Origin of the sequence: Pseudomonas sp. Ps21-P2 (assembly GCF_039672565.1) — a bacterium.
In the GTDB taxonomy this organism is placed as follows: domain Bacteria; phylum Pseudomonadota; class Gammaproteobacteria; order Pseudomonadales; family Pseudomonadaceae; genus Aquipseudomonas.
Genome location: NZ_JBDFPL010000009.1, coordinates 1 through 56904, shown reverse-complemented (window position 1 = coordinate 56904; position 56904 = coordinate 1). Strand labels below are relative to the sequence as shown.

The following is a 56904-nucleotide window of genomic DNA, read 5'->3' as shown; positions in this document are numbered from 1 at the left end:
GCAGCGACTACAACGCGGCTGGCATTCAGAGCTCGGCCGGAACCTACAGCCTCGACCTTTTCGGCCCACGGGCGGCGGCTGACATGCGCGAAGGCCGCACGCTGATCGTGCGCGACGTGGGCGCAGAGCTCGGCGCCAGCGAGGGCCTGGAGATGTTTCGGGGCATTGGCATCGACGCGATCATCTGCTGCCCGCTGGTCAAGAATGGCCGGCTGACGGCCATGATGGCGGTTCATCAGGATCAGCCTCGCGAGTGGTTGCCCTCGGAAGTCCTGCTGGTCAGGGAAGTCGTCGAGCGCTGCTGGGCGCATGTCGAGCGGGTGGGCGCCGAGATGCGAATGCGCGAAAGCGAAGAGCGCCTGCGCCTTGCCGTCGAACACGCCGACATCGGTTTCTGGGACGTGGACATCGTTCACGACACGCTGATCTGGCCGCCCAGAACCAAGGCGATGTTCGGCATTCAGGCTGACGTGCCAGTCACGATTCAAGACTTTTACGACGGCTTGCACCCCGAGGACCGGGACGCCACGATCGCGGCGTTCAAGGCAGCCAGCGACCCCGAACGCCGCGCGCTTTATGACGTCGACTACCGCACCGTCGGCAGGGACGATGGCGTGATTCGCTGGGTGGCCGCCAAGGGGCGGGGCGTGTTCGACGCCGCCGGCCGCTGCCTGCGTGTCACCGGCACGGTGGTTGAGATCACCGCCCGCAAGGACGTCGAGGAAGAGCTGCGCGAACTCAATGCCACGCTCGAAGGGCGGATTGCCAAGGCCATCGCCGAGCGGGAAGAAGTCCAGGAAGCGCTGCGCCAGAGTCAGAAGATGGAAGCCATGGGGCAGCTGACCGGCGGCGTGGCCCATGACTTCAATAACCTGCTCACCCCCATCGTCGGCACCCTCGATATGCTCCAGCGCCGAGGCGTGGGCGGTGAACGTGAGCAGCGGTTGATCTCCGGCGCCGTGCAATCGGCCGATCGCGCCAGGACACTTGTGCAGCGGTTGCTGGCCTTCGCGCGCCGTCAGCCGCTGCAGCCGGTGTCGGTCGACGTGGCGAAGCTGGTGAATGGCATGGGCGATCTCGTCGCCAGCACCACCGGGCCGCAAATCCGGGTCGTCGTCGATGCGCCACCTGATCTGCCAGCCGCGATCGCGGACCCGAACCAGCTTGAGATGGCGCTGCTTAATCTCTCCGTGAACGCGCGCGACGCTATGCCTGAAGGCGGGACGATGCGGATCTCGGCGAGCACCGAGTGGGTGTGCAAGGGTCACCGCTCCAGGCTGCCGACCGGTGACTACCTCTGCCTGTCCGTCGCGGACACCGGCATTGGCATGGATGCCTCCACGCTCGCCCGGGCGGTGGAACCGTTCTTCTCCACCAAGGGCGTCGGCAAAGGCACGGGGCTGGGTCTGTCGATGGTGCATGGCCTGGCGTCCCAGCTGAACGGTGCGCTGACGATTCAGAGCTCGCCGGGTCTGGGGACAAACGTAGAGCTGTGGCTGCCACGCGCCATGACCCTGCCGGCAGCCGCTTTGCGCATCGACGAGGCGCCGGACCGACGCTCCCTGCGCGGGATCGCACTGCTGGTCGACGATGAAGAGCTGGTGCGCGCCAGCACCTCATACATGCTGGCCGACCTGGGCTACCGCGTGATCGAAGCCTCCTCCGGCGAGGAAGCCTTGCAACTGCTGAGCGCCGGGCAGCATGTCGACCTGATCGTCACGGACCACCTCATGCCGGGCATCAGTGGTACCGACCTGGCCAGACGGGTCCGAAACTCCCGGCCGGGAACCGCGATCCTGCTGGTCTCAGGGTATGCCGAACATGAAGGGCTTGATCCGGACCTGCCGCGCCTGACCAAACCGTTCCGCAAGAGCGAGCTGGCGGCAAGTCTGGCGCAGCTTGGAGGGGCGTCTTAAGGCGGTTGTGAGATTGACGTTGGCGGGATTTGGCGCCGAATAACGGGACTATTTGACAAACCGGGCAGTGTGAACCAGTATTTGCGGCAATTGCGCCCAATCCTCTGGCACCGGCAAGTCCGGTTCTATGGTTGGGCCTTCTCGTATTTGGGACATGGAAGTTGCCGCAACTCGCTCCACCTAAACCATTCCGGTCTTACGGCGACCTGGCTAGACTGCTGATCAGTCGCGGCATGGAGGTTGCAGACCCGCTTCGGGCTGAGCGCAAGCTTGCACAAGTGGGATACTATCGACTTAGTGGGTTCTGGTTTCCCGCACGGGAGTTTGAGCGGGATCAGCAAGGTCAAGTTACCCTCTGCAACGTCACGTTGAAGCCTCTTCGACAAGAAGCCTTCACGGCTGGCGCCTCCTTCGATTCGGTCGTAGATCTCTACCTCTTTGACAAAAAACTTCGCCAGTTGATGCTTGATGCTATCGAGCGGATCGAGATTCACATGCGCGCGATAATTGCTCATGAGGTTGGATACCACGATCCACTAGCCTACCTCGACACGCGATTCGTCAATCCAAAGCAAACCACGAACTGGCAGGATCGGCGCGGAAGGCAGCGCAACACGTGGAACGAGTGGCAGACCAGGCAAACGGATCAAATCAATCGCAGCCGGGAAGACTGCATCGAATGGCACCGGCAGAACCACAAAGCCATGCCTTTCTGGGTAGTTGTGGAAGCCTGGGACTTCGGGACTGTCTCCAAGTACTTCGAGATCCTGAAGGGAAGCTATCAAAACCGAATTGCAGCTCGACTGGGCATCAGCAACGCCAAAGTTCTCAAAGACTGGCTGCAGGAAATCAACACGCTGCGAAACCGTAGCGCTCACCATGCCCGCATTTGGAACCAGGTCGCGTCTAATCCGTTACCAGTGCTGCCTGCGGAGCCATACTTCCAAGCCCTGTCGCTAGATCAGAATGCGCTCAGCCGTCTGTATGGACTGATTTCCGTTATGTGGTTCCTGCTCCGCCAGATCGGGCCGGGGTCACGGTGGCTGCACCAAGTGGTAGACGTAATCGACACGAAGCCCGATTTGCCTGGCTGCCTGTTCGCATCGCTTGGCCTACCATCCGAGAATGGGTTTCCTCGGCAATTGTTTGGTATCTGAGTCGCCACTGGCAGGGACCTCCTCACTTCTCTGTCATCATTCCCTCGTCGCTGCACACTGAGGGCATGCCATGTCTATCGGACAAATGAAGATCAATGCCATCCGCCTCGTTGGCGGGGCGGCTGTGCTGGATTACCTCAATACCTGTGACGGCCGCCGCCCGGGCACGGGGTTGCGGGAGGTTGTCGACAAACTGAGCAACCTGGAGGACATCGTCCACTGGTTCTTCCATGCCGGGATTATCGATGCTCAAGAGCATCAGCACTGTATGGCCGTGGTGGGGCGTTCTTCCTGGCACACGCTCACGGCGTTTCAACAGTTGATCGATTTTCGCGAAGCGCTGTATCGGCTGTTGCTGCCCATAGCGCTGGACCATGACACCGACCCTGCCAGCCTTCATGGGTTGAATCAGGCGCTGGCCGACACTGCCGACCAGCGCCTGCTGGTGCTGGCCCCGGCGGGTGTGATCTGGCGTTGGCGTGTCGGTGAAGACCTGAGCTCGATGACGGCCGGGTTTATCGGTCGTCTCGCGGTTCAGGCGGCGACGTTGCTCACCTCCGGCGATATGGCCCGTCTCAAGGCCTGCGCCACGCCGGACTGTGACTGGCTGTTTCTCGATACCTCGAAAAATGGTCGCCGTCGCTGGTGCCAGATGAATATCTGCGGCGCGCGAGAAAAGATCAAAAGGGCCTCGGCCGAGTCCTGAGGGCAGGGGGTGGCGCAGCCTGCGGCAATCTGCGCCGCAACGCCGGCAAAAAGCCAGGGAACCTGCCACGGTCTCAAGCTTCTTATCTCTAGTTCACCAGTGTCGGGGCAGGTGCCGCGGCAGGACATCAGAGAGCACAGGCATGGGCGACATTCGTATCGGCATTTCAGGCTGGCGTTACACGCCATGGCGCGGGGATTTCTATCCCGACGGCCTGACGCAGAAAAACGAGTTGAAATTCGCCTCCAGAGCCGTGAACAGCATCGAAATCAATGGCTCGTTCTATTCGCTGCAATCGCCTGAGCTGTACGCGCGCTGGTACGACGACACGCCAAAGGGATTTGTTTTCAGCGTCAAGGGCCCGCGCTACATCACCCATGTCCGCCGCCTTAAAGAGATCGACGAACCCGTCGCCAATTTCTTCGCCTCCGGTGTTTTTCAGCTCAAGGAAAAACTGGGACCGATCCTCTGGCAGTTCGCGCCCAACTTCAAATTCGACGCCGAGCGTTTCGAGCACTTTCTTAAACTGCTGCCCCACGACGGTAAAGCCGCCAAGGCCTGCGCCAGCAAATGCGCTGAGCGCTTGCAGCAGCCGGGTTATCTGGACATCCCGGCACGCCTGAAGCTGCGTCACGCCGTTGAAATTCGCCATGAAAGCTTTCTGGTGCCTGAGTTCGTCGCGCTGTTGCGCAAATACAAGGTGGCGCTGGTGGTGGCGGACACCGCCGGCAAGTGGCCCCATGTGGAAGACCTTGCCACCGATTTCGTCTACGTGCGCCTGCACGGCGACAAGGAACTCTACGCCAGCGGCTATTCCGACGAGGCGATCAGGCACTGGGGCGACCGCATCGATGCCTGGCAACGGGGCGCGCAGCCCAAGGATGCTCAACTGATCGTGGACAAAGCCCTGCGCGCGCGGAAGTCCCGCGACGTTTTTTGCTATTTCGACAATGACATCAAGGTCCGCGCCCCTTACGACGCGCGCCGGTTGCTTGAGCGTTTCAAACTCACTGAAAACCTGGAAGTTGCGCCAGGCGATTTGCATGGAGCCACGTTGTGACCAGTGCCCTGATCCCCGAAGACCTCAACGGCCGACGACAAAGCGCGTCGGCCTCGGTCACCCTTAACGTGCTGACGATGAACATGCACATGGGCTTCGGTTTCCTCAACAAACGCTTCATCCTCCCGGAGCTGCGCGACGCAGTGCGCTCGGTGTCCGCCGATATCGTCTTCCTGCAGGAAGTCCACGGCGAGCATCAGGACCATGCGCAGAACGTGAAGAACTGGCCGACCACCTCGCAGTACGAATTCCTCGCCGACAGCATGTGGAAGGATTTCGCCTACGGCCGCAATGCCGTGTATCCCCACGGCCATCACGGTAACGCGTTGCTGTCCAAGTACCCGATCCTCCGTCACGACAACCTCGATATTTCGATCCACGGCACCGAAGAGCGCGGCCTGCTGCATTGCGTGCTGGACGTGCCGCATTTTGGCGAGCTGCACGCGGTGTGCGTGCACCTGGGCCTGAAAGAGGTCCATCGCCAGCAGCAGCTGAAGTTGATCGCCGATCTGGTGGGGCGTCTGCCAGCCGATGCGCCGGTGATCGTCGCCGGGGATTTTAATGATTGGCGGCAGAAGGCCGATGACGTGTTGAATCCTGCCGGGCTGCGCGAGGTCTTTGTTGAATCCTTTGGTGCGCCGGCGAAAAGCTTTCCGGCGCGCTTTCCGTTGCTGCGGCTGGACCGCATTTACGTGCGCAACGCGCACATCCGGTCGCCCAGGGTGATGTCCAATCGCCCCTGGTCGCACCTTTCCGATCATGCGCCTTTGGCGGTGGAGGTAACGCTATGAGGGGTATGAGAGCGATGGGCGCCATGTGCGGCCTTTGGCGCGACGGCAACTCGGTGGAGTTGTTGATCAATGGCGAAGACTTTTTCGCCCGGGTGTTCGACGCCATTCGTGCGGCGCGCGAAGAGGTGCTGATCGAGACGTTCATCATTTTCGAAGACCGGGTGGGCGAGGGCTTGCAGCAGGCGGTGATTGCTGCCGCCAGCCGTGGCGTGCGCGTGGTCATCACGGTGGACGACTACGGCACCAGCGACCTGAGCACGGCCTTCGTCAGCAAGATGATCGAAGCCGGCGTGCAGATTCAGCTGTTCGACCCGCGCCCGAAACTGATGGGCATGCGCACCAACCTGTTCCGGCGCCTGCACCGCAAAGTGGTGGTGATCGACGGCGAGACGTCGTTCATGGGCGGGATCAACTACAGCGTCGACCACATGGCCGACACCGGCATCACTGCCAAGCAGGACTACGCCGTACTGGTGCGCGGGCCGATTGTTGCCGACATCTATCGCTCGACGCTGAGCATGCTCGGCCCGGCCGTGCGCAAAACCTTTACGCCGCTCAAGCCGGTGACGCGTCAGGCTGGCAGCGCTCGCATGCTCCTTGCCGAACGCGACAACCGAAACCACACCACCGACATCGAAGAGCAATACCTGCTGGCGATGCGCAACGCGACTCAGCGCATCACCATCGCCAATGCCTACTTCTTCCCCAGCTACCGGTTCTTGCGTGAACTGCGCAACGCCGCCCGACGCGGGGTGAAAGTCACGCTGATCCTTCAGGGCCAACCGGACATGCCCTTCGTGCGCGTGTGCTCGCGCCTGACCTACACCTGGCTGCTGCGCGAAGGCGTGGTCATCCACGAATACAAACAACGGGCGTTGCACGGCAAGGTCGCCTTGATCGACCACGAGTGGTCAACCGTCGGTTCCAGCAATCTCGACCCGTTGAGCCTTGCGCTAAATCTGGAAGCCAACCTGTTCATCCGCGATCACGCCTTGAACCAGCGCTTGCACGAACACCTGCGCGACCTGGCCGTGGCCCACAGCAAACAAGTCAACCTCAAGGGCCTGGCGAAAGGGCAGTGGTGGCGTGCGCCGATGATTTTTCTGAGCTTCCACTTCCTGCGGCACTTCCCGGCGATTGCCGGTCTGTTCCCGGTGCACGGCCCACGCCTGAAACCCCTGCGCGCGCCGGAAACCCTGCCGGAAGCCGCTGCGCTTAAAAATGAAGTACCGGCCGATCAGGAGAAATCCCTATGACCGGCGTCTCCCAAGCGTCCACTCACGAGCAGAAACCGGCCGACACGGGCAAGAATCGTCCGTGGCTGACGTGGGCCAAGCGCGCCTTCACGCTGTTCTTCTTCATCGCCGTGCCTGTGTTGTTGTTCACACTGATGAAAAACCTCGACTGGAACGAGGTGATGCACGCGCTGGAGTCCTACAAGCTCAGCACCCTGGCGCTGGGCTTCGTCATCGCTGCGGGCAGTTATCTGACGTATTGCTGCTTCGACGTCCTGGCCCGGCGCTACACCGAACACAAATTGGCGGTCAAACAGATCATCCCCGTGACCTTCGTGTGCTACGCCTTCAACCTGAACCTGAGTTCATGGGTCGGCGGCATCGCGCTTCGCTATCGCCTGTATTCGCGGCTCGGCCTGGACGTGCCGACCATCACCCGCATCCTCAGCCTGAGCCTGATCACCAACTGGCTGGGCTACATGCTGCTGGCCGGGTTTGTATTCGCGGGTGATTTCGTTGACCTGCCCGAAGGCTGGAAGATCGGCGACACCACGCTGCAACTGATCGGCTTCGTCCTGCTGGCCGTCTGCCTGGCGTACTTCCTGGCCTGCCGCTTCTCCAAGAAACGCACCTGGACCATCCGCAAGCAACAGTTTGTGCTGCCATCGCTGAATCAGGCCATGCGCCAGGCCTTGCTGGGCGCATTGAACTGGGGACTGATGGCGCTGCTGATCTACGTGCTGCTGCCGGAAAAAGCCTTCTACCCGGCTGTGCTCGGGATCCTGCTCATCAGCAGCATCGCCGGCGTCATCGCCCACATCCCTGCCGGCCTCGGCGTGCTCGAAACCGTCTTCATCACCCTCATGCAACACCAATTCAGCAAAGGCCAACTGCTGGCTGCGCTGATTGGCTATCGGGTGATCTACTTCCTCATCCCGCTGATGATTGCGCTGGTGGTTTACGTTGTTTTGGAAAAACGGGCGAAAGCCATGCGGCTCAGGAATGAAGAGCAGTTGTGAGTGGGAGAGTGACGCGGGAGCTCGGGGACTGACGAATTTACAGTGAGGCGTCGTAAATAAATCATTCGCTCAATTCAGTCCAAAAAAAGTGTTGCCCGGACTGGCCCCTTCCCGGCTAAAGCCAGTCCTACAAAAACATCGAGTGCATTCAGTGGAACCGGTGTCGGGTGACGCGGAGCGTCACGGTATGCATGCCCACGCGGAGCCTGGGCACGATCAGCGAAGATCCTGAAATCGCCAGCGCCTGAACTGGCCTCTTCCCGGCTAAAGCCGGTCCCACAAAAAGCAGCGCGTGCAGTCAGTGGCATCGGCTCTGACTGTAGGACCGGCTTCAGCCGGGAAGCTTTTGCTTTTGATCTCATACAGAGAAGGTTCAAACACCGCCAATCGCGACTTGGGTGCAGGCTGAACGCAGACGACGCGGAGTGGGCCGAGCCGCATGGATGCGGCGAGAGCGCCGCTAGGACATGGATGTCCGTTCGGCGCGGGCCCACGGAGCGTCGTCGGAGTGAGGGTATTCCGACGAAGGAGGAACCCAACCAGGAGCACAAGCCCTTGGTTACTTGGGGCTTTATCAAGTAACTCGCCGAAGGCGAAACAGTCTGTCCCCAGACAGACGCTCTTGACCTTAAGGGTCAATCCCGCCCGGCAAACATCCTCACGGCATCCACCGCATCATTCGTCCCCGAACTGATCTGCACAATCGCATCCCCCGCCTGATCCGCCAGATCCACACCCTTCACCGCCGTACTCCGCGTATTGTCCATACTCACAATCGCCTGACGCGTCTCGGCCTGAATCACCTGAATCATCTCCGAAATCTCCTGCGTCGACCGGCTCGTGCGCCCCGCCAACTGCCGAACCTCATCGGCCACCACCGCAAAGCCACGGCCCTGATCACCGGCCCGGGCCGCCTCGATCGCTGCATTCAACGCCAGCAAATTCGTCTGATCCGCAATACTGCGAATCGTATTCACGATCGCTGTAATCTGCTCCGAGCGCTCACCCAACTGACCAATGATCCGCGACGAATCATCAATGTTCTGCGAAATCTGACGCATCTCACTGGCCGCCTGCTGAATCACCAGGGTGCCCTGCTCGGCGTACTTCTGCGTCTGCACCGAAATGTGATACGCCTGGGCAGCGCTTTGGGAATCCTGCTCGTGCTTTTCGATACGCGCGGTCACGTCCGACGCAAACTTGACCACCTTCCACAGCTTGCCAGCGGCGTCGTACACCGGGTTATAGGACGCTTCCAGCCAGAGCGTCTGGCCGTGCTTGCCGACGCGCTTGAACTGATCGCTGAAAAACTCGCCTTTGTTCAACCGACGCCAAAAGTCCTGATACTCGGTGCTTTTGGTGAACTCAGGGGGGCAGAGCAACTTGTGGCTTTTACCCAGCAGCTCTTGCCGGCTGTAGCCCAGCAAGCGCAACAGGTTGTCGTTGGCAGCGATGATCGTGCCGTCCAGATCGAACTCAATGACTGCCATGGCGCGGTCGATGGCCTGCAGCTTATTGTGGGCTTCGCTCTCGGCTTGAAGTTTGGCGGTGACGTCCATCGCGTATTTGACCACCCGGGTGACCTTGCCGTCCGAGTCCCTGACCGGGTTGTAATTGGCCTCCAGCCATACGGTGCTGCCATCGCCCGCCACGCGCTGGAACGTCGACGACACGAACTCTCCATTACGCAAGCGCGACCATAACTGGGCGTACTCGGGGCTGCGCGCGTGTTCGGGGGTGCAGAACATGCGGTGCTCTTTACCGATGACCTGCTCGGGCCGGTAGCGCATGGTCTTGAAGAAGTTGTCGTTTGCCTTGAGCACCACACCGTTCAGATCGAATTCGATGCTGGCCATCGAGCGATTGATCGCCTCCAACAGACTGTCCTGATGGGCGACGGTCAGTTGCAGGTCCTGGATGATTTTATTCTTGGACGAGTCAAAAAACATGATGGCGGCTCAGGCAAGTGATTGAGGTGTGGTCCTGATCCATGACCTTGCGAGCGAGATGCAGCTCAGATGCGTGTTCCATTTGCAGTGCAGCCGATCATTACGCAGGTGATGTTAAAAAGCTATGCTGAACTTGTACAGCTCGTCGGGTTTGTACAAGGTTGTCGGTTATCAGTCATCGAAACCGGCCTGTTCGGCGATTTCGTCCACCTTCAGCTCCAGGCGATAGGCCACGGCAATGAACAGCGCCTGACACAAACACAAGGTTGCGCTGAGCGAGCGGAAGGCGAACGAGCTGCCTTCGTTGACCAGCAACACGGCATTGGCGCGCTTGGCCAGGGGAGAAAGGTTGCTGTCAGTAATGATCAACGTCTTGGCCTGATGATGCTGGGCGATGCGCAGGCAGTGCTGGGTTTCCTTGCCGTAGGGCGTGAAGCTGATGGCGATCACCAGATCGTTGGCGCGCACGCTGCGCATCTGCTCGCGGTAACTGCCGCCGAGGCCGGAAATAAGGTGAATGCGCTTGTTGGTGTGCTGCAGGTTGTAGACCAGATAGTCGGCGACGGCGAAGGAGCGTCGCACCCCGACCACGTAGATGTTGTCGGCGTTGACCACCAGGTCCACGGCTTTCTCGAAGGCCTCGTCGTCCAGTTCCAGCGCCAGCCGCTCCAGCCCCGACAGCGTAGCGTTGACGCATTCCCGGGCCAGGTCGCCCGCGCTGGCCTTCTGGGATTTATTGGCGATCATGCTGCGAATGCGTTGCTGGTAGTTCTGCACCGGCGTGGCTTTGTGGGTGTAGGCCTCGCGGAACAGCGCCTGCATTTCGCTGAACCCGCTGAAGCCGAAGCGCTGGGAAAACCGCACGATGGCCGACGGATGCACTTCGCATTCCCGGGCGATGTCGCTGATGCGGTCGACCATGATCCGGTCGCTCTGCTGGCTCATGTAACTGGCAATGCGCTTGAGCTGGCGCGGCAGGCTCTCGTATTCGGCCGTGATCAGCTTGAGCAGTGCATCGGCGGTCTCCGGCGCAGCGGTGACGGGCGTTGCGCCGTCGGCTCCGGTTTCGGGCGAGCCTGGCTGATCGAGGCTGGACATACGTGCGAATCCTTTGGCAGGGGGTGGCGTGGCGGAGTGTCCGGGAGGACAGGCGGCCAGTTTTGCAGGGTGCGACCTGCAATGCAAAGTGGAATAAATATTCCACATGAAAATAATTTAGAAAAATTCATTGATCAAGCCCGGGCGCCGTTCTAGTCTGCATCCACGAACTCGCTTGCAAGCACCTCGCTTGTGGGCAAGGGCATCAGCAATCAAACCCATAACAATAAAAGAAGAGGGGCCGGCATGGGCCAGACTCGTTTTGCCACCGGGCGTCAGCTGGACGTGATTTGTCTCGGGCGCCTGGGCGTCGATCTCTATGCGCAGCAGATCGGCGCGCGCCTTGAGGACGTCAGCAGTTTCGCCAAATACCTCGGCGGCTCCTCCGCCAACATCGCGTTCGGCACCGCACGGCTGGGCGTGAAGTCAGCCATGCTGACCCGCGTTGGCGACGACCATATGGGCCGGTTCCTGGTGGAATCCCTGGCGCGGGAGGGCTGCGACGTCAGCGGCATCAAGGTCGACGCCGAACGCCTGACCGCCATGGTCCTGCTCGGCATCAAGGACCGCGAAACCTTTCCGCTGGTGTTCTACCGCGAGAACTGCGCCGACATGGCGCTGCAGCCTGAAGACATCTATGAAGCGCAGATCGCCTCCAGCAAGGCGCTGTTGATCACCGGCACGCATTTCTCCACCGATCAGGTGTTCCGCGCCAGCAGTCAGGCGCTGGACTACGCCGAAAAACACAACGTCAAACGCGTCCTCGACATCGATTACCGCCCGGTGCTGTGGGGCCTGGCCGGCAAGGCTGACGGCGAAACCCGCTTCGTCGCCAACGACACTGTCAGCCAGCACGTGCAACGCATCCTGCCGCGCTTCGATCTGATCGTCGGCACCGAAGAAGAATTCCTCATCGCTGGCGGCTCGACCGATTTGCTCAGCGCCCTGCGCCGGGTTCGTGAGCTCAGTGCCGCGACGCTGGTGGTGAAGCTCGGGCCCCAGGGCTGCACAGTGATTCACGGGGCGATTCCGGCGAAGCTGGAAGACGGCGCGATTTACCCTGGCGTACGCGTGGAAGTACTGAATGTCCTCGGCGCGGGCGACGCGTTCATGTCCGGCTTTCTCAAGGGCTGGCTCAACGACGAAAGCGATGAGCGCTGCTGCCAGTTGGCCAATGCCTGCGGCGGTCTGGTGGTGTCGCGGCACGCCTGCGCGCCGGCCATGCCGACGCTCGTCGAGCTGGAATACCTGTTTAACAGCCCGGTTCCGATCACTCGACCCGATCAGGACGCGGTGTTGCAACGTCTGCACCGGGTCAGCGTGCCCCGTCGCGAATGGCAGCCGCTGTTCATCTTCGCCTTCGATCATCGCGGGCAACTGGTCGAGCTGGCGCAAAAGGCCGGGCGCGATCCGGCGTGTATCGGCCAGCTCAAGCAGTTGTTCGTGCAAGCGGTCGCGCGGGTTGAGGCCGATTTGGAGAAGCGCGGCATCGCCGCCGATGTCGGCGTGCTGGCGGACCAGCGCTTTGGTCAGGATTCACTGAATGCGGCCAGCGGGCGCGGCTGGTGGGTGGCACGTCCGGTGGAAGTGCAAGGCTCGCGCCCACTGGCGTTCGAGCACGGGCGCTCGGTGGGCAGCACTCTACTGGCCTGGCCTCAGGAACAGATCATCAAGTGCCTGGTGCAATACCACCCGGACGACGAACCGATGCTGCGCCTGGAACAGGAAGCGCAGTTGTTGGGGCTGTATCAGGCAGCGCTGGCCAGCGGTCATGAACTGCTGCTGGAAGTGATTCCGCCGAAGGATCATCCTTCGCCCTATCCGGATGTCATCTACCGTTCCCTCAAGCGCCTCTACAACCTCGGCATTTACCCGGCCTGGTGGAAAATCGAATCGCAGTCCGCCGAGGTCTGGGAACAGCTCGATGCGCTGATTCATGAGCGTGATCCGTACTGCCGGGGTGTGGTGTTGCTGGGGCTGAACGCGCCCGCCGAAACCCTGGCGGTCGGCTTTCGTCAGGCGGCGAAAAGCACCACCTGCCGTGGGTTTGCCGTAGGCCGCACGATTTTTCATGAACCCAGCCGAGCCTGGCTGGAGGGCGAAATCGATGACGCGGACCTGATCACTCGGGTACAGAGCAACTTCGGTTTCCTGATCGAGTCCTGGCGCGACGCCCGGGCTTGAAGTCCGAACCCGCGGACTGTGTGTTCAGTTGAACGTGATAACAACAGTAAAGGTGCAGCCATGCCCGCTTCTGCAATCCGAATTGGCATCAACCCGATTTCCTGGAGCAACGACGACCTCCCGGCCCTCGGTGGCGAAACGCCCCTGAGAACCGCGCTCAGCGAGGGCAAGGAAATCGGCTACGAAGGCTTCGAGCTCAACGGCAAATTCCCCAAGGACGCCCAAGGCGTGGCCGATGTGTTGCGCCCCTATGACCTGGCGCTGGTGTCGGGCTGGTATTCCGGTCGGCTCGCCAGCCGTTCGGCGGCCGAGGAAATCGACGCCATCGCCAGCCATGTCGAACTGCTCAAGCACAACGGCGCCACGGTGCTGGTCTACGGCGAAGTGGCCGATTCGATTCAGGGCCAGCGCATCCGACTGGTCGAACGACCGCGCTTCCACAGCGCCAGTGCCTGGCAGGCCTACGCCGACAAGCTCACTGAGCTGGCCCGGTTCACCTTGTCCCAAGGCGTGCGTCTGGCCTATCACCACCACATGGGCGCGTACGTGGAATCGCCGGAGGACATCGACACGCTGATGGCACTGACTGGCGGCGAAGTCGGACTGCTGTTCGATTCCGGTCACTGCTACATGGGGGGCGGGGAACCGCTTCAAGTGCTGAGCACACACATCGATCGCGTCTGCCATGTGCATTTCAAGGACGTGCGCAAGCCGGTGGTGCAGCTGGCGCGCAACAATTTGTGGAGTTTTCCGGACTGCATCGTCAACGGCACCTTCACCGTGCCCGGCGATGGCGACATCGATTTCGCCGCGCTGCTGGACGTGCTGATGCAAGCGGATTACCAAGGCTGGCTGGTGGTCGAGGCGGAACAGGACCCGGCCGTTGCGCCGAGCTATGCCTACGCGAAGAAGGGCTATGAGACCCTGCGCCATTTGCTGGCCGCCGCGCAGTTGAACAGCGCGGCTCAACAACAGAACGCACCTCAACAACCGCCTGAACAGAGGAGCCTGTGAACATGAATCTCTTGGTCAAGAGCAAGGCTGAAGGGCGCGATGTCGTCGCGCTGGCCGACGGCGTGCTGACGTACGTCGGCTTCTCCGCCCACCGATTGAGCGTCGGCGAACGTCTGCCGGTGAATGCGGGCGACAAGGAAATCTGCCTGGTGCTGCTCAGCGGTCGCATCAGCGTCAGCGGCGAGTCGCCGGGGCAGGGCGGTTTCAACTGGGAAAACCTCGGTGATCGGCAGTCCGTGTTCGAGGACAAATCGCCCTTCGCGGTGTACCTGCCGCCGGGCAGTCAAGCCGAAGTCACGGCGTTGAGCGCGGTGCAGATTGCCGTGTGCGCTGCGCCGGGCGATGCCTCCAAAGACCTGCCGGCGCGCGTGATCACCCCCGACACGATGAAACGCAGCGTGCGCGGCCGGGCGGCCAACACCCGATACGTCTGCGACATCCTTCCCGATTCCGAACCGGCGCATTCGCTGCTGGTGGTAGAGGTGCGCACGCCCTCGGGCCACTCGTCGAGCTACCCGCCGCACAAGCACGACACGGATGATTTGCCGCACCAGAGCTTCCTCGAAGAAACCTATTACCATCAGGTCAACCCGCCCCAGGGCTATGTGTTCCAGCGCGTGTACACCGACGATCGCAGCATCGATCAGGCCATGGCCGTGGAGAACAACGATCTGGTCACGGTGCCCAAGGGTTACCACCCGGTCAGCGTGCCGTACGGCTACGAATCCTATTATTTGAACGTGATGGCCGGGCCAAAGCGCGCATGGCAATTCCACAACGATCCGCAGCACAGTTGGCTGCTGGATCTGTAACCCAATTTTTTTGAAGGAGCCCGTCATGAGCAACGCCCCGATCATCGGCCACTACATCAACGGCCAGATTCACGACAGCGCCGAGCGTTTCAGCGATGTGTTCAATCCGGCCACCGGCGCCGTGCAGGCCCGGGTGGCGCTGGCGGAACTGAAGACCGTCGATGAAGCCGTTGCCGCTGCCCAGGCGGCGTTTCCCGCGTGGGCGGATCAGTCGTCCCTGCGGCGTGCGCGGGTGATGTTCAAGTTCAAGGAACTGCTTGACCAGCACCACGACGAGCTGGCGGCCATCATCTGCCGCGAGCACGGCAAGGTGTTTTCCGATGCCAAGGGCGAAGTGGTGCGGGGCATCGAGATCGTCGAGTTTGCCTGTGGCGCGCCGAGCCTGCTGAAAAGCGACTACAGCGACAACATCGGCGGCGGCATCGACAACTGGAACCTGCGTCAGCCACTGGGCGTTTGCGCTGGCGTCACGCCGTTCAACTTCCCGGTGATGGTACCGCTGTGGATGATTCCCATGGCGCTGGTTACCGGCAACTGCTTCATCCTCAAACCGTCCGAGCGCGACCCGTCGGCGAGCCTGCTGATGGCGCAGCTGTTGAAACAGGCGGGCCTGCCGGATGGCGTGTTCAACGTGGTGCAGGGCGACAAGGTGGCCGTGGACGCGCTGTTGCAGCACAAGGGCATCGAGGCGATTTCGTTTGTCGGCTCCACGCCCATCGCCGAATACATTCATCAGCAGGGCACGGCCCACGGCAAGCGGGTGCAGGCCCTCGGCGGTGCGAAAAACCACATGATCGTCATGCCCGATGCCGATCTGGATCAGGCCGCCGACGCGTTGATCGGCGCGGCCTACGGTTCGGCGGGCGAGCGCTGCATGGCGATCTCCATTGCTGTGGTGGTAGGAGACGTGGGGCAGAAACTCATCGACAAACTGCTGCCGCGCATTGATGCGCTCAAGGTCGGCAACGGCATGAACGCCGATTCGGACATGGGCCCGCTGGTCACGGCGGTGCACAAGGCCAAGGTCGAGGGCTACATCGCCCAGGGCGTGCAGGAAGGCGCGAAGCTGATCGTCGACGGGCGCAACTTCAGCGTGCCGGGCGCAGAACAGGGTTTCTTCGTCGGCGCCACGCTGTTCGATGACGTGACGCCGGAAATGACTATCTATAAGGAAGAAATCTTCGGGCCGGTGCTGGGCATCGTCCACGTGCCTGACTTTGCCTCGGCGGTGGAGCTGATCAACGCCCACGAATTCGGCAACGGCGTGTCGTGCTTCACCAGCGACGGCGGCATCGCCCGGGCCTTTGCCCGCAACATCAAGGTCGGCATGGTGGGCATCAACGTTCCGATCCCGGTGCCGATGGCCTGGCATTCCTTCGGCGGCTGGAAGCGCTCGCTGTTCGGCGATCATCATGCCTACGGCGAAGAAGGCCTGCGCTTTTACAGCCGCTACAAAAGCGTCATGCAGCGCTGGCCGGACAGCATCGCCAAGGGCGCGGAATTCAGCATGCCGACGGCGAAGTAGGGAATTTGCGCTGACCGTCTGTCGTACGCGGTCAATGTGGGAGCGAGCTTGCTCGCGAAGGCGGCGGTATGGCCACTGGGGATGTGCCAGACGGACCGGCCCCTTCGTGAGCAACCTCACTCCCACAGGGATCATCGCTGAGTCTGAATATTCAGCCCAGTCAGCCAAGTCCGCTAACCATTCCCCGGGCATCCATCACCGCCAATAACAACAAGGTGCAAGCATGACCACGACTCGATTGACCATGGCCCAGGCCCTGGTGAAGTTTCTTGATAACCAGTACGTCGAAGTCGACGGCGTGCAGAGCAAGTTCGTCGCCGGGGTGTTCACCATTTTTGGCCACGGCAACGTGCTCGGCCTGGGCCAGGCGCTTGAGCAGGACCGCGGCGATCTCGTCGTCCATCAAGGTCGCAACGAACAAGGCATGTGCCACGCTGCCATGGGGTTTGCCAAGCAACACCTGCGCCGCAAGATCTACGCCTGTACCTCATCGGTCGGCCCCGGCGCCGCCAACATGATCACCGCCGCGGCCACTGCGTCGGCCAATCGCATACCGCTGCTGTTGCTGCCCGGCGATGTCTACGCCAGTCGCCAGCCTGATCCGGTGCTGCAACAGATCGAACAGTTCCACGACCTCAGCATCAGCACCAACGACGCCTTCAAGGCCGTGAGCAAATACTGGGACCGCATCAACCGCCCCGAGCAACTGATGAGCGCGGCCCTCAACGCCATACGTGTGCTCACCGACCCTGCCGAAACCGGCGCCGTCACCCTGGCGCTGCCCCAGGACGTACAAGCCGAGGCCTACGACTACCCCGATTCCTTCCTGCAAAAACGCGTGCACCGCATCGACCGCCGTCCGCCCACCGAAGCGATGCTCAATGACGCCGTGGCGCTGCTCAAGGGCAAGCGCAAACCGCTGCTGATCTGTGGCGGCGGCGTGCGTTATTCCGGCGCGGCCGCCGAGCTGCAGGCGTTCGCCGAGCGCTTCGGCATTCCGTTCAGCGAAACCCAGGCCGGCAAGAGCGCCATCGTTTCCGCCCATCCGCTGAACATGGGCGGCATCGGCGAGACCGGCACGCTGGCGGCCAATACCCTGGCGCGGGAAGCGGACCTGATCATCGGCGTCGGGACCCGTTACAGCGACTTCACCACCGGCTCGAAATCCCTGTTTCAGAACCCTGAGGTGCAGTTCCTCAACCTAAACGTCGGTGCCTTCGATGTGCAGAAGCTCGATGGCGTGCAGGTGCTGGCCGATGCGCGCCTGGCGCTTCGTTCCCTGGCGGATCAGCTGGGCGACTACCGCGCGCAGTGGGGCGATCAGCCGCGCGAGGCAAGGGCTGCTCTGGAGGCGGAAGTGGATCGGCTGTACGCCGTGGAATACCAGACCGAAGACTTCGAGCCGGAAGTCAGCGGCCACCTTGACCCGCAGGTGCTGCGCGACTTCATCGAGATGACCGGTTCGTGCCTGACCCAGAGCCGAGTGCTGGGCGTGCTCAACCAGCAATTGCCCGGGGACGCGGTGATCGTCGCGGCGGCCGGTAGTCTGCCTGGAGATCTGCAGCGGGCATGGCGCAGCACCAGTGTCGACAGTTATCACGTCGAGTACGGCTATTCGTGCATGGGCTATGAGGTCAACGCCGCGTTGGGCGTGAAAATGGCAGCGCCCCAGCGTGAGGTGTACGCCCTGGTGGGCGACGGTTCCTTCATGATGCTGCACTCGGAACTGGCCACCTCGATTCAGGAGCGGCGCAAGATCAACGTGGTGCTGCTCGACAACATGGCCTTCGGTTGCATCAACAATCTGCAGATGGGCAACGGCATGGGCAGTTTCGGCACCGAGTTCCGCTACCGCAATCCCGAAACCGGTGAGCTGGATGGCGACTTCGTGCCGGTGGATTTTGCGATGAGTGCCGCGGCCTATGGCTGCAAGACTTACAAGGTCAGCAACGCTCAAGAGCTGGAAGCGGCATTGGCCGATGCGCGTACCCAGACGGTTTCGACGCTGATCGACATCAAGGTGCTGCCGAAAACCATGATCCACGGCTACCTGTCGTGGTGGCGCGTGGGCGTGGCGCAGGTGTCGACCGCGGGTACAACGGCCGATGCATATGAACGGCAAAAAGCGGCGTTGGCCAAGGCCCGTCAGTATTGAACACGCTTCTGCAGGGACAGGACATTCACCCATGAAAATCGGACTCATCGGCTACGGAAAGGGCGGGCGCTATTTTCACGCACCGCTGATCGCCAGCCTGCCCGGCGTGACCTTTGCCGGCGTGGTCACCCGCTCGCCGGAACGCCGGCAGGACCTGCGGAACGACTACCCCAAAGTCCCGGCCTTCGACAGCCTCGCCGATCTGGTCGCGGCCGGGGTCGATGCGGTGGTGATTTCGACGCCGCTGGCCTCTCGGCGGGCATTGATTCTCGACGCCATCGAGCTCGGCGTCCCGGTTGTCAGCGACAAACCGTTCGCGCCGGATGCCCAGGCCGCCCAGGAACTGGTAGACGCCGCCGAACGCCGAGGGGTGCTATTGGGCGTGTACCAGAACCGTCGCTGGGACTCGGATTTTCTCACCGTGCGCAAACTGATTGATCAGGGCGTTCTCGGCGACATCAGCCGCTTCGAGTCCCGTGTCGAGCGCTATTCGCCCACGTCGGTTGGCAAGGAAAGCGGCGGCGGCATTCTGCGGGATCTTGGCAGCCATCTGGTGGATCAGGCGCTGCTGCTGTTCGGGCCGGTGAAGCGGGTGTACGCCGAGCTTGAATTTGCGACCCCTGGGCAGAAAGTTGATCACGGCTTCTTCATGTCACTGACCCATGCCAACGGCGTGGTTTCGCACCTCTGGGGCAACTGCCTGCAAAACGCCCAGGGCCCGCGATTTCGGGTCAACGGTTTACAGGGCTGCTATACCGTCGAGGGCCTCGACGGTCAGGAGGCTGCCGCACTGGCCGGGTTGTCACCCAAGTCCGAAGGCGAACGCTGGGGCGTGGAAGAACACCGACGCTGGGGCTGGTTCGAACAGGGCGAGCACCGTGAGCGGGTCCCGTCGGAGCGTGGCTGCTGGACCGAGTTTTACCGGCAATGGCAGGAGGCGGTGATGAATCAGGGGCGTAATCCTGTGGATGCAAACGATGCGGTGGCCTCGGCCAGGGTGCTGGATGCCGCAAGAATCAGCGCGATGGAGGGCAGGGTGGTGGTGCTGTGAAAAGCACACGCAGATGCCCTGTGAGGCACTGCGCTACACCCACCAACAGCCCAGACGGGGCGCATCAGAACGAAAATAGAAATTAATTCTAAAAGCTGTTGAAGTAGAAATTATTTTCCAATAGAGTCATTTCCAGGTTGCCGACGATCGCCGTCAGCGCCTGGTGTCGGGTCTCCCGGCAGCAGGTCGAACGAGCGACACAAAAACAAGAAAGCCAATCGCAGACAGGTACCGCCGATGAACATTTTCAGATCAGCCGCCAAGGCTTGCCGCCCCTTCTTACTCGCGCTTCCCGCCATTCCCCGAGCTGTTTCCCGCACATTCATCAACGCTGCCCCTGCGTTCGAATCCGCCCTCGAAACCATCGCCCACGTGCTCTGCGTCGAAAGTCGCGGCGTTATGGTGTGCGGGGCATCGGGCGGTTCGGTCGCGCACCTTTCAGACGCGGCGTCTTCTGCTCCGCGCTAAACGCCAGCACCTCCAGCAGTCGTTATCCCGCTATTACAACAACAAGAATCTGGAGAAAGACCGTTCATGAATACCCCACTCCGTTTCACCTCACTCGCCCTGGCCCTGATGCTGAGCAGCGGCGTCACCCTGGCGGCCGACCTGAAGATTGGCGTGTCCATGTCTCAGTTCGACGATACGTACCTGACCTACATGCGCGAGGACATGGACAAGAAAGTCAAAGCCATGGGCGGTGTCGATCTGCAGTTCGTGGATGGTCGCAATGACGTGAACAAACAGCTCGATCAGGTGCAGGAGCTGATTGGCAAGAAGGTCGACGCACTGATCGTCAACCCCGTCGACACCGAAGCCACCGTGAAGATCACCAAGGCGGCCACGGATGCTGGCATTCCGCTGGTCTACGTCAACCGCCGTCCGGATGATCCGAAGCTGCCCGCAGGCGTTGCCTCCGTGACCTCCGACGACAAGGAAGCCGGGCGCATGCAGATGGAATACCTGGCCAAGAAAATGAACGGCAAAGGCAACGTCGTCATCTTGCTCGGTGAGCTGGCCAATAACTCGACCCGCGACCGCACGGCGGGGGTCAAGGAAGTGCTGAAAAACTACCCTGACATCAAGGTCACCCAGGAGCAGACCGGCGCCTGGCAGCGGCAGAAAGGCATGGACGTCACCAATGACTGGCTGACCCAGGGCCGCGACTTCAAGGCGGTCATCTCCAACAACGACGAAATGGCCATCGGTGCGGCCATGGCCCTGAAGCAGGCCGGTAAAAAAGGTGAGGTGTTTGTGGCCGGTGTCGACGGCACGCCGGACGGCCTGAGCGCGGTCAAGAAAGGCGACCTCTCGGTTTCGGTGTTCCAGGACGCCAAGGGGCAGGGCGAGGGCGCGATTGACGCGGCCGTGAAGCTGGCGAAGAAGGAAACGCTGCCCGAACAGGCCATCGTGATTCCCTTCAAGCTGATCACCCCGGACAACGTCAGCACCTTCAAATAACCGCTCACCTCACACCGACTGACACCCGGCAGAGCGCCGCCGTGCCTCTGCCGCCCTGTCACTCGAGGAGCCTGTGACCATGTTCGCTTCCGCAACCGCTTCGGCTTCAAACAATCCACCCGCTTCCGGGAGGGCGAGCGACGCCGAACACCCTTATCTGCTGGAAATCACCAACATCAGCAAGGGCTTCCCCGGGGTGGTGGCGCTGGACAACGTGCAACTGCGCGTGCGGCCCGGCAGCGTGCTGGCGCTGATGGGCGAGAACGGCGCGGGGAAGTCCACGCTGATGAAAATCATCGCCGGCATCTACCAGCCCGACACCGGCGAAATCCGCCTGCGCGGCAAGCCGGTGGTGTTCCAGTCGCCGCTGGCGGCGCTGCAATCGGGCATCGCCATGATCCATCAGGAGCTCAACCTGATGCCGCACATGAGCATCGCCGAAAACATCTGGATCGGCCGCGAGCAGCTCAACGGCCTGCACATGGTCGATCACCGCGCGATGCACCGCTGCACGGCGGAATTGCTCGAACGCCTGCGCATCAACCTCGATCCGGAAGAAATGGTCGGCAACCTGAGCATCGCCGAACGGCAGATGGTCGAGATCGCCAAGGCCGTTTCCTACGACTCCGACGTCTTGATCATGGACGAGCCGACCTCCGCCATCACCGAGACGGAGGTGGCCCACCTGTTTTCGATCATTGCCGACCTGCGCGCCCAGGGTAAGGGCATCATCTACATCACCCACAAGATGAACGAAGTGTTCGCCATCGCCGATGAAGTGGCGGTGTTCCGCGACGGCGCCTACATCGGCCTGCAGCGGGCCGACAGCATGAACGGCGACAGCCTGATTTCCATGATGGTCGGCCGTGAACTGACCCAGCTGTTTCCCGAACGCGACCAGCCCGTCGGCAAGCTGCTGCTGTCGGTGCGCGACCTGGCGCTGGACGGCGTGTTCGAGGGCGTGTCGTTCGACCTGCACGCGGGCGAAGTACTCGGCATCGCCGGGCTGATGGGATCGGGGCGCACCAACGTCGCTGAAACGATCTTCGGTATCACCCCGAGCACGCGCGGGGACATTTTCCTCGACGGCACGCCGATCCGTGTCAGCGACCCGCACTTCGCCATCGAGAAAGGCTTTGCGCTGCTCACCGAAGACCGCAAGCTCAGCGGCCTGTTTCCGTGCCTGTCGGTGCTGGAAAACATGGAAATGGCCGTGCTGCCCCATTACGTCGGCAACGGTTTCGTCCATCAGAAAGCCCTGCGCGTGCTGTGCGAAGACATGTGCAAAAAGCTGCGGGTGAAGACGCCGTCCCTTGAGCAGTGCATCGACACGCTGTCCGGCGGCAATCAGCAGAAAGCCCTGCTGGCGCGCTGGCTGATGACCAACCCGCGGGTGCTGATTCTCGATGAGCCGACCCGTGGCATCGACGTCGGCGCCAAGGCCGAGATCTACCGGCTGATTTCCCTGCTCGCCAGCGAAGGCATGGCGGTGATCATGATTTCTTCCGAACTGCCGGAAGTGCTGGGCATGAGCGACCGGGTCATGGTCATGCACGAAGGCGAAATGATGGGCACCCTCGACCGCGCCGAGGCCACCCAGGAACGGGTCATGCACCTGGCGTCCGGAAACCCTGTTCACTGACTCCCCATTCACACGATCTCTGGCTACTGAAGCGCCGGTTCGAGCACTGCTTCACGCCCCAGTGGCAATGCCCCGTTCGGGTCGAACAAGAACTAGAGGCACACATGAAGATGAACGCGATGCTGGAAAACAAACCCGCGCTGGCACCTCGCAAGCACAAACGCCGGCTGCCCACCGAACTGAGCATTTTTCTGGTGCTGATCGGCATTGGCCTGATTTTCGAGCTGTTCGGCTGGATCGTCCGCGATCAGAGCTTTCTGATGAATTCCCAGCGGCTGGTGCTGATGATTCTGCAGGTGTCGATCATTGGCCTGCTGGCCATTGGCGTGACTCAGGTCATCATCACCACCGGCATCGACTTGTCGTCAGGCTCGGTGCTGGCGCTGTCGGCGATGATTGCCGCCAGCCTGGCGCAATCGTCGGACTACACCCGGGCGGTGTTTCCGTCGCTTACCGACCTGCCGGTGTGGGCGCCGGTCATCGCCGGGCTTGGGGTGGGTCTGCTCGCCGGGGCGATCAACGGCAGCATCATCGCCATCACCGGCATCCCGCCGTTCATCGCCACCCTGGGCATGATGGTGTCGGCGCGGGGCCTGGCGCGCTATTACACCGGTGGTCAGCCGGTGAGCATGCTGAATGATTCCTACACCGCGATCGGCCAGGGCGCCATGCCGGTGATCATTTTTCTGGTGGTCGCGGTGATCTTTCACATCGCCCTGCGTTACACCAAATACGGAAAATACACCTACGCCATCGGCGGCAACATGCAAGCGGCGCGCACCTCGGGGATCAACGTCAAGCGTCATCTGGTGATCGTCTACAGCATCGCCGGTCTGCTGGCCGGGCTGGCGGGCGTCGTGGCCTCGGCGCGGGCGGCCACGGGGCAGGCCGGGATGGGCGTTTCCTACGAGCTGGACGCCATCGCGGCGGCGGTGATCGGTGGCACCAGCCTCGCCGGCGGCGTGGGGCGGATCACCGGCACGGTCATCGGCGCGCTGATTCTCGGGGTCATGGCCAGCGGCTTTACCTTCGTCGGCGTCGATGCCTACGTGCAGGACATCATCAAAGGCCTGATCATCGTCATCGCCGTGGTCATCGATCAGTACCGCAACAAGCGCAAGCTCAAGCGCTGAGTCGTTCAGGGGTTATTGAAGAGGGCCTGTTGTCAGGCCCTTTTCGTTTTTCATCGGTTTGAACCGATCAGGCCACGGTCGGTCAGACACCATCTGCCTCGTTTCGAGGACGCCCGGGCCGGGTGAAGGGTGCGATCAAACCCCGGCGCGACCCAATGCCACCGGGTATTCAAACCCTTGTTGGACGAATCCTGATCAATTATGTTGCCGAGTACCGAACCCGGCCTTAGACTGCCGCCCCTCGTAAATTGAGTGCCAAGCGGCGCTTCGAGACTACGGCGCGTTTAATGCCAGGTTGAGGCGCACCTTTGAGATCGCCTTAATGCACGTTTTTTTATAGAGAAATCAATGACCAAGGAAAAGTTGCTGGCGATGCCGGCCGATGACTACATGAACGCCGAGCAGCACGCGTTCTTCGTCGACCTGTTGCAAGCCATGAAAGTCGAAATCCACGAGCGCATCGAGCAGAGCCGTATCGCGATCGAAAGCCTGGACACCCCGGCTGACCCGGCCGACGCCGCTTCCGTGGAAGAAGAGCGCCACTGGCTGGTGAACGTGATTGACCGCGATCAGCGCATGCTGCCACAGCTGGAAATGGCCTTGAGCCGTATCGCTGACGACAGTTTTGGCTGGTGCGAAGACAGCGGCGAGCCCATTGGCCTCAAGCGCCTGCTGATCAGCCCGACCACCAAGTACTGCATCGAAGCTCAGGAACGTCACGAGCAGATCGACCGCCACCAGCGTCAGGCGTGATCCCTCGGGTTCGACCGCCCGCAACGGGTGGTCGAGCCGTTCCATTGCCTATCCCTTACGCGCTGACTGCGTAACCCCTTCCTTCGCCGCACATTCCGACCGACTACCACCAATGACTCATGGCGCATGGCCGCTATTTGGGCGTTTAATGCTTTCACAATAATGAAAGCAGGGCAGGTCCCGGACATGGATGCGAAAGGTCGTCACGCCGCAACACCCTCTCAACCCGCTCACGGGGCTCCCGACCAGCGGACCGCCGCCGGTTCGCGCTGGCTGACGCCCGCCCTGCAAAGCCTTGGCCTGTGCCTGCTGTTCGCGGCGATGGTCCGGGGTGGTATGTCGGTTTATGTATGCCTGCCCGTTGCGCTGTCGATGATGTGGATACCGGCGCTGTTCGCGGGTCGGACGCCCGTGGCGGTGGCGCGGACGGGCGAAGACGGCATGACCCGTCTGACCCGCGATCTGTCCCGGAGCACCAGTCACAATGCGCTGTCTGCGGCGGCCGTGGCGTTTTCCGTCAGGCAACTGGCGGGCAAGCTGCAGTCCCAGGTCAACGCGGCCGAGCAGATCGTCAGCAGCGCCGACGTGATGATCGCCACCGAGCGCGCCACTTCCACGCTTAGCCAGCAAGCGCTGACCGCCGCCAGCCAGGCGCGGGAGAGCAGCGGCGCGGGGCTTGACGTCCTCAACGCCTCGATTGGTCTGATGCACCAACTCAGCGAACGGGCCGACAACAGCCGTGAACTCATCGAAGCCCTCAGCCAGCGCAGCGAAGACATCCAGCGTGTCACGGCAGTGATTCAGTCCATCGCCAGCCAGACCAACCTGCTCGCCCTCAACGCCGCCATCGAAGCCGCGCGCGCCGGCGAACACGGCCGTGGCTTTGCCGTTGTGGCCGACGAAGTGCGCGGGCTGGCCAGGCGCACGGCGACGGCGACCAGTGAAGTGGGGGAGATGGTCGTGGATATTCAGCAGCGCACCCGTCAGGTGGTCGAGCAGATTCGGCAGTTATCGGGCGACCTGAGTGGCGGCGTCGCCCAGGTCGAATCCACCGGACAGCAACTGGCGAACATCGCTCAACTGGCGGTTGGGGTAGAGCAACAGGTGGGTGAAATCGCGCGGGGCGCCCAGACCAATCAGGAGCAATTGAGCAGCCTGTTCGTGGCGGTGGAGCAAATGCGCAGCGACCTTGCCATCAGCGATGACCAGACCCGGCGCCTGGCGCAGTCGGCGTTGCAGATGGAAGAGCAGGCGGAAACCATCAGCGAGCGCCTGGCTCAGGTCGGCCTGGATGACTACCACCAGCGCATTTATGACCTCGCCCGGGAAGGTGCCAGCCAGATAGCCGCGACGTTCGAGCAGGACATCGATCAGGGCCGGGTCAGCCTGACCGATCTGTTCGACCGCACTTACCAGCCCATCCCCAACACCTCGCCGGCCAAGTACCAGACGCGCTTCGACCGCTACACCGATCAAACGCTGCCGGCCATTCAGGAACCGCTGCTGACCCGTCATGAGGGTCTGGTTTTCGCCATCGCCTGCACGCAGCAGGGTTACGTGCCGACCCACAATCAGGTGTTCAGCCGGCCGCTGACGGGTGATACGGCGGTCGACGCGGTGAACAACCGCACCAAGCGCAAGTTCGACGACCGCACCGGCATTCGCTGTGGCAGTCACCAGCAGCCGGTGCTGTTGCAGACCTACACCCGCGACACCGGCGAACTGATGCACGATCTTTCCGTGCCCATCGTCGTCAAGGGCCGACATTGGGGCGGGCTGCGGCTGGGTTATAGGCCGGAGAAAAGCTGAGGATCAAGCTGCAAGCTGCAAGCTGCAAGTGAAGAGCAGTTATCAGTGATCGCGCGTCTTGTGGCTTGCCGCTTGAAGCTTGCAGATCTTCGGGGAGCGTCAATTGTACGACTTAGGCCCTTTAATTATTTAACCGTCCGATATTGAAGTAGGACGCGTCTGAAGTGCAGTTCCATCGGTTGACGGAACGTTAACTGCGATCATCCTGTGAGTATATGTCCGAATATGTAATCGCCTGTTCGGGACTCATGTCAGTACTCACGGATGAATCAAATGACAAAAAAAACTATCAGTCACGCGTCGGCCGATTCCCGCGCCGGCGCGCAGCAGGTCACCGTTCGCTTAGGTGTGTTTTTCGACGGGACCGGCAATAACCGGGTGAATAGCCAGATCGGCGCCGACTGCCAGGCCATGGCGGAAGTCTACGGCGGCGTGCATATAAAAGAATGTGGCGGTCGGCACACTGACGCCGGCAGCAGTTACAGCAACAGCCCGACCAATATCGCGCGACTGGCCGGTTTATATAAACAACAGCGCAAGGCAATCGTTAATGCAGACGGCCTGTTTGTGTATGGCGCGGTGTATGTCAGTGGCGTTGGCACAACATCTGGCGGGCGCGATTCCCGCTTGTCGGGCCAAGGCTTCGGTCGCGGCACCACTGGCGTGGTGGCGAAAGTGTCGCGTGGCATCAAAAAGCTTGCCGATGAACTTCACACGTTTGAAAGCGACAACCCGGGTTGTGTCATCGGGGCGCTGGAGCTGGACGTGTTTGGCTTCAGTCGGGGAGCGGCGTCGGCCCGGCATCTGGCCAACGAAGTGCTGAAAAAATCCCGTGGCGCGCTGGACCCCGTGCTCGACCCCCGCAAATTGCCGCTTTCGGACAGCTTTTCATGGGCCAGTGGCAGCGTGCGGTTGAAGGTCATCGGCCTGTTCGACACGGTCGCCGCCGTGGGCGGGATTTCCGATCTGGGCAGCGTTCGGGATGCGGTCAACAAACGGGTCAATCTGTTTTTGCCCCCCGGGTGCGCGCAGCAGGTGCTGCACCTGGTGGCCGGCGATGAGCATCGGCGCAACTTCGTGCTCAACAGCGTCAAGCCCGACTGGCCCCAGGAAATCGTACTGCCCGGCAGCCATTCGGACATCGGTGGCGGCTATCAGCCCCAGGAAATGGAGAAAGTCTCGCTGTTCCGGCCTCGCCGCAGCCTGGTCAGCGTCAGCACGCCTTATGACACGACGGATGCCTGGCTGCAGGCCCACGCCGAGCTGTCCACTCTTGATGCGGGGCGTCTGCTCGACCCCACCGATGACAGCGCCTCGCTGGGCGTGGAATGTTTCGAACGGTTCGCCAGCAGCTCACGCGGGGTCAAGACAGTGGTGGCGACGGTGAAGCTGGAGCGACGCGTCTACAACCACCTCGCCCTTGTTTACCTGCGGCTGATGCACGCGCTCGCATGCGACGAGGGCGTGCCGTTCCTGCCCATCAAAGAATCAGCGGAAACAAGCCTGCCACCGGAGTTGCGGCCCATAGCCGCCAAGCTGATCAGCCACGCCAAAGGGGAGGGCGGTGCGTTGAGTGACGCCGAGCAGACGCTGTTGTATCGGCGCTACATCCATCGCTCGGCCCACTGGAACAATGCCCGACGCGACTCGCTGGTCGATGGGTTGTTCGTGCATGCCCCTGCGCTCAATGGCCGGCAGATGTTCACCAATCTCGGTCAACTTGCTTATCCACAGTGAGCGGCATTGAAGCAACGGGTGGCGATGATGGCGAATCCGGCAAAAAAAATGGCGGCCTTGGTAGGCCGCCATTTTTTTGCACGTGCGACGGGTCAGGTCGGGGTGTGCAGCAAGACGTTCAGCTCATCGACGATGGGTGCCCAGTCATCATCCAGCTGGATTTTTTCCTTCAGCAGCGCCCCTTGTTGCGGCGACCAGAACTCGGCTTCGGACACTTTCACACCTTCCGGCAGATGATGCCCGGCGACGAACGCGTCGATGCTGGCCTGATCGGACTCCAGCCCCAATTGTTCGAACAACAGCTCAAGCGACGGCGTCATGATTTCCATTTTTTCTCCCGAACGGGTCAAGGACCCGGATTGGCGTGGTCAGTGAGTAACCTTCTGTTGCATGGGAGTGCGCGGGGCAGGCAAGAGTTCTAACAGATTGCCCGAAGGGGCACTGACACACCGCGTGCTTTTAGTGGGACCGGCTTCAGCCGGGAAAGCGTCAGGTGTCACACCGAAGAATTGAGGGTGATCAAACAGGCCTCTTCCCGGCTAAAGCCGGTCCTACGGACACCCTGCGTGCTTTTAGAGGGACCGGCTTCAGCCGGGAAAGCGTCAGGTGTCACACCCAAGAATTGAGGGTGATCAAACAGGCCTCTTCCCGGCTAAAGCCAGTCCTACTGAACATCGTCTGACAAAAACCACTTCACACCGGACGAAAGGGATATATCCCGTATAGACTCACTGCCGGTAGAATCCATGCTAACGCCAGCGTCCGGCTTCAGGACGCACCATTTCTCGTTTCTTTCCCGCCCGGTCCGCTGTCCGGGCGGGTTCCTATCTGGTTGGGAGTTTGTACATTGGCAGTAGGTAATCTGGATACCCACGCATTATTCGTGCTCGGAGACGTGCGCGCGAAGTTGGTAAAGCTGTTCCAGGCGCGATTCGTTTATGTCATCGAACAATCCCCTGAAGGCATTTACATGTCGGAGATCGACACCGAAACCGCATTGGTGGTCGATGATAAGCCCGGGCTGGAACTCAAAGTGGGTGACCACTTCCGAGCCGCCGTATTGCCCAGCCGTGAAGGCGGCAAGTTCGAAATCCGCTTCCGCGACATCAAGATGACCATCTACGGTCTGGGCGAATACGCGTTTGTCGAAGTGCCCGAAGGCCACGGCATCGTCTTCAAAGAGTCCCACAGCATTTTCATGGTGTTCGCCGCCCACGAACAGATTCAAACCGGCCTGAGCAAAGTCCTCAAAGCCGCCACCGCCAAAGCCGCCAAATGGCGCAAGGGCGAGCTGACGTTCAAAGCCAGCGAGTAGAACAGCGCTTCAACACGCCTGCACACGGATCGCGCCCACATCCCCCACGCCCAAGCGATGGGTAGAGGGCCCGTCTGCGCCCGGAAACCCCCTTCAGCCCAGGCTCAATGCCCCTGCTGTCTGCCGTCGCTAACCTCGGGTGGCACGTCGTCACCGGCCATGCGCTTGCGAAACAGCCCGGTGCGCGCCAGCAGCAAAGTGGTCACAGGAACGGTAATGGCCAGCAGGATCGGGATCAGCCACGCGTGCAACACGGGACCGTCCTTCAGCGCCGAGAAGTAGACGATCGACGCCAGCGCCACGCACCACGCGCCGAGGGTCGAGGCCAGTGCGGGCGGGTGCATGCGCTGGAAAAAGTCCTTCATGCGCAGCAGACCCAGCGCGCCGATCAGGCCGAACAGGCTGCTCAGCACCAGCAGCGCGGCGGTCAGGATTTCGACCCAGAACGGCAGAACCTGCAACGAATTCATTCGATCACCTCACCGCGCAATAGAAATTTGGCCAGCGCGAATGAGCCGACGAAGCCGAACAGCGCGATCAGCAGCGCCGCTTCGAAGTAGGTATCACTGGCGTAGCGAATCCCCAGCACCAGCATCATCAGCATCGCCAGGATGTACAGGTAATCCAGCGCCAATACCCGGTCCTGCGCCGACGGGCCTTTGAACAGGCGAATCAGGGCCAGGACCATGGCGATGGCGAACACCGACAGCGTAAAAAGGATCGCGTTTGTGAGCAGGGCGCTCATTGGAAAATCTCCATCAGTGGCCGTTCGTACGTGCTTTTGAAGTGCTCGATGAAGGCCGCTTCGTCGTCCAGATCGAACACATGCATCAGCAGCACGCTGCGATCCAGCGCCAGTTCGGACCAGACCGTGCCCGGCACCACCGTGCAGATCATCGCCAGCGCTGCGAGGCCGTGGGCGTCGTGCAGGTCCAGCGGGACTTTGACGAAGGCCGAGCGTGGCGGACGACGACCCGCGCGCAGAACGCCCCAGGCGACCGCCAGATTGGATACCACCACATCGCGACCCACCAGCAGGAACAAGCCCAGGGCGACGCCGGGTTTGCGGATCCGCGCCGGTGAGGGGCGCAACGGCGCGAAAATGTACGGCGCGAAAAAGCCGAGCAGAGCGCCCAGCAGCAGATTGCCCGGACTCAGGGACAGGTTGAGCAACAGCCACAAACCCCACAACGACAGCGACAACAGCGGCGCTGGAAACAGACGCTTCATGGCTGCACCTCCGGCGTCGCCGAGGCCGGCCCCGGTACCGGCCTGGCCGCCTTGACCGACAGCACGTATTGCTGCGGGTCATGCAGCGCCTGGGCGGTGTCCTGGGTGTAATGCAACAGCGCCTGGGCCTTGAACGTCAGCACGATGGCGCAGCCCACCAGCAAGGCGATCGGCAGGCATTCGTTGAGCCGCAGCAGGGGCGCCGCATGTTCCTGGGGCGTCCAGAAGCGCTTGATGCCGACACGCACGAAGGCAAACAGCGACGTCAGCCCGGAAATAATCAACAGCGCCACCAGCGTCCAGCTGTCAGCTCGAATGGCTTCGGCCTTCGCCACATCAAGGCCCAGCGGATTGAGCAGGGCGCTGATCAGCGTCAGCTTGCCAAGAAAGCCTGACAGCGGCGGCATGCCGATAATCAACAGCGCGCAGGCAATGAAACTCAAGCCCAGAAACGCCATGGTCCAGGGGATGACATGGCCGACCACGGCTTTCTGCTCGTCATCCAGATTGGTCCCGGGCACTGGGTGCAACGACTCCAGCGCCTTGGGCAACTGGTCGGCGTCTTCGTCGAGGGCGATGTCATTGGCCGAGCGCGAGCGCTCGATCAACTCCGCCAGCAGGAACAGCGCACTCAGCGCCAGGGTTGAGCTGACCAGATAGAACAGCGCCCCGGCGGTCAGGCTCGGCTGCGCGAAACCGACCGCCGAGAGCAGAATCCCCGCCGACACCAGAATGCTCAGACTGGCCATGCGCTCCAGACGCTGGGCGGCGACCACGGAAATCGCCGCCACGCTGACGGTGGCCATGCCGCCCCAGATCAGCCAGTCCCCGCCGAAGAACGCCGACGCGCCGGCCTGACCGGAAAACAGCAGCGTCCACAACCGCAGCAGGGTGTAGAAGCCGACTTTGGTCATGATCGCGAACAGCGCCGCCACCGGTGCGCTGGCGGCAGAATAGGCCGGCACCAGCCAGAAATTCAGCGGCCACATGCCGGCCTTGGCCAGAAAGGCGACCGCCAGAATGGCCGCGCCGGCGTGCAGCAGGCCCAGATCGCCCTCCGGCACCTGAGGGATCTTTATCGCCAGATCCGCCAGGTTCAGCGTGCCGGTCACGCCATAGATCAACGCCGCGCCGATCAGGAATAGCGATGAGGCCAGCAAATTGATGGTGATGTAATGCAGGCCCGCCGAAACCCGAGCCCGCCCCGAGCCGTGCAGCATCAGGCCGTAGGACGCCGCCAGCAGCACTTCGAAGAACACGAACAGGTTGAACAGGTCGGCGGTGAGAAACGCGCCATACAACCCCATCAGTTGAATCTGAAACAGCGCGTGAAAACTCGCCCCCGCGCGATCCCAGCGGGCCAGGGCGAAGAGCAGGGCGCAGAAGGCGACGATGCCGGTCAGCACCAGCATCAGCGCCGACAGGTGATCGACCACCAGCACGATGCCGAATGGCGCCTCCCAGTTGCCCGGCAGGTACACACCTATGGAACCGGTGGTGCCGGTTTTCTGCACCCACATCATCAGCGTGATGGCGATGGCCAGACCGAGCCCGGTGGAGAAGAGGTTGATCCGCGCTTTCAGCGGACGGTGTTTCTCGCCGAGCCACAGCATCAGCGCAGCGGTCAGCACCGGCAGCAGGATCGGGGCGACGATCAGTTGATTCATCACACTCATTCACCCAGCTCCCGCCCGTCGACATGGTCGTTGCCGGTCAGACCGCGCGACGCCAGCAGCACCACCAGAAACAGCGCGGTCATGGCGAAACTGATGACGATGGCCGTCAGCACCAGCGCCTGGGGCAGGGGATCGGTGTAATTGAGCAAATCCTGGGGCACGCCGTCCTTGATGATCGGCTCCTTGCCGATGAACAGACTGCCCATGCTGAAGATGAACAGATTGACGCCGTAGGACAGCAGGCACAGGCCCATGACGACCTGAAAGGTCCGTGGACGCAGGATCAGCCACACGCCGGAGGCGGCAAGCACGCCGATGGCAATGGCAATGACTTCTTCCATCAGATGGCTCCTTGTGAAATCGGGCTGTCGGCCGGGACCGGTTCAATGGGCTGCGGCAGCGAGGTCGGGCGATGGCTGCGCACTGACTGGTGAGCCAGCGCCGTGAGGATCAGCAGGGTCGAGCCGACCACCACCGCGTACACGCCGATGTCGAAAAACAGCGCGCTGGCGATGTGCAGGTCGCCCAGTATCGGCAGGTCGACATGGGCGGTGTGGGTGGTCATGAACGGATAACCCAGGGCCATCGAACCCAGCCCTGTGGCCAGCGCGAAGAACAGACCGGTGCCCATCCAGCGCAACGGCCGCAGGCTCATGTTGGCCTCGACCCACTGGGTGCCGGCGACCATGTATTGCAGGATGAACGCCACCGACATCACCAGCCCGGCGACGAAACCGCCACCGGGCTGGTTGTGCCCGCGCATGAACAGGTACATCGACACCACGAATGCCACCGGCAAGAGCAGGCGCACCAGCACCGCCGGCACCATCATGAAGCCCAGTGCCGTGTCGGCAGCGTGACGCGGATTGACCAGATCGGTGACCACGTCCCGGGCCAGCAAGCGCTGTTGAGCCGGCAGGGCGATGCTTTCTTTCGGCGGGCGGAAGCGACGCAGCAGCGCAAAGACCGTCAGCGCCACCACGGCCAGCACGGTGATTTCGCCAAAGGTGTCGAAGCCACGGAAGTCCACGAGCATGACGTTGACGGCATTGGTGCCGCCGCCCTGGGCCAGGGCGCGGCTCAGGTAAAACTCGGAAATGGCGTTCGGCGTCGGCCGCGTCAGCATGGCGTAGGACAACACCGCCATGCCGCCACCCACCGCCACGGCGAGGACGAAATCGCGGATCCGCCGCACCTTGGCCCTGCGTCGCGCCTGGGAAGGTGGCGGCACGTTTTCGTTGCGTCGCGGCAGCCAGCGCAGGCCCAGCAGGATCAACACCGTGGTGACGACTTCCACCGCCAGTTGGGTCAGTGCCAGGTCCGGCGCGGAAAACCAGACGAAGGTCACGCAGGTCATCAATCCGCAGACGCTGACCATGGTCACGGCCGCCAGACGATGATATTTGGCTTGCCACGCAGCGCCGATGGCGCAGGCAATCGCAATCAGCCAGAGCATCACGAATACCCCGGAGCCCGGAATCTTCGGTCGATCGCCCCAGCTCAGCCCGCTCTCGTACATCGGCACAAAGCCGGCGACCAGCGCGGCCAGCACCATCAGAAACAGCTGCGCCTGCAAGCGACGCGTGGTCAACAGCCCCACCAGTCGGCGGGCGCCGCGCATCTTCAGCACCAGCACGCGCTCGAACATGCGCTTGCCGTTCAGGCGCCAGATCAGCGGCGGCCCGTTCACCTGCTTGCGCTTGATCGGCCCGCGCAGCAGCAGGTACAGAACGATACCGCCGGCCATGGCGATCAGGCTCATGATCATCGGCGCGTTCAGCCCGTGCCAGATCGCCAGGCTGTATTCGGGCAATTCCCCCCCGACCACTGGCTGCGCTGCGGCGGCCAGCAACGGGCCGACGGAGTGCGTGGGAAAAATGCCGACGATCAGGCAGGCCAGCACCAGCAATTCCACCGGCAGGCGCATCCAGCGCGGTGGCTCGTGGGGCGTGTGGGGCAGGCGCGTGGCTTTCGGGCCGAAGAACACATCGACGGTGAAGCGCAGGGAATAGGCCACGCTGAAAATCCCGGCGATCGTGGCGATCACCGGCAGGGCGATCTCGACCCAGTCGGTCGAGGTGATGAACACCGTTTCCGCGAAGAACATTTCCTTGGACAGGAAGCCGTTCAGCAGCGGCACCCCGGCCATTGACGCGCTGGCGACCATCGCCAGCGTCGCGGTGTAGGGCATCAGCTTGATCAGCCCGCTGAGCTTGCGGATGTCGCGGGTGCCGCTTTCGTGGTCGATGATCCCCGCCGCCATGAACAGCGACGCCTTGAACGTGGCGTGGTTGAGGATGTGAAACACCGCCGCGACGGCGGCCAGCGGGCTGTTCAGGCCCAGCAGCAGGGTGATCAGCCCCAGGTGACTGATGGTGGAATAGGCCAGCAGGCCCTTGAGGTCGTTTTGAAACATGGCCGAATAAGCGCCGATCACCAGCGTGGCGGCCCCTGCGCCGCTGACGATCCAGAACCACTGTTCGCTGCCCGAGAGCGACGGCCACAGGCGCGCCAGGAGGAACACGCCGGCCTTGACCATGGTCGCCGAGTGCAGATACGCCGACACCGGCGTCGGTGCCGCCATGGCGTGGGGCAGCCAGAAATGGAAAGGGAATTGCGCGCTCTTGCTCAGCGCGCCGATCAGAATCAGCGTCAGCAGCACCGGGTACAGGGCGTGGGCGCGAATCGCATCGCCCGAGGCCAGCACGCGATCCAGGTCATAACTGCCGACGACGTGCCCGAGCAGCATCATCCCCACCAGCAGCGCGAGGCCGCCGGCGCCGGTGACCATCAGCGCCATGTAAGCGCCGCGCCGGGCGTCGGCGCGGTGGTGCCAGTAGCCGATCAGCAGGAACGAGAAGACGCTGGTCAGCTCCCAGAAGAACACGATCTGAATGAGGTTGCCGGACATGACCAGCCCGAGCATGGCGCCCATGAACGCCAGAAAGAATGAGAAAAAACGCGGCACCGGGTCGTCCGGCGACATGTAATAACGCGCATACAGCGACACCAGGGCGCCGATCCCCAGCACCAGCATCGAGAACAGCCAGGCAAAGCCGTCCAGACGCAGGACGAAATTCAGCCCCAGGCTGGGCAGCCAGAAAAACTCTTCTCTGATGACCCCGCCGTGGGCGATCTGTGGATACCACAATGCCACCTGCACCGCGCCGATCAAGGCGATCAGGCCGGCGAGGATGGATTCACTGTTGCGTGCGTTGTGCGGCAAAAGCGCCGCCAGACAGCTGCCGACGAAGGGCAGAAGCAGTAGAACTATCAGGGACATAGGCTTCTAATCTGCGGAGAAATGTCAAGGATCATACGTGCAGGGTTCGGGATGACCAAACGCCAAGATGTCGCAGAATCCTACAAAGTTTGTAGGCAGCAGCGTAGTCCATGGCTATTGACAGGCAGGATTGCACCGCACATGCGACCGCCTGATTTGGCGTGCCTCATCAATTAAGCGACAATGCCGGCCTGTTTCCGGAGCGCCCCCATGTCTGATTCCATTGCCCCCATGTCTGATTCCATTGAAAGCCCCGCCGTCGATGCCGTGCTCGACGCCACCGGCCTCAACTGCCCCGAGCCGGTCATGATGCTGCACCAGAAGGTGCGTGACTTGCCCCCCGGCGGCTTGCTCAAGGTGATCGCCACCGATCCGTCCACCCAGCGTGATATCCCCAAATTCTGTGTCTTCCTCGGCCACGAGCTGGTGGACAAACAGGCAGGCGACGGCGAGTTCCTCTACTGGATCCGCAAGAAGCTCGACTGATTGGCTGCGTACCGGATGACGCTTTTCGCATCGCGCTGGCTCGGCAGGGCGCTGGCGCCTACACTGCGGCCACTCCAGGAGCCCTGACATGCGCATAGTTGCCGACGAAAACATTCCCCTGCTCGACGCCTTCTTCGCAGGCATCGGTGACATCCAGCGTTATCCGGGCCGCACGCTCGACCGCGCTGCCGTCGCCGACGCCGATATTTTGCTGGTGCGCTCGGTGACCCGCGTTGACCGCGCCTTGCTCGAAGGCACGCCGGTGCGCTTTGTCGGCACCTGCACCATCGGTACCGATCACCTCGACCTCGATTACTTCAAGGAAGCCGGCATTCAATGGTCCAGCGCCCCGGGCTGCAACGCCCGTGGCGTGGTGGACTACGTGCTGGGCAGCCTGCTCACCCTGGCGGAAATCGAAGGCGTCGAGCTTGCCAGCCGCACTTACGGCGTGGTCGGGGCGGGGCAGGTCGGCGGCCGCTTGATCAAGGTTTTGCGCGGCCTGGGCTGGAATGTTCTGGTCTGCGACCCGCCGCGTCAGGCCAGCGAAGGCGGCGATTACGTCAGCCTCGACGAGATCATCGCCCGCTGCGATGTGATCAGCCTGCACACGCCGCTGGATAAAACCGGCAACACGCCCACCTGGCACCTGTTCGACCGCGCCCGGCTGCAGCAGCTCAAGCCGGGCGCCTGGCTGATCAACGCAGCGCGCGGCCCGGTGGTCGATAACGTCTCCCTCCGCCAGGTGCTGCTGGAACGTGAAGACCTGCAAGCGGTGCTGGACGTCTGGGAGAAAGAACCGGCGGTCGACGTCGAACTTGCCGAGCTGTGCGTCATCGGCACCCCGCACATCGCTGGCTACAGCCTCGACGGCCGGCAGCGCGGCACGGCGCAGATCTATCACGCCCTGTGTGCGCACCTTGACCAGCCGGCGAGCATCCGTCTTGAAGACCTGCTGCCCAAGCCCTGGCTGGCGCAAGTCACGCTGGACGCTGCCACCGATCCGGTCTGGGCACTGAACGCGCTGTGTCGGGGCGTTTACGATCCTCGCCGCGACGACGCGGATTTCCGCCGCAGTCTGGTGGGCGATGCCAGTAGCCAACGCCTTGCCTTCGACGCCTTGCGCAAGCATTACCCGCCCCGCCGGGAAATCGACAGCCTGCAGGTGCGCATCAACGGCGAGTCGGCGGCCTTGCGTCAGATCGTCGAGGCCTTGGGTGCGACGGTTGTGGGTGACTGATAGGCGCCCATAAAAAACCCGGCGCCGTGGCCGGGTTGGAATCAAATCTGCACATCAGTCTTGTTTTTCGGGCTGTACCCAGTACTTCTCGCATTCCTGACAGGCCGCCTGAACCATTTCTTCAGTGATCAGGATTTCCTGGCCGTTTCCGTCGAGAATCGCGCCGCCCAGCTGCAGCTCGGGTTGAGGGCGGAACACGGGTTCTTGATTGCTGCTGCTTTGCAAGCTCATGGCCTGTCTCCTCATCAGGTAAGTGCGCGTCGATAGTAATCACGCCGGCATGACTGCGCCGTGACAGCATTCCTTGACTGGCGACGGCCCGCGGAGTTCAGCGAAAGCTGACGAGCGTGCGCGGGGAGGGAGGTGTAGGCTCTGCGGCTGATTCGTCTTCCGGGTGTCCTCCATGGCTTCAGTCTTTTCCGGCCGTCAGCGGCATGCCATTCGTCTGGCCCTGCGCATGATCGCGCCGTACCGCAAGCAAGCCATCGGTGCGTTGCTCGCGCTGGTGGTCACCGCCGCCATCACCCTGTCGATGGGGCAGGGCATCCGGCTGATGGTCGATCAGGGTTTCATGACCCGTTCGCCGACGCTGCTCAACGAAACCATTGGCCTGTTCATGGGGCTGGTGGTCGCCCTCGCCATCGGCACCTTTGCCCGCTTCTATCTGGTTTCCTGGATCGGCGAACGGGTGGTCGCCGATCTGCGCAAGCAGGTGTTCGACCATCTCGTCAGCCTGCACCCCGGTTTCTACGAGAACAACCGCAGCTCGGAAATCCAGTCGCGCCTGACCGCCGACACCACGCTGCTGCAATCGGTGATCGGCTCGTCGCTGTCGATGTTCCTGCGCAACGCGCTGATGGTCATCGGCGGGATTATCCTGCTGTTCTTCACCAACCCAAAGCTCACCAGCATTGTGGTCGTGGCGTTGCCCCTGGTGATCGCGCCGATCCTCATTTTCGGGCGCCGTGTGCGCAGTCTGTCGCGGGAGAGTCAGGACCGCGTGGCGGATGTCGGCAGCTACGTGTCCGAGGCCCTGGGGCAGATCAAAACCGTTCAGGCCTACAACCATCAGGAGCAGGATCGGCAGCGTTTCGCGCAGACCGCCGAAGGCGCCTTCGAGACGGCACGCAAGCGGATTCTGCAGCGCTCGTGGCTGATCACCCTGGTGATCGTGCTGGTGCTGGGCGCGGTCGGCGTGATGCTCTGGGTCGGCGGCATGGACGTGATTGCTGGGCGCATCTCCGGCGGCGAGCTGGCGGCGTTCGTGTTCTACAGCCTGATCGTCGGCAGCGCATTCGGCACCCTCAGCGAGGTCATCGGTGAGATGCAACGGGCAGCGGGCGCGGCAGAGCGCATCACCGAATTACTGCAGGCGCGCAGCGAAATCACTGCGCCTGCCAGTGATCGGCTCACGCTGCCCGCACGCATCAGCGGTCGCCTGGCGCTGGAAAACCTGAGTTTCGCCTACCCCTCACGCCCGGAGCGCAATGCTTTGGACGGCTTGAGCCTGACCGTCGAAGCGGGTGAAACCCTGGCGCTGGTCGGGCCTTCCGGTGCGGGCAAGTCGACGCTGTTCGACCTGCTGCTGCGTTTTTACGACCCGAAGCAGGGACGCGTGCTGATCGAAGGCATCCCCGCCGAACGCCTGGACCCGCTGGACTTGCGCCGCTGCTTCGCCTGGGTGTCGCAAACCCCTGCGCTGTTTTTCGGCTCGGTGGAGGACAACATTCGCTACGGCAACCCGGCGGCCAGCGTCGAGCAAGTGGAGGCGGCGGCGCGGATTGCCCATGCCCATGAATTCATTCAGCTGCTGCCCCAAGGCTATCAAACCCACTTGGGCGACGGCGGCATGGGCTTGTCGGGCGGACAGCGTCAGCGGCTGGCCATCGCGCGAGCTTTGCTGGCCGATGCGCCGATTCTGTTGCTCGACGAAGCCACCAGCGCGCTGGATGCCCAGAGTGAGTATCTGATTCAGCAGGCATTGCCGACGTTGATGAAGGGTCGCACGACCCTGGTGATCGCCCACCGACTGGCGACGGTGCAGAACGCAGACCGGATTGCGGTCATGGATCAGGGGAAACTGGTCGCGGTAGGAACCCACCGCGAGCTGATTGCCAGCAACCCGCTGTACGCGCGGCTGGCGGCCTTGCAGTTCAATGCCGGGGTGGAGCAGGTCGGCTGAGTGCCGACCTGAATCTGCGCATCAGTCTTTGCGGTATTCGCAGAGGTAGGCGGTTTCTTCGGTCGCTTCGACATCGAATTTGACGTTGGCCGGGATTTTGAAACTCTCACCGGCGTTGAAGGTTTCCCAGTCATTGGCGCCCGGTAGCAGCACTTTCAGGGAGCCCGAGATCACATGCATGATTTCGCGGTCGCTGGTGCCGAAGTTGTATTTTCCGGAAGCCATGACGCCGATGGTCGCGTCGCCTGCTGCTTGCTTGAAGGCGATGGATTTGACGGTACCGTCGAAATACTCGTTGACCTTGAACATGGCTGATCTCCTTGGGAAGGGCTGGAAAAGGCCGGACAGTATGCCGAACGTACAAAAGGCCGTCATCCGCTTTGAGAGATGCGTCACGCTTCAGCCGGGAATCACCAGCGGTAACAAACGTGCGGTATTGCGCGCGTCCGACAGTGCCCGGTGTTGCTGGCCGTTGAAATGCATTCCCGCCAGTTGCAGCGCAGTGTTCAGGCCGCAGGGTTTTTGCAGGTGACGGGCTTTGGCGAAGCGTTGTTTCAGGTTGATGTGGGGCAGGGTGGCGAGTTCGCTGGTCAGTTGGTGCTGGCGCCAGTCCTGTTGCAGCTGCTGCCGATCGTAATCGCCCCAACTGGACCAGGCGACCAGTCGCTCGCGGTGTTGAGCGATCCAGCGTTCAAACTGTGGCCATACCGCCGGCAGCGTCAAGGCACTGTCGATAAAGCTCTGCTGGATGTGCGTCAGCTCCCGGCAGAAGGGCGTGAGCAACGGTCGGCGCACGGGCCGCACGAAGCGTTCGAAATGGTCGATTTCGCGCCCGTCCTGATTGACCAGCGACGCACCGATTTCAATGATTTCCATTTCCGCCACCGGCCATCCGCCCTCTTCAGTGGTGGCCTCCAGGTCTATCACCAGCCAGTAGGGCATCTCGAACTCCTGTTTCATAACCTGCGGCAGCGCCATGGAGCGTAGCCACATCACGGCCGTCACGTCCAATTGCCCGGCGCGGATGATCCATGATTGGGACTCGCGGCAGGCGGGAAGGTTTGCAGTGCCCTCTTCTTTTGTAGCGCCTGACTGGCAAATGGCCGGGACAGCCCTTGCCTGGCTGACGCGCCTCGGCATAAATTGCATGCGGACCCGCTCCTCATATAAAGCGCAGCGCGGTCGATAACGCAAAGGACAAGGACAGCTTCAGCGCTTTATGGTGGGACCGGCTTTAGCCGGGAAAGCGTCGGGCGACACCCCACAAAGCGGGTGGCACTCAGTCGGGGTTCTTCCCGGCTAAAGCCGGCCCTGCAAAGACATCGCGCGCACTCAGCCGGGATGTGGGCCAAAAGGGAAAGGGGGCAGCAAGGCGCAAGGAGGGCGAGAGTTGGAACGACAGAGGCGATTTAGCTTCCGTTTGACCGTTGTCTAATTGATCGCGAACGCATAGCTTACGTACTCCGTTTCGCCTGAGGTCCTTGTCTTGATGTCCACGCCGATGCGGATGGCTTTTAAAACCCTGCTGTTCACGACCACAACGCTGTGGGCCTGGCAGGCCGGTGCGACCCAGATCGTGCGAATTGGCGCGGCGCATTTCCCGCCGTACACGATCCGCCCCGAGCGCGGTGAAGACACCGGGCTCTTGCCGCAGATGATCAGCGCACTGAACGCGATGCAGAACGACTACCGCTTTGAAGCGGTGCCCACGTCCATCCCGCGCCGGTTTCGCGATTTCCAGCAGGCGCGCTTTGACATGGCCATTTTCGAAAACCCCGACTGGGGCTGGAAAGGCATTCCCCACGAAGATGTCGACATGGGGCTGGAAGACGCCGAGGTTTTCGTGGCGCACCGCTTGCAGGGCAGGACCCAGACGTATTTCGAGGAGTTGCACGGCAAGCGCCTTGCACTGTTCAGCGGCTATCACTATGCGTTCGCGGGTTTCGACGCCGACCCTAAATTTCTTGCCGACAATTACAACGCCACGCTGACCTATTCCCACGACAGCAACCTGTTGATGGTGCTGCGTGACCGCGCGGACATTGCACTGGTAACGCGCTCCTACCTGAGCACGTTCATGTCGAACAACCCGCAGGACGCCGATCAGTTTCTGGTGTCGGACCGCGTGGATCAGGTGTATCGGCACTACGCGTTGTTGCGCCCGGACGCACCCATCAGCGGCGAACGCTTCAGCGAACTGCTGAAGAAACTCCGAGAGAACGGGGAGATGTTCAAGATCTTTCAGCCGTTTCGCATCGCTGTGACGCCGCAGGCCACTCACCACGCGGTGGCCCAGGGCGAAGGTGCGAAGAGCGACTGACGAAGGCACCTATTACCTGCCGGAACGCGCAGCGGGTGATAAGGTTGGTGCGATGTGGGAGCGCTGAAAACGCGCTCCCGCAACGTGCTTCAGCAGCATTGGTGGGCAGGGTGGTTCAGCGGTCTCGCGCTTCTTTTGCGTCCATCTCGGCATTGCGCTCGTGGACGCGCTTGAGTTGTTCATCGGTCAGGGGCAGTTTCTTCGCTGAATCCTTGAGCATCAGCAGACCGCCGACGATCGAGCCGATTGCAACGACTAGAATTAACCAGGCATACCAGGGCATAACGCTCTCCTTCTTGTGATAAGGCTTGGAGCAGCGGCGCTGTCCAGTGGTTCAATTGTAGGAGATGCACGACGCCTGGCGCGGGTCGGGCAGGCATTTACCGATTGCCGGGTCCCGCCCTGCGGGATGTTCGGCTACAATGCGCGCCGATTTCGACTTGCCAGAGAACCCGCTCATGTCCGCCTGCCAGACCCCCATCATCGTCGCCCTGGATTTCCCGACCCGCGAAGCCGCGTTGAATCTGGCTGATCAGCTGGACCCTACGCTGTGCCGGGTCAAAGTGGGCAAGGAGCTGTTCACCAGCTGCGCATCGGACATCGTCGAAACCCTCAACGCCAAGGGCTTCGAAGTGTTCCTGGACCTCAAATTCCATGACATTCCCAACACCACGGCGATGGCGGTCAAGGCCGCCGCTGAAATGGGCGTGTGGATGGTCAATGTGCACTGCTCCGGCGGCCTGCGCATGATGGCGGCTTGCCGTGACGTGCTGGATCAGCGCACCGGCCCCAAGCCGCTGTTGATCGGCGTGACCGTGCTGACCAGCATGGAGCGCGAGGATCTGGCCGGGATCGGTCTGGACATCGAGCCCCAGGAGCAAGTCCTGCGGTTGGCGGCGCTGGCTGAGAAAGCCGGGATGGACGGTCTGGTGTGTTCCGCGCTGGAAGCCCAGGCGCTGAAAGCGGCGCACCCGTCACTGCAACTGGTGACCCCGGGCATTCGTCCGGCCGGCAGCGCAGTGGACGATCAGCGTCGCATTCTGACGCCGCGTCAGGCGCTGGATGCGGGTTCTGATTACCTGGTCATCGGCCGCCCGATCAGCCAGGCGGCCGATCCGGCGAAAGCGTTGGCGGCGGTGGTTGCAGAGCTGGCGTAAGAACGTCGAGCCTTGTGGGAGCGAGCTTGCTCGCGAAGGCGGTATTTCGGCCGCTGAATAGTTAGCGCCCATACCGGACTCTTCGCGAGCAAGCTCACTCCCACAGTTTTGATCGGCGTGAATATCGGCAACAGCGTCAAGTCTTATGAGAGCACCATCGCGCAGACGCCGCGCGGCCGGGAATTGAAGACGGTCACTCCCACAGCCGCGCGCTTTACACATCACGCTGCGGTCTCTGGCTCAAAAACCGTTGCGTTTCAGGATTGAGTCCATGCTTTCCTTCGATGGTCGGCCGTAGAACTTCAGCAGTTCCGAAGCCCGGTTGGTGAAGAACCCGTCCACGCCTTGTTCGCTGATCGCCTTGAAATCCACGGCGTCATCCACGGTGTACGGGTGAACGATCATCCCGCGATCATGGGCCATCTTGTTCATCCACGGCTGCACCAGATCACTGTAGCTCTGGTCCCCGCCGTTCTTCAGCGCTGCCGATGGCCCGGTCCCCACCGCGCCGTGGGCTTTGGCCCAGTCCATCCAGGCGGCAAATTCCTCTTTCGATTTCACCTGCTGGCTGGCGTAGAAGCTGGCCTTGTCCTTGGCCCCTGAGTCCTTGAAGGTCTTGCCCGACGCCGTTTCGATGGAGCCATCACCCAGCCACAGCAGCAGGACTTTCGGCGTATCGGGCATGCTCTTCTGCAGCAATTCCAGGCTTGGTTTTTCAAAGGTCTGCAGCACCACGCGGCCCGGCATGTGGGCGACGTTGACATAGCCTTTCTCGGCGGCAGGACGCTGGCTTAGCCAACCACGCTGATCGAGCTTCTTCTTCAAATCCTCTTCAATGCCCGGAAACTGCGCCGGCACCTTGGTTTCGATGTACAGGCCGGGTTTGTTCTTGCCGCCTTCGGCGATGTCGATGACCTCGTCCAGCGTCAGAATCTTCAGCCCGGCGTAGGTGGCGCGGGCGCGATCGGGGTAGGCCTTGTTGAACCACGAGCCGGCGTCCAGACGCCTGATTTCTTCCAGCGTGAAGGTGTTCAGCGGGTCCTTGGCCCGTTGCGGGTAGACCTCGGCGATATTGGTGGTGCGCTCCAGCGTGTTGTCATGCAGCGCGATGAGCACGCCATCCCTGGTGCGCTGGATGTCCATCTCCAGGTAGTCAGCACCCAGTTCGCGGGCCAGCGTGTAGGACGGGACGGTCTCCTCGGGCGCATTGAACGATGCACCGCGATGGGCAATGACCGCCGGCCATGGCACGCCGATCTTCGCCGCCAGCGCCCGACCCGGTTCTTTGCCGGTGTCAGTGGCCGCCAGGGCCACGGCGGATGACAACAACACACCGGCAATCGCGGCGCCTCTCAACGTTCTGGATAATCCTTTCAACATGGTTCTGATGTTCCTTTTTGTGCAAGTCCGTTCATGGCGCAGCCGTTGCCGCACCGCGTGGCACATCGTTTTGTTGTGAAAAATCAGGTGCCGCAGGGCTCAAACCTTAAACAGCAACGGGCATGGCGGGCAACCGGGGTTGTCGTTTTGGGGGGAATGGCTGTCGGTTTGATGGAAATAGTTGAGGCCACAGCTGGTCCGTTGATCCGGTATTGGGTGCCTTAAAGTGTCGGCGTTCCGTGTGACGTTAATGGGTCTGCCGGGCTAATGCGCAGCGTCATAACTATGGATTTCCATGTTCGCCCCTGCCCAACCGCTCTCACTCGCGCTACTGTCAGCACCACGAATTTCGCTTGGCGGAGGGATGATGAAAACGGTGTTGGTGCTGGTTGAAAGCGTGAACATGTATTTACCGATTCTGGAAAGCAGCGGCTTTCGCCTGATTCTGGCGCCGACGCCGGCGATGCGCGCCGAGGCGGTGGCGAATGGGGGCGGGGAGATTGATGCGGTGCTGACCCGTGGGCCGCTGGGGTTCACTGCCGAGGAAATGGCGGCGCTGCCGAACCTTGGGATCATCTGTGTGATTGGCGCGGGCTACGAGCGTGTCGACCTCGAAGCCGCCGAGGCGCGGGGCATCGTGGTGACCAATGGAGCAGGGGTGAATGCCCCGACGGTGGCGGACCACGCGATGGCCTTGCTGCTGGCGGCGGTTCGCGACATTCCCCAGGCCGACGCGTCGGTGCGCCGCAGCGAATGGCGCAAGGTCACACGGCCCTCGTTCGCCGGCAAACGCTTGGGCATTCTGGGCCTTGGTTCGGTCGGGATGGCCATCGCCAAACGCGCGCTTGGGTTTGACATGGTCATCCACTATCACAGCCGCTCACCCCGCGCGGGCGTGGATTTCAACTATTGCGCGACCCCGCTGGCGCTGGCCGAAGCGTCGGACGTTCTGGTGGTCGCGACGCCGGGCGGCGGGTCGACGCGGCACCTGATCGACAAGGCCGCCATCGATGCGTTGGGCGCGGACGGCTTCCTCGTCAACATCGCCCGGGCCAGTGTCGTCGACACCGATGCGCTGATCGACGCGCTTCAGCACGGCCGCCTGGCCGGGGCGGCGCTGGACGTATTCGATGACGAGCCCCACGTCCCCGATGCCCTGAAAGCCTTGAACAACGTGGTCCTTACGGCGCATCTGGCAGGATTGTCGCCGGAAGCATCCCGCGACACGGTGCAAATGGTCGCCGACAACCTGCTGGCGTTCTACGCGGGCAAGCCGGTGCTGACGCCTGTTCACAGCTGATACGCGGTGGGTGCGGCGATATCGACCGCAGTACGCTCTCTGACAAAAAAGGAATCGCCCATGTCTTCATCTTCTGTATTGAAAGTCGCTCTGGTCACAGGCGCCGGCAGCGGTATTGGTCGCGCCGTGGCGCTGCAACTGCTGGCTGACGGCTTTGCCGTGGTGCTGGCCGGACGTCGGCCCGAGCCGTTGCAGGCGCTGGTCGATCAGGCCGAGGCTGCCGGGCAGCAGGCGCTGGCGGTGCCGACGGATGTGCGCGATCCGGCCAGCGTCGAATCGTTGTTCGCGACCATTGAACGCACATTCGGTCGACTGGACGTTTCGTTCAATAACGCTGGCATCGGCGCACCGGCGGTGCCGATGGATGAGCTGTCGGTGGAGCAGTGGAAGAACGTCATCGACACCAACGTCACCGGGATGTTTTTGTGTGCGCGCGCCGCCTTCGGCCTGATGCGCCGCCAGGTGCCTCAGGGCGGACGAATCATCAACAACGGCTCGATTTCGGCGCACACGCCACGGCTGTTCAGCTCGCCTTATACATCGAGCAAGCATGCGGTATTGGGCCTGACCAAAAGTACTGCACTGGACGGTCGGCAGTTCAATATTGCCTGCGGTCAGATCGACATCGGCAATGCCCTCACCGAAATGACCGATCGCATGACCAAAGGCGTTTTGCAGCCCAACGGTGAGCTGCAGGTCGAGCCAACCATGAACGTGCAGCACGTCGCCGAAGCGGTGAGTTACATGGCCGGGCTGCCGTTGTCGGCCAACGTGCTGAACATGACCGTCATGGCCAGTGGTATGCCGTTTGTGGGGCGTGGCTGATCTGTCGGCTCGGCTCGGCTCGTTGCGTTGAGCTGCGTTGTTTTGTCCAAAACCAGATGGGATCTGTCCAACCCGGCTGAGCGATCAACCGCCACACTCAACCCCATGCCGAGCCACCTTTAATCAAGGACACTGCCATGACCGAGTTCGTTATCGCCCCCGTTGTCACACCCTCCCTGGCCGTCGCCGGGACGGCCAGCCGTTTTCCGATTCGTCGGGTGTTCTGTGTCGGCCGCAATTACTCCGATCACGCCCGGGAAATGGGCCACGACCCCGACCGCGAGCCGCCTTTCTTCTTCATGAAGCCCGCTGACGCCGTGGTGCCCGCTGAAGGCCAGATTGCTTACCCGCCGCTCACCGAGGACCTGCATCATGAGATCGAACTGGTCGTGGCGATCGGCAAGGACGGCGTGAATATCGACCCGCAGGACGCCTTGACCCATGTCTGGGGCTATGGCGTCGGCCTGGACCTCACACGCCGCGACTTGCAGGCCCAGGCCAAGAAAATGGGCCGGCCGTGGGAATGGGCCAAAGCGTTCGACGCCTCCGCGCCCGCCACACCGCTGCGCCCGGTCAGCGAGATCGGCCATCCGGAAGCCGGCGCGATCTGGTTGGACGTCAATGGCGAGCGCCGTCAACGTGGCGATCTATCTGATCAGATCTGGGCGGTCAGGGACGTGATCGCCTACCTGTCGCAGTCGGTCGGCCTCAAAGCGGGCGACCTGATCTACACCGGCACGCCGGCCGGGGTAGGCGCTTTGCAGCGCGGTGATGTGGTCACTGCCGGGATCGAAGGCATTGCCGAGCTGAATGTGACAATCGGCTGATCCCACGTTACGCCCGCCTGAGAATCCTTTGGTTCGGCTGCCGCCGTTGCCCTACCATGGGGCAGTCCGAACCCGCGATTTCAGGTGTTTCAGCGATGGCCCATCCCTCCCGCATCCAGACCTATGGCATGCAGCAGCGCAGCGACCGCATGGATTTCTACATCCGTGACAAGTCCGCCCGACCCGCGCTGACGGCGCCCCATCGTCATGACTATTTCCAGATTCAGATCAATCTCGGCGGCGACACCGTGCAGCACATCGGCGGCGCGGTCAGGCCGTTTCCGCGCAACACCCTGGCGTTCATCCTGCCCCATCGCCTGCACGTGATTCCGCACCCGGAAGACGGCAATTTTGTCGTCATCAACTTTTCTCAGGACTTTCTCCTGCAGCATCTGCAGTGCGATCCGATGGACCTTGAAGACGTGCCCGTCGCCGAGGCGCCTGAGCTGGCGCCGTTCCGGTTTCAGGAACATCTGGATTTCACCCTTGATGACGCCGACTTCGCTGAGGTGACCGCGCTGCTGGGGCAGATGCGCGACATGGATCGCGGCAGGCAGTTGGGCTCCGGCGCCATTCTGCGGGGCTGCCTGTTGCAGCTGATCGGCACGGTGTGCAATCGCTACGAAGCGCAGTTGCTGGCGCTGTCGGCGAACAAGGCCGAGCGGCGGGGACGGCGCGATGCGATGAGTCGGGTGATCGACTATATTCGCGCGCACATTGCCGATCCTGCCATGACCCTCACCGATGCCGCGGCGGCGGCCTTTCTGTCGCCCAATTACCTGACCCACCTGCTGCGCAAAGAAACCGGCAACAGCTTTTCCGAACTGGTCCTGGAGCGGCGCATGCGGCTGGCACGCACGCATTTGATGAACAGCAGCAAACCCCTGAGCCACATCGCCGAGATCTGCGGGTTTACCGACGAAGCGTATTTTTCACGGCGCTTTCGTAAAGCCCACGGCATGCCGCCGGGCCAGTTTCGCCGGGAGCGGCGGGGTGGTTGAGCGGGGTTGACGAGTTGTTGATCGGCTCCACTCCACATCTATCTTCAGCGAACGCGGCCCCTGTGGGAGTGAGCTTGCTCGCGAAGGCTGCCTTCCATCCGCGAGTGATCTAGCGGATGTACCGGCCCCTTCGTGAGCAAGCTCACTCCCACAGGTTTTGTATCAAAGGGGCGAGACGCTTTTTACAGCTCAATCGCCTTGGTCAGCTCGCTGAACAACGCCGACACCGAGCGCAGCGCCCGGCAATCTGGCCGAGTCAGCAGCCACAGCCCGGTGTCATGGCCTGCGAGCGGCTCGCTCAAAGGCTGAACCTCGCTGTCCCGAACCATGAAATCCGGCAGCGCTGCTACGCCCATGCCTGCGCGCACCAGTTGGGCCACGGCAAGCATGGAGCTGCAGCGGTAGGCGAGGTTAACGCCGGGCAGATGCTGCCGGCGCCACATCACGGTGGGGTGGTCGGGGAGGAAATCGTCGGGGGCGATCCAGTCCATGTCGTCGAGGGCCCGATCACCGCAGCGTCGCGCGTAGGCCTCGCTCGAACAGACCCGATATCCAACCGTGCCCAGGCGAGTGCCGACCAGATGCTCGGGCGGCGTGTTGGTCAGACGCAGGGCAATGTCGGCGTCGCGGCGGCTCAGGTTGGCAAAGGTGCTGGACGTGTTCAGTTCCAGGCGCAGGCCCGGGTAGTCCGGCATGAAGCGGCTCAAGGCGGGAAGCAACAGGCTTTGCAGGACGGCTTCGGTACAGGTCAGGCGCACGGTGCCGCTGACGACTTGCCGGCCCTGCTCGAGACTCAACTGCGCGAGGGCCAGCGCGTTTTCGGCACTCTCCGCCTGTTGGGCGAGCGCCAGTGCTGCGCTGGTCGGTACGTAGCCGGCGCGGCTCTTGTCGAAGAGCGTTGTGCCCACCGACTTTTCCATCCGCCGCACCGCGCGGAACACCGTCGAGACATCGACCTTCAGCAGATCGGCGGCCTTGGCCAGCGTCCTCCCCCGCACCAGCGCGAGGATGAGGGTGAGGTCGGCATGGTTGATTCGATAGTGCGCAGCTGCATTGATCACTTGCCCGGACGCCCATTCTGATTGCAGGGCCACAAGCTTATAGTCGCCTCCGGACCTCACGCAAAGCGTTTTGATATCAGGGAGCACACATGACTCAGCGGCAGAAAATCCGGATTGCATTGGTAGGTGACTACGACCCAAGCGTGCCGGCACATCAGGCCATACCCGTGGCGCTGGACAGGGTGGCGAACGAAACGGGGCTTAGCGTGCAGGCCACATGGGTGCCGACGACGGATGTTCGGCACGGCGTGAGCTTGCAGGCGTTCGAAGGCATCTGGTGCGTGCCGGCCAGCCCTTATCGCGACATGGACGGCGCGCTGACGGCGATTCGCTTCGCCCGGGAGCGGCAGGTTCCTTTTCTCGGGACGTGCGGCGGCTTTCAGCATGCGTTGCTGGAGTACGCGCGCAATCACCTGGGCTGGGCCGATGCCGAGCATGCCGAGACCGCGCCGGAATCGGAGAACGCAATCATCACGCCCTTGAGTTGCTCGCTGGTCGAGGCCTTCGCACCGATTCGCCTGCGCCCGGGTTCGCGAATTGCCGCCGCGTACGGCGCACTGGAAACCCACGAGCGCTACCGCTGCCGCTACGGTTTGCGCAAGGAACTGGAGGCCGACGTGTTTGCCGGGCCGCTGAAAGTATCTGGTTATGACGAAGACGGCGAGGTCCGCGCGATGGAGCTCGACGGTCATCCGTTCTTCGTGGCGACGTTGTTTCAACCGGAACGCGCCGCGCTGGAGGGCAGCACCCCGCCGCTGGTGAAAGCGTTTGTGCTGGCCTGCGCGGCGGAGTTGATTTGACATGATGATGGCAAACACCTTTGGCCTGCCGTATTACGCGGTGATTTTCACCTCGGTTCGCACTGAACTCGAAGCACAGGAATATGACGACGCCGCCCGGCGGATGCTCGAACTCGTTCGTCAGCAGCGGGGGTTCCTCGGCGTGGAATCGGCACGCAGCGACGATGGACTGGGGATCACCGTGTCTTACTGGGCGGATGAAGCAGCAATCCTGGCCTGGAAGGAACATCCGCAACACCGGGAAATCCGCGAGCGCGGCCGGTCCACCTGGTATCGGCAATGCACGACCCGGGTTTCCAGAGTCGAGCGCGAATACAGCTTTGCAAAGTAGGACCGGCTTCAGCCGGGAAGGGGCCGGTGTTGGCACCCTCGGTTTTGCGGTGTGACCATTGACGTCTTCCCGGCTAAAGCCGGTCCTACATCCGCGTTCACCCCAATTTCACTGACTGCCCACGCTGCTTTAGTAGGACCGGCTTCAGCCAGGAAGGGGCCTTCATATGCACCCTCGATTTTGCGGCGCGGCTAATGACGTCTTCCCGGCTAAAGCCGGTCCTACATCCGAGTTCACCCCAATTTCACTGACTGCCCACGCTGCTTTAGTGGGACCGGCTTCAGCCGGGAAGGGGCCTTCATATGCACCCTCGATTTTGCGGTGCGGCTAATGACGTCCTCCCGGCTAGAGCCGGTCCGACTATTCAATCAAGGCATGACCGGCGGGATGTACGCCAGCGTCGTGCCGAGCACCCACAACAGGAACAACACCAGCGGTGTATGCACCAGTAACTGCACGAACGAGAAGCCGATCAAATCCCGTGCCTTCAGGCCGAGCACGCCCAGCAGCGGCAGCATGTAAAACGGGTTGATCAGGTTCGGCAGGGCTTCGGCGGCGTTGTAGATTTGCACCGCCCAGCCGAGGTGGTATTTGAGATCGTTGGCGACCTGCATCACGTACGGCGCTTCGATGATCCACTTGCCGCCGCCGGACGGAATGAAGAACCCGAGAATCGCCGAGTACACGCCCATCAGCAGCGCATAGGTGTCGTGGGACGCGATGCTGGTGAAGAACGTCGAGATGTGGTGCGCGACCGTTTGCGCATCACCGCCCTTGACCGTGGTCAGCAGCGCGGCGATCGAACCGTACAACGGAAACTGAATCAGCACGCCGGTGGTGGTCGGCACGGCGCGAGCCACGGCATCGAGGAAACTGCGCGGACGCCAGTGCAGCAGCGCGCCGACCATGATGAACAGGAAGTTGTAGGTGTTCAGGCCGGAAATTGCGGTGATCGCGGGCTTGGTGCTGAATTCGTTGTACAACCAGCCGGACGCCAGCGCGACCATCAGGATGATCAGCAGCGGGCTGTATTCCAGCCATTCGCCCGGGCGAGTGCGCGGCGGCAACGGTGGCAGGCTGAAGCTCGGGTCAATCCCGCATTCCTTGGCATCGCGGGCATTGGCCGGGCCGGGCGCTGTGGCGTAGGCGACGACGATCGAGACCACCACCAGGGCCAGAAGCATCACGCCGGACTGCCAGAGGAAGATCGTCTGGGTGAACGGAATCACCCCGGTGATCGCCAGGATCGACGGCGGCAGGCTGGCCGGGTTGGCTTGCAACTGCGCGGCGGACGACGACAGGCCCAAGGCCCACACCGCGCCCAGACCCAGATAAGCCGCGGCACCGGCGGCGCGGTAATCCATTTTCAGATCGGTACGCCGGGCGAGGGCACGCACCAGCAAGCCGCCGAAGACCAGCGACAATCCCCAGTTGAGCAACGACGCCACCATGCTGATCAGCGCGACCCAGGCCACGGCCGAGCGGCCGTTTTTCGGGATGCGCGCCAGGCGGTCGATCAGTTTGACCGCCGGTGGCGAACTGGCGACGACGTAGCCGCCGATGACCACGAAGGCCATTTGCATGGTGAAGGGGATCAGGCTCCAGAAACCGTCACCGAAGGCTTTGGCGGTGTCGGCGGGTTTGGCGCCGATGACCAGCGTGGCAAGCGTGACGATGACCACAGCCAGGGCGGCGAACACCCACGAGTCCGGGAACCAGCGTTCCGCCCATTTGGCGCAACGCAGGGCAAAGCGGGCGGAGCGGCTTTCTTCGATGTCGGCGGCCACGTTTATTACCTCTTGGAGTTATTGTTCAGGTTTTTTGGACGGCAGTTTCAAGTGTTGGCGGTGACGCGAAAAAAGCACCGGCTCAGATACAGCAAAGCCCCTTCATCGCTGAAGGGGCAGGGCGGTCTGACCAAAGGTGCGGGTGCAGCAAATGCTTAGGGTGTGGCGAAAACGTGGGGCATGACGCGGATCCTGCAGAACCGCGCCATTGCCGGATCCATCAGAACGTCATTTCGACCACGTCATCCGGCACGATCAATTTGCCGGCGGTCTTGGCGATGATTTCGTCGACGGTCACGCCGGGTGCGGTTTCGCGCAGCACGAAGGCGCCGTTTTCGATCTCCAGGTACGCGAGGTCGGTCAGCACTTTCTTGATGCAGCCGGCGCCGGTCAGCGGCAGGCTGCAGCGCGACAGCAACTTGGATTCGCCGTCCTTGGACGCGTGGGTCATGGTGACGATGATGTTGTCGGCGCCGGCCACCAGATCCATCGCGCCGCCCATGCCCTTGACCAGCTTGCCGGGGATCATCCACGAGGCAATGTTGCCTTCGACGTCCACTTCGAACGCGCCGAGCACGGTCAGGTCGACATGGCCGCCACGGATCATGGCGAAGGACTCGGCCGAGGAGAAAATTGACGCGCCCTTGCGCGCCGTCACGGTCTGTTTGCCGGCGTTGATCATGTCAGCGTCGATGGTCTCTTCGGTGGGAAAGGCGCCCATGCCGAGCAGGCCGTTTTCCGATTGCAGCATCACGTCGATGCCGTCCGGGACGTAGTTGGCGACCAGGGTCGGGATGCCGATGCCCAGGTTTACGTAGAAGCCGTCTTGCAGTTCGCGTGCAACGCGCTGTGCCATTTGTTCGCGGGAGAGTGCCATGGTCTTGGGTCTCTTTTATTCTGTCCGGCCTGTGGGAAGCCCCAGCGCCGGAGATACAAAGGGGAAATCGGTTCGAGTACGACGCTGATGTCAGGCTTTTCGGACGGTTCGCTGCTCGATGCGCTTCTCGAACGTGCCCAGGATCACGCGATCGACATAGATGCCGGGGGTGTGGATTTCGGTGGGCAACAGCACGCCAGGCTCGACGATTTCTTCGACCTCCACCACGGTGATCTTGCCGGCCGTGGCCACGACCGGATTGAAGTTCTGCGCGGTGTGACGGTAGACCACGTTGCCGAAGTGGTCGGCCTTCCAGCCTTTCACGATGGCGAAGTCGCCAGTGATGGCTTCTTCGAGAATCACGTTGCGGCCGTTGAACTGGCGGGTTTCCTTGCCTTCCGCGACGGGGGTGCCGTAGCCGGTGGCGGTATAGAACGCGGGAATGCCGGCACCGCCAGCGCGCATTTTTTCGGCCAGGGTGCCCTGGGGGGTGAGTTCGACTTCCAATTCGCCGCTGAGCAACTGGCGCTCGAACAGGGCGTTTTCACCGACGTAGGACGCGACCATTTTGCGGATCTGCCGGTCCTCAAGGAGGATGCCCAGGCCAAAGCCGTCAACGCCGCAGTTGTTGGAAACCACTGTCAGGCCCTTCACGCCCATGCGTTTGATTTCAGCGATGAGGTTTTCAGGGATGCCGCACAGTCCGAAGCCGCCCGACAGCACGGTCATGTTTTCGGTCAGCCCGGCAAGGGCTTCAGCGTAGGTTGCCACGCGTTTGTCGAGTCCAGCCATGGTGAGATCCCGCCTTATTTGTAGTTGTGTCCGACAATCTAAGCATCGGAGAGCGTTGGCCGCATCTTCTCTCGCATGCACTGATTTGTTAATTTTGTTTTTTTGATCGATTGATAAGTAATCCAAATATATGAAAGTGAAACAGCTTCGGGCGTTTCTGGCAGTGGCGCAGTGCTTGAGTTTCGCTCAGGCCGGTGAACGACTGCATCTATCGCAGCCGGCGTTGAGCCTGACCATCAAGGCGCTGGAGGAAGACCTGGGCGGGCAATTGCTGACCCGGACCACGCGCAACGTCAGCTTGACGCCCGAGGGCGAGGCCTTGCTGCCGCTGGCCCGGCAGTTGCTCGCCGACTGGGACAATACCGAAGAGCTGCTGCGACAGCGTTTCACCCTGCAAATGGGCAACGTCTCGGTGGCGGCGATGCCGTCCTACGCGGGCAACTTGCTGCCGATCGCGCTGAAGGTGTTTCGCGAGCGCTACCCACGGGTGAACGTGGCGGTGCACGACGTGATCAACGAGCAGGTGGTGGAAATGGTCGGCCATCGGCGCGTGGAGCTGGGCATTGGATTCGAACCTGAATCTGGCACCCACCTGATTTTCACGCCGTTCTACATGGATCGCTTCGTCGCCGTGGTGCCGAAGGATTCGCCATTGGCCGCGCGCAGCGAGGTGAGTTGGGACGAGCTGCTGCGTCACGATTTCATCACCCTGCAACGCCCGTCCGCCGTCCGCTTGTTGCTGGAGCAAGACCTGCAGAGCCAGCACGGCAAACTGTCGGTGGCGTTTGAAAGCCATCAGCTGTCGACGGTGGGCCGCATGGTCGCCAACGGCCTGGGCGTCAGCGCGGTGCCGTCGCTGTGCATCGCGCAGATGGAAGAGCTCGGCGCTCGCTGCATTGCCCTCGAAGGCCCGCGCATCGAGCGTCGTATTGGTTTGATGACCCAGGCGGACCACCAATTGTCGGCCGCCGCCCAGGGGTTGCGCGAGGTGCTGATCGAATGCGCACGCGACTCAAATGCCGCCTTGGGGAGCAAGCTTGCTCCTACAGGGTGATATCGCGCTCCAGGTGGGAGACCGGTGGCGAAACGGCCAGATCCTGTGAAAATTTAACTGCGACGCAATGCCGCATCCGGTATGGTTCGGCCGGCTGAAACATATTGTTTCAATCCGTCCTGAAATAAAAACCGACCGATAAGGGGTTCCGCGTTGGATCTGTCATCTGCTGCCTGGGTGTTTCACGACACTCGCCTGATCATCTGCTGCCTGATCGCCATTGCCACCATCATCGTGCTGATCAGCGCGACCAAGCTCCCGCCGTTTCTGTCGATTCTGGTGGGCACATTCATCGCAGGGATAGGTGCGGGGTTGCCAGCGGAGGCAGTGGCGAAGGCGTTCAGCAAGGGCGCGGGCGGGATTCTCGGTGAGGCCGGGATCATCATTGCCCTCGGTGCCATGCTCGGTGCGCTGATGGCCGAGTCCGGCGCGGCGGATCGCATTGCCTCGACGTTGCTGGGGCTGGGCAAGGGCAAAGCCCTGCCGTGGGTCATGGCCCTGGTGGCCATGGTCATCGGCCTGCCGCTGTTCTTCGAAGTGGGTCTGGTGATGATGGTGCCGATCATCTTCGTCATGGCCCGCCAGTCGAATCAGCCGCTGCTGAAAATCGCGATTCCGGCGCTGGCCGGCATGACCACGCTGCATGCGCTGATGCCGCCGCACCCGGGACCGCTGATCGCCGTCAGCGCCTTGCACGCGGATTTGGGCCTGACCATGTTGCTGGGTTTCTGCGTGGCGGTGCCGGCGGTGATTCTGGCCGGTCCTCTGTACGGCAACTGGCTGTCAAAGCGCATGCACATCGAGGAACCGGCAGAGCTGGGCGAGCTGTTCTCGGCCAAACCCAGCGCCTCCCGCCAACCGAGCTTCGGTATCTCGTTGTTGATCATTCTGCTCCCGGTGATCCTGATGCTCGGCAGCACCTTGGCGAAAATCGCCATGGAGCCGGAAAGCAACATCGCGCTGACGCTGAAATTCCTCGGTGAGCCGCTGGTGGCGTTGGGGATTGCGGTGCTGGCGGCGACGGTGTGTCTGGGCTGGGCCAACGGTATCTCCCGCGAGCAGGTGGGCGGCACGCTGCGTAAGAGCCTGGCGCCGATTGCCGTGTTGCTGTTGACCATCGGTGCGGGCGGCGGCCTGAAGCAAACGTTGCTGGACGCGGGCGTCAGCCAGACCATCAGCAAAGTGGCCGAAGGCGCACACATGCCGTACCTGCTGCTGGCGTGGCTGATTGCGGTCGCGCTGCGTCAGGCCACCGGTTCGGCCACCGTCGCGACGACTACCACGGCGGGCATTCTTGCGCCGATGATGGCCGGGCTGGCGCCGGTGGAAGCCTCACTGGTGGCGTTGGTGATCGGGGCGGGCTCGGTGTTCTTCTGCCACGTCAACGACGCAGGGTTCTGGATGGTCCGCGAATACTTCGGCCTGCAACTGAAGCAAACCATTTGGGTGTGGTCGGTGCTGCAGACGATTGTGTCGGTGGTGGGGCTGATCGGCACGTCGCTGTTGTGGCACTTTTTGGTCTGACGATTTCTCAGAGCCAACGCTGAGCCCTGTGGAAGATCCCCGTCGTGCGAACGCCGTAAATGTGGGAGCGAGCTTGCTCGCGAAGGTGGCGTGTCAGGCGATTGATTCGTCGCAGGCAGAGTGCATTCGCGAGCAAGCTCGCTTGTATGGTTAGACTTGAAGGGGTGGTGGGACGAACAGTTCGCATCTGACTGCTGTAACAGTACAGACCGTGGGAGACCTCGCCCCACCCCTTCCACCAAAAGCGCCGAT

51 protein-coding genes (1 of these 51 only partly in view) are annotated in these 56904 nt (G+C 62.0%); 33 read left to right on the top strand and 18 right to left on the bottom strand.

What is annotated here, in order from left to right:
• The 7 genes from ABEH28_RS21765 to ABEH28_RS21735 form a co-directional block, all read left to right on the top strand.
• A protein-coding gene (locus tag ABEH28_RS21765; RefSeq protein ID WP_346631149.1) for a PAS domain S-box protein crosses the window boundary here: on the top strand, positions 1 to 1916 show its 3' portion. It extends 1504 nt beyond the left edge of the window; the window shows 1916 of its 3420 coding nt (coding positions 1505–3420); its start codon lies off the left edge, out of view; it ends in the stop codon at positions 1914 to 1916.
• Between the two features lie 233 nt (positions 1917 to 2149).
• On the top strand, positions 2150 to 3073 hold the full coding sequence (locus ABEH28_RS21760; RefSeq protein ID WP_346631054.1) for an Abi family protein: 924 nt from the start codon (positions 2150 to 2152) through the stop codon (positions 3071 to 3073).
• Between the two features lie 70 nt (positions 3074 to 3143).
• Positions 3144 to 3779 carry a CGNR zinc finger domain-containing protein gene (locus ABEH28_RS21755; RefSeq protein WP_346631053.1) on the top strand — a complete coding sequence of 212 codons (636 nt, stop codon included), beginning with the start codon at positions 3144 to 3146 and terminating at the stop codon, positions 3777 to 3779.
• Between the two features lie 142 nt (positions 3780 to 3921).
• A complete protein-coding gene (locus ABEH28_RS21750; RefSeq protein WP_346631052.1) occupies positions 3922 to 4839 on the top strand; it encodes a DUF72 domain-containing protein in 918 nt (305 codons plus the stop codon).
• 77 nt (positions 4840 to 4916) lie between these two features.
• A complete protein-coding gene (locus ABEH28_RS21745) occupies positions 4917 to 5630 on the top strand; it encodes an endonuclease/exonuclease/phosphatase family protein (RefSeq protein WP_244656019.1) in 714 nt (237 codons plus the stop codon).
• A 14-nt stretch (positions 5631 to 5644) separates the two neighbouring features.
• Positions 5645 to 6886, top strand: a complete 1242-nt coding sequence (gene clsB / locus ABEH28_RS21740; RefSeq protein WP_192174121.1) for a cardiolipin synthase ClsB — start codon at positions 5645 to 5647, stop codon at positions 6884 to 6886.
• Positions 6883 to 7884, top strand: coding sequence for a lysylphosphatidylglycerol synthase domain-containing protein (locus ABEH28_RS21735; protein WP_192174056.1), 1002 nt, complete (start codon positions 6883 to 6885; stop codon positions 7882 to 7884). The genes clsB and ABEH28_RS21735 overlap by 4 nt, the downstream gene beginning before the upstream one ends.
• Before the next feature lie 635 nt (positions 7885 to 8519).
• Here the strand turns inward: ABEH28_RS21735 and ABEH28_RS21730 are convergent.
• Both ABEH28_RS21730 and ABEH28_RS21725 read right to left on the bottom strand, forming a co-directional pair.
• Entirely contained in the window at positions 8520 to 9833 is a 1314-nt protein-coding gene (locus tag ABEH28_RS21730; protein WP_192174055.1) for a PAS domain-containing methyl-accepting chemotaxis protein, read from the bottom strand.
• Between the two features lie 171 nt (positions 9834 to 10004).
• Entirely contained in the window at positions 10005 to 10931 is a 927-nt protein-coding gene (locus tag ABEH28_RS21725) for a MurR/RpiR family transcriptional regulator (protein ID WP_346625356.1), read from the bottom strand.
• 246 nt (positions 10932 to 11177) lie between these two features.
• Here ABEH28_RS21725 and iolC point away from each other — a divergent pair, with 246 nt between their 5' ends.
• From iolC to ABEH28_RS21665, 12 genes are all read left to right on the top strand, one after another.
• A complete protein-coding gene (gene iolC, locus ABEH28_RS21720) occupies positions 11178 to 13115 on the top strand; it encodes a 5-dehydro-2-deoxygluconokinase (protein WP_346631051.1) in 1938 nt (645 codons plus the stop codon).
• A 60-nt stretch (positions 13116 to 13175) separates the two neighbouring features.
• Positions 13176 to 14129, top strand: coding sequence for a myo-inosose-2 dehydratase (gene iolE, locus ABEH28_RS21715; RefSeq protein WP_346631050.1), 954 nt, complete (start codon positions 13176 to 13178; stop codon positions 14127 to 14129).
• A gap of 2 nt (positions 14130 to 14131) precedes the next feature.
• Entirely contained in the window at positions 14132 to 14941 is an 810-nt protein-coding gene (gene iolB, locus ABEH28_RS21710) for a 5-deoxy-glucuronate isomerase (protein ID WP_346631049.1), read from the top strand.
• 25 nt (positions 14942 to 14966) lie between these two features.
• Positions 14967 to 16466, top strand: a complete 1500-nt coding sequence (locus ABEH28_RS21705) for a CoA-acylating methylmalonate-semialdehyde dehydrogenase (protein ID WP_074891127.1) — start codon at positions 14967 to 14969, stop codon at positions 16464 to 16466.
• Positions 16467 to 16689: 223 nt separating this feature from the next.
• The gene (iolD, locus tag ABEH28_RS21700) at positions 16690 to 18621 is read left to right on the top strand and encodes a 3D-(3,5/4)-trihydroxycyclohexane-1,2-dione acylhydrolase (decyclizing) (protein WP_192174050.1); all 1932 of its coding nucleotides are present in this window, start codon (positions 16690 to 16692) and stop codon (positions 18619 to 18621) included.
• 31 nt (positions 18622 to 18652) lie between these two features.
• The gene (locus ABEH28_RS21695; protein WP_192174049.1) at positions 18653 to 19672 is read left to right on the top strand and encodes a Gfo/Idh/MocA family oxidoreductase; all 1020 of its coding nucleotides are present in this window, start codon (positions 18653 to 18655) and stop codon (positions 19670 to 19672) included.
• Between the two features lie 534 nt (positions 19673 to 20206).
• A complete protein-coding gene (locus ABEH28_RS21690) occupies positions 20207 to 21133 on the top strand; it encodes a sugar ABC transporter substrate-binding protein (RefSeq protein ID WP_346631048.1) in 927 nt (308 codons plus the stop codon).
• 79 nt (positions 21134 to 21212) lie between these two features.
• A complete protein-coding gene (locus tag ABEH28_RS21685) occupies positions 21213 to 22775 on the top strand; it encodes a sugar ABC transporter ATP-binding protein (protein WP_346631047.1) in 1563 nt (520 codons plus the stop codon).
• 110 nt (positions 22776 to 22885) lie between these two features.
• Positions 22886 to 23908, top strand: coding sequence for an ABC transporter permease (locus tag ABEH28_RS21680; protein ID WP_192174120.1), 1023 nt, complete (start codon positions 22886 to 22888; stop codon positions 23906 to 23908).
• Positions 23909 to 24256: 348 nt separating this feature from the next.
• Complete coding sequence (locus ABEH28_RS21675) at positions 24257 to 24661, top strand: TraR/DksA C4-type zinc finger protein (RefSeq protein WP_122537744.1); 405 nt, start codon at positions 24257 to 24259, stop codon at positions 24659 to 24661.
• Between the two features lie 186 nt (positions 24662 to 24847).
• The gene (locus ABEH28_RS21670) at positions 24848 to 26470 is read left to right on the top strand and encodes a methyl-accepting chemotaxis protein (RefSeq protein ID WP_346631046.1); all 1623 of its coding nucleotides are present in this window, start codon (positions 24848 to 24850) and stop codon (positions 26468 to 26470) included.
• Between the two features lie 273 nt (positions 26471 to 26743).
• Positions 26744 to 28207: a DUF2235 domain-containing protein gene (locus tag ABEH28_RS21665; RefSeq protein ID WP_346631045.1), complete on the top strand. Its 1464-nt coding sequence runs from the start codon at positions 26744 to 26746 to the stop codon at positions 28205 to 28207.
• 92 nt (positions 28208 to 28299) lie between these two features.
• On the opposite strand, the gene ABEH28_RS21660 is transcribed toward ABEH28_RS21665, so the two are convergent.
• On the bottom strand, positions 28300 to 28536 hold the full coding sequence (locus ABEH28_RS21660; protein ID WP_192174044.1) for a DUF2789 family protein: 237 nt from the start codon (positions 28534 to 28536) through the stop codon (positions 28300 to 28302).
• 518 nt (positions 28537 to 29054) lie between these two features.
• Here ABEH28_RS21660 and ABEH28_RS21655 point away from each other — a divergent pair.
• A complete protein-coding gene (locus ABEH28_RS21655) occupies positions 29055 to 29522 on the top strand; it encodes a hypothetical protein (protein WP_192174043.1) in 468 nt (155 codons plus the stop codon).
• Positions 29523 to 29626: 104 nt separating this feature from the next.
• Here the strand turns inward: ABEH28_RS21655 and ABEH28_RS21650 are convergent, their stop codons facing one another.
• From ABEH28_RS21650 to ABEH28_RS21625, 6 genes are read right to left on the bottom strand one after another with little or no spacing between them, the layout of a single operon-like run.
• Positions 29627 to 29992, bottom strand: a complete 366-nt coding sequence (locus ABEH28_RS21650; RefSeq protein ID WP_346631044.1) for a Na+/H+ antiporter subunit G — start codon at positions 29990 to 29992, stop codon at positions 29627 to 29629.
• A complete protein-coding gene (locus ABEH28_RS21645) occupies positions 29989 to 30267 on the bottom strand; it encodes a K+/H+ antiporter subunit F (protein WP_346631043.1) in 279 nt (92 codons plus the stop codon). The genes ABEH28_RS21650 and ABEH28_RS21645 overlap by 4 nt, the downstream gene beginning before the upstream one ends.
• Positions 30264 to 30752, bottom strand: coding sequence for a Na+/H+ antiporter subunit E (locus tag ABEH28_RS21640; RefSeq protein ID WP_282372397.1), 489 nt, complete (start codon positions 30750 to 30752; stop codon positions 30264 to 30266). The genes ABEH28_RS21645 and ABEH28_RS21640 overlap by 4 nt, the downstream gene beginning before the upstream one ends.
• On the bottom strand, positions 30749 to 32428 hold the full coding sequence (locus ABEH28_RS21635) for a monovalent cation/H+ antiporter subunit D (protein ID WP_346625342.1): 1680 nt from the start codon (positions 32426 to 32428) through the stop codon (positions 30749 to 30751). Before ABEH28_RS21635 ends, ABEH28_RS21640 begins: the two co-directional genes overlap by 4 nt.
• Positions 32425 to 32769, bottom strand: coding sequence for a Na+/H+ antiporter subunit C (locus tag ABEH28_RS21630; RefSeq protein ID WP_065986226.1), 345 nt, complete (start codon positions 32767 to 32769; stop codon positions 32425 to 32427). The genes ABEH28_RS21635 and ABEH28_RS21630 overlap by 4 nt, the downstream gene beginning before the upstream one ends.
• The gene (locus ABEH28_RS21625; protein WP_346631042.1) at positions 32769 to 35711 is read right to left on the bottom strand and encodes a monovalent cation/H+ antiporter subunit A; all 2943 of its coding nucleotides are present in this window, start codon (positions 35709 to 35711) and stop codon (positions 32769 to 32771) included. The genes ABEH28_RS21630 and ABEH28_RS21625 overlap by 1 nt, the downstream gene beginning before the upstream one ends.
• Positions 35712 to 35942: 231 nt before the next feature.
• On the opposite strand from ABEH28_RS21625, the gene tusA reads away from it, so the two are divergent.
• Positions 35943 to 36197, top strand: coding sequence for a sulfurtransferase TusA (gene tusA, locus ABEH28_RS21620; RefSeq protein ID WP_282372422.1), 255 nt, complete (start codon positions 35943 to 35945; stop codon positions 36195 to 36197).
• An 88-nt stretch (positions 36198 to 36285) separates the two neighbouring features.
• Positions 36286 to 37434 carry a 4-phosphoerythronate dehydrogenase PdxB gene (gene pdxB, locus ABEH28_RS21615; protein WP_346631041.1) on the top strand — a complete coding sequence of 383 codons (1149 nt, stop codon included), beginning with the start codon at positions 36286 to 36288 and terminating at the stop codon, positions 37432 to 37434.
• A 54-nt stretch (positions 37435 to 37488) separates the two neighbouring features.
• Here pdxB and ABEH28_RS21610 read toward each other — a convergent pair whose 3' ends face one another.
• Entirely contained in the window at positions 37489 to 37665 is a 177-nt protein-coding gene (locus ABEH28_RS21610; RefSeq protein WP_346631040.1) for a PA1571 family protein, read from the bottom strand.
• Positions 37666 to 37837: 172 nt separating this feature from the next.
• Between ABEH28_RS21610 and ABEH28_RS21605 the strand changes: the two genes are divergently transcribed.
• Positions 37838 to 39616: an ABC transporter transmembrane domain-containing protein gene (locus ABEH28_RS21605; protein WP_346631039.1), complete on the top strand. Its 1779-nt coding sequence runs from the start codon at positions 37838 to 37840 to the stop codon at positions 39614 to 39616.
• A gap of 21 nt (positions 39617 to 39637) precedes the next feature.
• Here the strand turns inward: ABEH28_RS21605 and ABEH28_RS21600 are convergent, their stop codons facing one another.
• A complete protein-coding gene (locus ABEH28_RS21600; protein WP_192174033.1) occupies positions 39638 to 39925 on the bottom strand; it encodes a pyrimidine/purine nucleoside phosphorylase in 288 nt (95 codons plus the stop codon).
• Between the two features lie 90 nt (positions 39926 to 40015).
• Positions 40016 to 40558, bottom strand: a complete 543-nt coding sequence (locus ABEH28_RS21595) for an exonuclease domain-containing protein (RefSeq protein WP_282372406.1) — start codon at positions 40556 to 40558, stop codon at positions 40016 to 40018.
• Positions 40559 to 41105: 547 nt separating this feature from the next.
• Here ABEH28_RS21595 and ABEH28_RS21590 point away from each other — a divergent pair.
• On the top strand, positions 41106 to 41936 hold the full coding sequence (locus ABEH28_RS21590; protein WP_192174031.1) for an ABC transporter substrate-binding protein: 831 nt from the start codon (positions 41106 to 41108) through the stop codon (positions 41934 to 41936).
• Between the two features lie 115 nt (positions 41937 to 42051).
• On the opposite strand, the gene ABEH28_RS21585 is transcribed toward ABEH28_RS21590, so the two are convergent.
• Positions 42052 to 42219 carry a DUF2897 family protein gene (locus tag ABEH28_RS21585; RefSeq protein WP_065986232.1) on the bottom strand — a complete coding sequence of 56 codons (168 nt, stop codon included), beginning with the start codon at positions 42217 to 42219 and terminating at the stop codon, positions 42052 to 42054.
• Positions 42220 to 42394: 175 nt separating this feature from the next.
• Here ABEH28_RS21585 and pyrF point away from each other — a divergent pair, with 175 nt between their 5' ends.
• Positions 42395 to 43093 (top strand): orotidine-5'-phosphate decarboxylase, encoded by a 699-nt coding sequence (gene pyrF, locus ABEH28_RS21580; protein ID WP_346631148.1) that lies wholly within the window; start codon positions 42395 to 42397, stop codon positions 43091 to 43093.
• Between the two features lie 240 nt (positions 43094 to 43333).
• Here pyrF and ABEH28_RS21575 read toward each other — a convergent pair whose 3' ends face one another.
• Complete coding sequence (locus ABEH28_RS21575) at positions 43334 to 44473, bottom strand: glycerophosphodiester phosphodiesterase (RefSeq protein ID WP_346631038.1); 1140 nt, start codon at positions 44471 to 44473, stop codon at positions 43334 to 43336.
• A 367-nt stretch (positions 44474 to 44840) separates the two neighbouring features.
• On the opposite strand from ABEH28_RS21575, the gene ABEH28_RS21570 reads away from it, so the two are divergent.
• The 4 genes from ABEH28_RS21570 (at position 44841) to ABEH28_RS21555 (ending at position 48426) form a co-directional block, all read left to right on the top strand.
• A complete protein-coding gene (locus ABEH28_RS21570) occupies positions 44841 to 45773 on the top strand; it encodes a 2-hydroxyacid dehydrogenase (protein ID WP_346631037.1) in 933 nt (310 codons plus the stop codon).
• A 60-nt stretch (positions 45774 to 45833) separates the two neighbouring features.
• Positions 45834 to 46598 carry an SDR family oxidoreductase gene (locus tag ABEH28_RS21565; protein WP_346631036.1) on the top strand — a complete coding sequence of 255 codons (765 nt, stop codon included), beginning with the start codon at positions 45834 to 45836 and terminating at the stop codon, positions 46596 to 46598.
• 137 nt (positions 46599 to 46735) lie between these two features.
• Positions 46736 to 47425, top strand: a complete 690-nt coding sequence (locus tag ABEH28_RS21560; RefSeq protein ID WP_346631035.1) for a fumarylacetoacetate hydrolase family protein — start codon at positions 46736 to 46738, stop codon at positions 47423 to 47425.
• A gap of 95 nt (positions 47426 to 47520) precedes the next feature.
• Positions 47521 to 48426, top strand: a complete 906-nt coding sequence (locus tag ABEH28_RS21555) for an AraC family transcriptional regulator (RefSeq protein ID WP_346631034.1) — start codon at positions 47521 to 47523, stop codon at positions 48424 to 48426.
• A 182-nt stretch (positions 48427 to 48608) separates the two neighbouring features.
• On the opposite strand, the gene ABEH28_RS21550 is transcribed toward ABEH28_RS21555, so the two are convergent.
• Positions 48609 to 49487, bottom strand: a complete 879-nt coding sequence (locus tag ABEH28_RS21550) for a LysR family transcriptional regulator (protein ID WP_346631147.1) — start codon at positions 49485 to 49487, stop codon at positions 48609 to 48611.
• 89 nt (positions 49488 to 49576) lie between these two features.
• Between ABEH28_RS21550 and ABEH28_RS21545 the strand changes: the two genes are divergently transcribed.
• Positions 49577 to 50287 (top strand): CTP synthase, encoded by a 711-nt coding sequence (locus tag ABEH28_RS21545; protein WP_346631033.1) that lies wholly within the window; start codon positions 49577 to 49579, stop codon positions 50285 to 50287.
• A gap of 4 nt (positions 50288 to 50291) precedes the next feature.
• A complete protein-coding gene (locus tag ABEH28_RS21540; RefSeq protein WP_346631146.1) occupies positions 50292 to 50618 on the top strand; it encodes an antibiotic biosynthesis monooxygenase in 327 nt (108 codons plus the stop codon).
• 368 nt (positions 50619 to 50986) lie between these two features.
• Here ABEH28_RS21540 and ABEH28_RS21535 read toward each other — a convergent pair whose 3' ends face one another.
• From ABEH28_RS21535 to ABEH28_RS21525, 3 genes are all read right to left on the bottom strand, one after another.
• The gene (locus ABEH28_RS21535; RefSeq protein WP_346631032.1) at positions 50987 to 52405 is read right to left on the bottom strand and encodes a TIGR00366 family protein; all 1419 of its coding nucleotides are present in this window, start codon (positions 52403 to 52405) and stop codon (positions 50987 to 50989) included.
• Between the two features lie 220 nt (positions 52406 to 52625).
• On the bottom strand, positions 52626 to 53282 hold the full coding sequence (locus ABEH28_RS21530) for a CoA transferase subunit B (RefSeq protein WP_192174022.1): 657 nt from the start codon (positions 53280 to 53282) through the stop codon (positions 52626 to 52628).
• Positions 53283 to 53372: 90 nt separating this feature from the next.
• Positions 53373 to 54074: a CoA transferase subunit A gene (locus ABEH28_RS21525; RefSeq protein ID WP_346631031.1), complete on the bottom strand. Its 702-nt coding sequence runs from the start codon at positions 54072 to 54074 to the stop codon at positions 53373 to 53375.
• Between the two features lie 130 nt (positions 54075 to 54204).
• Here ABEH28_RS21525 and ABEH28_RS21520 point away from each other — a divergent pair, with 130 nt between their 5' ends.
• Both ABEH28_RS21520 and ABEH28_RS21515 read left to right on the top strand, forming a co-directional pair.
• Positions 54205 to 55128, top strand: coding sequence for a LysR family transcriptional regulator (locus ABEH28_RS21520; protein WP_346631030.1), 924 nt, complete (start codon positions 54205 to 54207; stop codon positions 55126 to 55128).
• A 153-nt stretch (positions 55129 to 55281) separates the two neighbouring features.
• Positions 55282 to 56652 (top strand): gluconate:H+ symporter, encoded by a 1371-nt coding sequence (locus ABEH28_RS21515; protein ID WP_192174020.1) that lies wholly within the window; start codon positions 55282 to 55284, stop codon positions 56650 to 56652.
• Positions 56653 to 56904 lie beyond the last annotated feature (252 nt).

Bases quoted from the DNA above. Each gene is read 5' to 3' on its own strand.
- ABEH28_RS21760 (WP_346631054.1), top strand. From the start codon at position 2,150: ATGGAGGTTGCAGACCCGCTTCGGGCTGAGCGCAAGCTTGCACAAGTG.
- ABEH28_RS21755 (WP_346631053.1), top strand. From the start codon at position 3,144: ATGTCTATCGGACAAATGAAGATCAATGCCATCCGCCTCGTTGGCGGG.
- ABEH28_RS21750 (WP_346631052.1), top strand. From the start codon at position 3,922: ATGGGCGACATTCGTATCGGCATTTCAGGCTGGCGTTACACGCCATGG.
- ABEH28_RS21745 (WP_244656019.1), top strand. From the start codon at position 4,917: ATGAACATGCACATGGGCTTCGGTTTCCTCAACAAACGCTTCATCCTC.
- clsB (WP_192174121.1), top strand. From the start codon at position 5,645: ATGGGCGCCATGTGCGGCCTTTGGCGCGACGGCAACTCGGTGGAGTTG.
- ABEH28_RS21735 (WP_192174056.1), top strand. From the start codon at position 6,883: ATGACCGGCGTCTCCCAAGCGTCCACTCACGAGCAGAAACCGGCCGAC.
- ABEH28_RS21730 (WP_192174055.1), bottom strand. From the start codon at position 9,833: ATGTTTTTTGACTCGTCCAAGAATAAAATCATCCAGGACCTGCAACTG.
- ABEH28_RS21725 (WP_346625356.1), bottom strand. From the start codon at position 10,931: ATGTCCAGCCTCGATCAGCCAGGCTCGCCCGAAACCGGAGCCGACGGC.
- iolC (WP_346631051.1), top strand. From the start codon at position 11,178: ATGGGCCAGACTCGTTTTGCCACCGGGCGTCAGCTGGACGTGATTTGT.
- iolE (WP_346631050.1), top strand. From the start codon at position 13,176: ATGCCCGCTTCTGCAATCCGAATTGGCATCAACCCGATTTCCTGGAGC.
- iolB (WP_346631049.1), top strand. From the start codon at position 14,132: ATGAATCTCTTGGTCAAGAGCAAGGCTGAAGGGCGCGATGTCGTCGCG.
- ABEH28_RS21705 (WP_074891127.1), top strand. From the start codon at position 14,967: ATGAGCAACGCCCCGATCATCGGCCACTACATCAACGGCCAGATTCAC.
- iolD (WP_192174050.1), top strand. From the start codon at position 16,690: ATGACCACGACTCGATTGACCATGGCCCAGGCCCTGGTGAAGTTTCTT.
- ABEH28_RS21695 (WP_192174049.1), top strand. From the start codon at position 18,653: ATGAAAATCGGACTCATCGGCTACGGAAAGGGCGGGCGCTATTTTCAC.
- ABEH28_RS21690 (WP_346631048.1), top strand. From the start codon at position 20,207: ATGAATACCCCACTCCGTTTCACCTCACTCGCCCTGGCCCTGATGCTG.
- ABEH28_RS21685 (WP_346631047.1), top strand. From the start codon at position 21,213: ATGTTCGCTTCCGCAACCGCTTCGGCTTCAAACAATCCACCCGCTTCC.
- ABEH28_RS21680 (WP_192174120.1), top strand. From the start codon at position 22,886: ATGAACGCGATGCTGGAAAACAAACCCGCGCTGGCACCTCGCAAGCAC.
- ABEH28_RS21675 (WP_122537744.1), top strand. From the start codon at position 24,257: ATGACCAAGGAAAAGTTGCTGGCGATGCCGGCCGATGACTACATGAAC.
- ABEH28_RS21670 (WP_346631046.1), top strand. From the start codon at position 24,848: ATGGATGCGAAAGGTCGTCACGCCGCAACACCCTCTCAACCCGCTCAC.
- ABEH28_RS21665 (WP_346631045.1), top strand. From the start codon at position 26,744: ATGACAAAAAAAACTATCAGTCACGCGTCGGCCGATTCCCGCGCCGGC.
- ABEH28_RS21660 (WP_192174044.1), bottom strand. From the start codon at position 28,536: ATGGAAATCATGACGCCGTCGCTTGAGCTGTTGTTCGAACAATTGGGG.
- ABEH28_RS21650 (WP_346631044.1), bottom strand. From the start codon at position 29,992: ATGAATTCGTTGCAGGTTCTGCCGTTCTGGGTCGAAATCCTGACCGCC.
- ABEH28_RS21645 (WP_346631043.1), bottom strand. From the start codon at position 30,267: ATGAGCGCCCTGCTCACAAACGCGATCCTTTTTACGCTGTCGGTGTTC.
- ABEH28_RS21640 (WP_282372397.1), bottom strand. From the start codon at position 30,752: ATGAAGCGTCTGTTTCCAGCGCCGCTGTTGTCGCTGTCGTTGTGGGGT.
- ABEH28_RS21635 (WP_346625342.1), bottom strand. From the start codon at position 32,428: ATGAGTGTGATGAATCAACTGATCGTCGCCCCGATCCTGCTGCCGGTG.
- ABEH28_RS21630 (WP_065986226.1), bottom strand. From the start codon at position 32,769: ATGGAAGAAGTCATTGCCATTGCCATCGGCGTGCTTGCCGCCTCCGGC.
- ABEH28_RS21625 (WP_346631042.1), bottom strand. From the start codon at position 35,711: ATGTCCCTGATAGTTCTACTGCTTCTGCCCTTCGTCGGCAGCTGTCTG.
- tusA (WP_282372422.1), top strand. From the start codon at position 35,943: ATGTCTGATTCCATTGAAAGCCCCGCCGTCGATGCCGTGCTCGACGCC.
- pdxB (WP_346631041.1), top strand. From the start codon at position 36,286: ATGCGCATAGTTGCCGACGAAAACATTCCCCTGCTCGACGCCTTCTTC.
- ABEH28_RS21610 (WP_346631040.1), bottom strand. From the start codon at position 37,665: ATGAGCTTGCAAAGCAGCAGCAATCAAGAACCCGTGTTCCGCCCTCAA.
- ABEH28_RS21605 (WP_346631039.1), top strand. From the start codon at position 37,838: ATGGCTTCAGTCTTTTCCGGCCGTCAGCGGCATGCCATTCGTCTGGCC.
- ABEH28_RS21600 (WP_192174033.1), bottom strand. From the start codon at position 39,925: ATGTTCAAGGTCAACGAGTATTTCGACGGTACCGTCAAATCCATCGCC.
- ABEH28_RS21595 (WP_282372406.1), bottom strand. From the start codon at position 40,558: ATGCCCTACTGGCTGGTGATAGACCTGGAGGCCACCACTGAAGAGGGC.
- ABEH28_RS21590 (WP_192174031.1), top strand. From the start codon at position 41,106: ATGTCCACGCCGATGCGGATGGCTTTTAAAACCCTGCTGTTCACGACC.
- ABEH28_RS21585 (WP_065986232.1), bottom strand. From the start codon at position 42,219: ATGCCCTGGTATGCCTGGTTAATTCTAGTCGTTGCAATCGGCTCGATC.
- pyrF (WP_346631148.1), top strand. From the start codon at position 42,395: ATGTCCGCCTGCCAGACCCCCATCATCGTCGCCCTGGATTTCCCGACC.
- ABEH28_RS21575 (WP_346631038.1), bottom strand. From the start codon at position 44,473: ATGTTGAAAGGATTATCCAGAACGTTGAGAGGCGCCGCGATTGCCGGT.
- ABEH28_RS21570 (WP_346631037.1), top strand. From the start codon at position 44,841: ATGAAAACGGTGTTGGTGCTGGTTGAAAGCGTGAACATGTATTTACCG.
- ABEH28_RS21565 (WP_346631036.1), top strand. From the start codon at position 45,834: ATGTCTTCATCTTCTGTATTGAAAGTCGCTCTGGTCACAGGCGCCGGC.
- ABEH28_RS21560 (WP_346631035.1), top strand. From the start codon at position 46,736: ATGACCGAGTTCGTTATCGCCCCCGTTGTCACACCCTCCCTGGCCGTC.
- ABEH28_RS21555 (WP_346631034.1), top strand. From the start codon at position 47,521: ATGGCCCATCCCTCCCGCATCCAGACCTATGGCATGCAGCAGCGCAGC.
- ABEH28_RS21545 (WP_346631033.1), top strand. From the start codon at position 49,577: ATGACTCAGCGGCAGAAAATCCGGATTGCATTGGTAGGTGACTACGAC.
- ABEH28_RS21540 (WP_346631146.1), top strand. From the start codon at position 50,292: ATGATGGCAAACACCTTTGGCCTGCCGTATTACGCGGTGATTTTCACC.
- ABEH28_RS21530 (WP_192174022.1), bottom strand. From the start codon at position 53,282: ATGGCACTCTCCCGCGAACAAATGGCACAGCGCGTTGCACGCGAACTG.
- ABEH28_RS21525 (WP_346631031.1), bottom strand. From the start codon at position 54,074: ATGGCTGGACTCGACAAACGCGTGGCAACCTACGCTGAAGCCCTTGCC.
- ABEH28_RS21520 (WP_346631030.1), top strand. From the start codon at position 54,205: ATGAAAGTGAAACAGCTTCGGGCGTTTCTGGCAGTGGCGCAGTGCTTG.